The 57,671-nt window shown below is 62.1% G+C and carries 42 protein-coding genes (2 of these 42 only partly in view); 16 read left to right on the top strand and 26 right to left on the bottom strand.

The features are described 5' to 3' along the window. A protein-coding gene (locus tag HKK57_RS19795) for a PucR family transcriptional regulator (protein WP_169390613.1) crosses the window boundary here: on the top strand, nucleotides 1–931 show its 3' portion. Its footprint begins 272 nt before the window's first position; the window shows 931 of its 1,203 coding nt (coding positions 273–1,203); its start codon lies beyond the left edge, outside the window; the stop codon is at nucleotides 929–931. Between the two features lie 28 nt (nucleotides 932–959). Beyond that, the gene (gene codA / locus HKK57_RS19790) at nucleotides 960–2,195 is read left to right on the top strand and encodes a cytosine deaminase (protein WP_029296673.1); all 1,236 of its coding nucleotides are present in this window, start codon (nucleotides 960–962) and stop codon (nucleotides 2,193–2,195) included. A 9-nt stretch (nucleotides 2,196–2,204) separates the two neighbouring features. On the opposite strand, the gene HKK57_RS19785 is transcribed toward codA, so the two are convergent. The 5 genes from HKK57_RS19785 to HKK57_RS19765 form a co-directional block, all read right to left on the bottom strand. Then, complete coding sequence (locus tag HKK57_RS19785; protein WP_169390612.1) at nucleotides 2,205–4,358, bottom strand: lipase family protein; 2,154 nt, start codon at nucleotides 4,356–4,358, stop codon at nucleotides 2,205–2,207. A gap of 12 nt (nucleotides 4,359–4,370) precedes the next feature. Then, nucleotides 4,371–5,105 carry a hypothetical protein gene (locus HKK57_RS19780; protein WP_224791149.1) on the bottom strand — a complete coding sequence of 245 codons (735 nt, stop codon included), beginning with the start codon at nucleotides 5,103–5,105 and terminating at the stop codon, nucleotides 4,371–4,373. Nucleotides 5,106–5,136: 31 nt separating this feature from the next. Beyond that, the gene (locus tag HKK57_RS19775; RefSeq protein WP_169390611.1) at nucleotides 5,137–5,967 is read right to left on the bottom strand and encodes a DUF4123 domain-containing protein; all 831 of its coding nucleotides are present in this window, start codon (nucleotides 5,965–5,967) and stop codon (nucleotides 5,137–5,139) included. Continuing rightward, the gene (locus HKK57_RS19770; protein WP_169390610.1) at nucleotides 5,967–8,006 is read right to left on the bottom strand and encodes a type VI secretion system Vgr family protein; all 2,040 of its coding nucleotides are present in this window, start codon (nucleotides 8,004–8,006) and stop codon (nucleotides 5,967–5,969) included. The genes HKK57_RS19775 and HKK57_RS19770 overlap by 1 nt, the downstream gene beginning before the upstream one ends. Nucleotides 8,007–8,303: 297 nt before the next feature. After that, on the bottom strand, nucleotides 8,304–9,275 hold the full coding sequence (locus HKK57_RS19765) for a diaminopimelate epimerase (RefSeq protein WP_169390609.1): 972 nt from the start codon (nucleotides 9,273–9,275) through the stop codon (nucleotides 8,304–8,306). A gap of 320 nt (nucleotides 9,276–9,595) precedes the next feature. On the opposite strand from HKK57_RS19765, the gene HKK57_RS19760 reads away from it, so the two are divergent. After that, complete coding sequence (locus tag HKK57_RS19760; RefSeq protein WP_029296682.1) at nucleotides 9,596–10,750, top strand: MFS transporter; 1,155 nt, start codon at nucleotides 9,596–9,598, stop codon at nucleotides 10,748–10,750. Between the two features lie 10 nt (nucleotides 10,751–10,760). Here HKK57_RS19760 and HKK57_RS19755 read toward each other — a convergent pair whose 3' ends face one another. The 7 genes from HKK57_RS19755 to HKK57_RS19725 form a co-directional block, all read right to left on the bottom strand. Next, complete coding sequence (locus tag HKK57_RS19755) at nucleotides 10,761–11,405, bottom strand: type III secretion effector protein (protein ID WP_235861132.1); 645 nt, start codon at nucleotides 11,403–11,405, stop codon at nucleotides 10,761–10,763. Further along, nucleotides 11,365–11,712: a hypothetical protein gene (locus tag HKK57_RS19750; RefSeq protein WP_169390608.1), complete on the bottom strand. Its 348-nt coding sequence runs from the start codon at nucleotides 11,710–11,712 to the stop codon at nucleotides 11,365–11,367. The genes HKK57_RS19755 and HKK57_RS19750 overlap by 41 nt, the downstream gene beginning before the upstream one ends. A 202-nt stretch (nucleotides 11,713–11,914) precedes the next feature. Then, the gene (locus HKK57_RS27065; protein WP_224791148.1) at nucleotides 11,915–12,232 is read right to left on the bottom strand and encodes a hypothetical protein; all 318 of its coding nucleotides are present in this window, start codon (nucleotides 12,230–12,232) and stop codon (nucleotides 11,915–11,917) included. A 180-nt stretch (nucleotides 12,233–12,412) separates the two neighbouring features. Beyond that, nucleotides 12,413–12,946, bottom strand: a complete 534-nt coding sequence (locus tag HKK57_RS19740; RefSeq protein ID WP_237150372.1) for a hypothetical protein — start codon at nucleotides 12,944–12,946, stop codon at nucleotides 12,413–12,415. A gap of 832 nt (nucleotides 12,947–13,778) precedes the next feature. Beyond that, nucleotides 13,779–16,184 carry a TonB-dependent siderophore receptor gene (locus HKK57_RS19735; protein ID WP_169390607.1) on the bottom strand — a complete coding sequence of 802 codons (2,406 nt, stop codon included), beginning with the start codon at nucleotides 16,182–16,184 and terminating at the stop codon, nucleotides 13,779–13,781. 96 nt (nucleotides 16,185–16,280) lie between these two features. Then, entirely contained in the window at nucleotides 16,281–17,249 is a 969-nt protein-coding gene (locus HKK57_RS19730; RefSeq protein WP_169391220.1) for a FecR family protein, read from the bottom strand. Between the two features lie 32 nt (nucleotides 17,250–17,281). Continuing rightward, a complete protein-coding gene (locus HKK57_RS19725; protein WP_029296689.1) occupies nucleotides 17,282–17,782 on the bottom strand; it encodes a sigma-70 family RNA polymerase sigma factor in 501 nt (166 codons plus the stop codon). Nucleotides 17,783–17,994: 212 nt separating this feature from the next. Between HKK57_RS19725 and HKK57_RS19720 the strand changes: the two genes are divergently transcribed. Continuing rightward, complete coding sequence (locus HKK57_RS19720) at nucleotides 17,995–18,801, top strand: trypsin-like peptidase domain-containing protein (RefSeq protein WP_169390606.1); 807 nt, start codon at nucleotides 17,995–17,997, stop codon at nucleotides 18,799–18,801. Nucleotides 18,802–18,851: 50 nt separating this feature from the next. On the opposite strand, the gene HKK57_RS19715 is transcribed toward HKK57_RS19720, so the two are convergent. The 4 genes from HKK57_RS19715 to HKK57_RS19700 form a co-directional block, all read right to left on the bottom strand. Continuing rightward, nucleotides 18,852–20,207 (bottom strand): MATE family efflux transporter, encoded by a 1,356-nt coding sequence (locus HKK57_RS19715; protein ID WP_029296693.1) that lies wholly within the window; start codon nucleotides 20,205–20,207, stop codon nucleotides 18,852–18,854. Between the two features lie 96 nt (nucleotides 20,208–20,303). Continuing rightward, nucleotides 20,304–21,599 carry an NAD(P)/FAD-dependent oxidoreductase gene (locus tag HKK57_RS19710; protein WP_169390605.1) on the bottom strand — a complete coding sequence of 432 codons (1,296 nt, stop codon included), beginning with the start codon at nucleotides 21,597–21,599 and terminating at the stop codon, nucleotides 20,304–20,306. Then, a complete protein-coding gene (locus HKK57_RS19705) occupies nucleotides 21,596–22,684 on the bottom strand; it encodes a polyamine ABC transporter substrate-binding protein (protein ID WP_154907018.1) in 1,089 nt (362 codons plus the stop codon). Before HKK57_RS19705 ends, HKK57_RS19710 begins: the two co-directional genes overlap by 4 nt. A gap of 31 nt (nucleotides 22,685–22,715) precedes the next feature. Continuing rightward, complete coding sequence (locus HKK57_RS19700) at nucleotides 22,716–24,074, bottom strand: glutamine synthetase family protein (protein ID WP_029296698.1); 1,359 nt, start codon at nucleotides 24,072–24,074, stop codon at nucleotides 22,716–22,718. 138 nt (nucleotides 24,075–24,212) lie between these two features. On the opposite strand from HKK57_RS19700, the gene HKK57_RS19695 reads away from it, so the two are divergent. Then, the gene (locus HKK57_RS19695; RefSeq protein WP_029296700.1) at nucleotides 24,213–25,109 is read left to right on the top strand and encodes a helix-turn-helix domain-containing protein; all 897 of its coding nucleotides are present in this window, start codon (nucleotides 24,213–24,215) and stop codon (nucleotides 25,107–25,109) included. Between the two features lie 114 nt (nucleotides 25,110–25,223). Here HKK57_RS19695 and HKK57_RS19690 read toward each other — a convergent pair whose 3' ends face one another. From HKK57_RS19690 to HKK57_RS19680, 3 genes are read right to left on the bottom strand one after another with little or no spacing between them, the layout of a single operon-like run. Further along, on the bottom strand, nucleotides 25,224–26,327 hold the full coding sequence (locus HKK57_RS19690) for an acetoin dehydrogenase dihydrolipoyllysine-residue acetyltransferase subunit (RefSeq protein ID WP_154907017.1): 1,104 nt from the start codon (nucleotides 26,325–26,327) through the stop codon (nucleotides 25,224–25,226). Beyond that, the gene (locus tag HKK57_RS19685) at nucleotides 26,324–27,343 is read right to left on the bottom strand and encodes an alpha-ketoacid dehydrogenase subunit beta (RefSeq protein WP_029296703.1); all 1,020 of its coding nucleotides are present in this window, start codon (nucleotides 27,341–27,343) and stop codon (nucleotides 26,324–26,326) included. The genes HKK57_RS19690 and HKK57_RS19685 overlap by 4 nt, the downstream gene beginning before the upstream one ends. Before the next feature lie 26 nt (nucleotides 27,344–27,369). Further along, nucleotides 27,370–28,347 (bottom strand): thiamine pyrophosphate-dependent dehydrogenase E1 component subunit alpha, encoded by a 978-nt coding sequence (locus tag HKK57_RS19680; RefSeq protein ID WP_169390604.1) that lies wholly within the window; start codon nucleotides 28,345–28,347, stop codon nucleotides 27,370–27,372. 309 nt (nucleotides 28,348–28,656) lie between these two features. On the opposite strand from HKK57_RS19680, the gene HKK57_RS19675 reads away from it, so the two are divergent. Next, entirely contained in the window at nucleotides 28,657–30,519 is a 1,863-nt protein-coding gene (locus HKK57_RS19675) for a sigma-54-dependent Fis family transcriptional regulator (protein WP_169390603.1), read from the top strand. A 128-nt stretch (nucleotides 30,520–30,647) separates the two neighbouring features. On the opposite strand, the gene HKK57_RS19670 is transcribed toward HKK57_RS19675, so the two are convergent. Next, a complete protein-coding gene (locus HKK57_RS19670) occupies nucleotides 30,648–31,427 on the bottom strand; it encodes an acetoin reductase (protein WP_169390602.1) in 780 nt (259 codons plus the stop codon). A gap of 192 nt (nucleotides 31,428–31,619) precedes the next feature. Between HKK57_RS19670 and HKK57_RS19665 the strand changes: the two genes are divergently transcribed. Continuing rightward, a complete protein-coding gene (locus HKK57_RS19665; protein ID WP_169390601.1) occupies nucleotides 31,620–33,782 on the top strand; it encodes a TonB-dependent siderophore receptor in 2,163 nt (720 codons plus the stop codon). A 47-nt stretch (nucleotides 33,783–33,829) separates the two neighbouring features. Here the strand turns inward: HKK57_RS19665 and HKK57_RS19660 are convergent, their stop codons facing one another. The 3 genes from HKK57_RS19660 to HKK57_RS19650 all read right to left on the bottom strand — a co-directional run bounded on the left by HKK57_RS19660 (nucleotide 33,830) and on the right by HKK57_RS19650 (nucleotide 36,760). Beyond that, nucleotides 33,830–34,267, bottom strand: coding sequence for a carboxymuconolactone decarboxylase family protein (locus HKK57_RS19660; protein WP_169390600.1), 438 nt, complete (start codon nucleotides 34,265–34,267; stop codon nucleotides 33,830–33,832). A 104-nt stretch (nucleotides 34,268–34,371) separates the two neighbouring features. Further along, the gene (locus HKK57_RS19655; protein WP_092238657.1) at nucleotides 34,372–35,814 is read right to left on the bottom strand and encodes a mechanosensitive ion channel domain-containing protein; all 1,443 of its coding nucleotides are present in this window, start codon (nucleotides 35,812–35,814) and stop codon (nucleotides 34,372–34,374) included. Nucleotides 35,815–35,884: 70 nt separating this feature from the next. Beyond that, nucleotides 35,885–36,760 carry a pirin family protein gene (locus HKK57_RS19650; RefSeq protein ID WP_169390599.1) on the bottom strand — a complete coding sequence of 292 codons (876 nt, stop codon included), beginning with the start codon at nucleotides 36,758–36,760 and terminating at the stop codon, nucleotides 35,885–35,887. Nucleotides 36,761–36,938: 178 nt separating this feature from the next. Between HKK57_RS19650 and HKK57_RS19645 the strand changes: the two genes are divergently transcribed. Further along, the gene (locus HKK57_RS19645) at nucleotides 36,939–37,676 is read left to right on the top strand and encodes a response regulator transcription factor (RefSeq protein ID WP_092238651.1); all 738 of its coding nucleotides are present in this window, start codon (nucleotides 36,939–36,941) and stop codon (nucleotides 37,674–37,676) included. A 29-nt stretch (nucleotides 37,677–37,705) separates the two neighbouring features. Then, nucleotides 37,706–39,025 carry an ATP-binding protein gene (locus HKK57_RS19640; protein WP_169391219.1) on the top strand — a complete coding sequence of 440 codons (1,320 nt, stop codon included), beginning with the start codon at nucleotides 37,706–37,708 and terminating at the stop codon, nucleotides 39,023–39,025. 231 nt (nucleotides 39,026–39,256) lie between these two features. Here the strand turns inward: HKK57_RS19640 and HKK57_RS19635 are convergent, their stop codons facing one another. Beyond that, complete coding sequence (locus HKK57_RS19635) at nucleotides 39,257–41,197, bottom strand: TonB-dependent receptor domain-containing protein (protein ID WP_169390598.1); 1,941 nt, start codon at nucleotides 41,195–41,197, stop codon at nucleotides 39,257–39,259. Nucleotides 41,198–41,545: 348 nt separating this feature from the next. Between HKK57_RS19635 and HKK57_RS19630 the strand changes: the two genes are divergently transcribed. The 4 genes from HKK57_RS19630 to HKK57_RS19615 all read left to right on the top strand — a co-directional run bounded on the left by HKK57_RS19630 (nucleotide 41,546) and on the right by HKK57_RS19615 (nucleotide 51,145). Then, nucleotides 41,546–42,619, top strand: a complete 1,074-nt coding sequence (locus tag HKK57_RS19630; protein ID WP_169391218.1) for an efflux RND transporter periplasmic adaptor subunit — start codon at nucleotides 41,546–41,548, stop codon at nucleotides 42,617–42,619. A 2-nt stretch (nucleotides 42,620–42,621) separates the two neighbouring features. Next, nucleotides 42,622–45,696: an efflux RND transporter permease subunit gene (locus HKK57_RS19625; protein WP_169390597.1), complete on the top strand. Its 3,075-nt coding sequence runs from the start codon at nucleotides 42,622–42,624 to the stop codon at nucleotides 45,694–45,696. Between the two features lie 337 nt (nucleotides 45,697–46,033). Then, entirely contained in the window at nucleotides 46,034–50,758 is a 4,725-nt protein-coding gene (locus HKK57_RS19620; RefSeq protein ID WP_169391217.1) for an RHS repeat-associated core domain-containing protein, read from the top strand. A 3-nt stretch (nucleotides 50,759–50,761) separates the two neighbouring features. Further along, nucleotides 50,762–51,145: a hypothetical protein gene (locus HKK57_RS19615; protein WP_169390596.1), complete on the top strand. Its 384-nt coding sequence runs from the start codon at nucleotides 50,762–50,764 to the stop codon at nucleotides 51,143–51,145. A gap of 186 nt (nucleotides 51,146–51,331) precedes the next feature. Here the strand turns inward: HKK57_RS19615 and HKK57_RS19610 are convergent, their stop codons facing one another. Then, nucleotides 51,332–52,390: a diguanylate cyclase gene (locus HKK57_RS19610; RefSeq protein ID WP_169390595.1), complete on the bottom strand. Its 1,059-nt coding sequence runs from the start codon at nucleotides 52,388–52,390 to the stop codon at nucleotides 51,332–51,334. 106 nt (nucleotides 52,391–52,496) lie between these two features. Further along, on the bottom strand, nucleotides 52,497–53,132 hold the full coding sequence (locus tag HKK57_RS19605) for a LysE family translocator (protein WP_154906996.1): 636 nt from the start codon (nucleotides 53,130–53,132) through the stop codon (nucleotides 52,497–52,499). A gap of 131 nt (nucleotides 53,133–53,263) precedes the next feature. Here HKK57_RS19605 and HKK57_RS19600 point away from each other — a divergent pair, with 131 nt between their 5' ends. The 3 genes from HKK57_RS19600 to HKK57_RS19590 form a co-directional block, all read left to right on the top strand. Then, complete coding sequence (locus HKK57_RS19600) at nucleotides 53,264–54,673, top strand: aminotransferase-like domain-containing protein (RefSeq protein ID WP_169391216.1); 1,410 nt, start codon at nucleotides 53,264–53,266, stop codon at nucleotides 54,671–54,673. A 201-nt stretch (nucleotides 54,674–54,874) separates the two neighbouring features. After that, nucleotides 54,875–56,263 carry an amidase gene (locus HKK57_RS19595; protein WP_169390594.1) on the top strand — a complete coding sequence of 463 codons (1,389 nt, stop codon included), beginning with the start codon at nucleotides 54,875–54,877 and terminating at the stop codon, nucleotides 56,261–56,263. A gap of 95 nt (nucleotides 56,264–56,358) precedes the next feature. Then, nucleotides 56,359–57,671, top strand: partial view of a citrate-proton symporter gene (locus HKK57_RS19590; protein ID WP_029293300.1) — the 5' portion only. The gene runs 40 nt beyond the window's last position; 1,313 of the gene's 1,353 nt are visible here — the first part of the coding sequence; the start codon lies at nucleotides 56,359–56,361; its stop codon lies off the right edge, out of view.

The raw sequence follows: 57,671 nt of genomic DNA, 5'->3' as shown, positions 1-57,671 counted from the left end.
GATTGCCCCAGGGTTGCTGCAAGCCGCCGACGCCGCCGGGATGCCGCTGATCGAACAACCGTACTCGCTGAAAATGGTCCTGGTGACCCAGGCCATCGGCTCGGCGCTGATCGAGTCCGAGCAGTTGGGGCGTTCACGGCATGAGGTGCTGGAACGCCTGTTGGCGGGGGACTACCAATCCCTCGACCTGCTGTTGCATCGCGCCAGCCAACTGGGCATGCCATTGGCCGGACACTGGCAAGTGGCGCAGTTACAACTGGAGGGTGGCGACGCGTTATTTGCGCAAACCGTGGCTGGGGAGGCCGAAGCTCAGCTCGCTCGCCAACACGAAGGCATTACCCGCCGATTGCGCCAGTTCGCCGCCGAGCATCCCTCACCCCTGCCCGTACTTGGCAGGGCTGGGCAATGGACCTTGCTGCTGCCGGCCACCGAAGATCACCGGCAACGCCTGGCAAATTGGCTGAGGCCGTTGAACCTGCGCCTGGCCCCGCTGAAGCTATGCATCGGCTTGAGCGCGGCAAAACATCCGCCCGCTGGCCTCGCCCAGGGCCTGGACGAAGCTCGCCAGGCGCTGGTGGTTGCCCGGCGCTTTGGCGAGCATGCCGGCGTCTGTGTCTACGATGAGCTAGGGCTGCTGAAGCTACTGAGCGCGGTACGCGATCGCGGGCTGCTCGAGCAGTTCCTCCATGAACGCCTGGGGCCGCTGCTGCGCCATGACCAGCGCCACGGCCCCAGCCTGATGCCGACCCTGCAAGCCTGGTTCCTGGACAATGGTAACCTTGTGGCTGCGTCCCAGCGGTTGGCGGTCCACCGCAACACCCTGACCCACCGCGTCCAACGTATCGAGGCCCTGTGCGGGCTGTCGCTGGACAATCCCAATGACCGTCTGGACATCGGCGTCGCGCTGATGATCTGGCGGTTGTCTGCCTGATTGCTTTTTGCCCAAGAGGAACTTGCCCATGCATATCATCAACGCCCGCCTGCGCAACCGTGAAGGCCTGCATGATCTGCACCTGGAACATGGCCGGATCGCCAGTATTACGCCTCAAACTGCCACGCCGCCTATGGGCCCGGACGACCTGGATGCCGCGGGTAACCTGGTGGTACCACCTTTTGTCGAGCCGCATATCCACCTTGATGCCACCCTCACTGCCGGCGAGCCGCGCTGGAATATGAGCGGGACGCTGTTTGAAGGGATCGAGTGCTGGGGCGAACGCAAGGCCACCATCACCCATGAAGACACCAAGACCCGCGCCAAACAGACCATCCAGGCCCTGGCGGCCCATGGTATCCAGCATGTACGCACCCACGTGGACGTCACCGACCCGCAGTTGACGGCGCTCAAGGCCATGCTCGAAGTGCGCCAGGAGAGCGCACACCTGATCGACCTGCAGATCGTGGCATTTCCCCAGGAAGGCATCGAGTCCTACCGCAATGGCCGTGAATTGATGGAAGAAGCCATTCGCCTCGGCGCCGATGTGGTGGGCGGCATTCCCCATTTCGAATACACCCGCGACCAAGGGGTCAGCTCGGTCAAATTCCTCATGGACCTGGCCGAACGCACAGGCTGCCTGGTCGACGTGCATTGCGATGAAACCGACGACCCGCACTCGCGCTTTCTCGAAGTGCTGGCCGAAGAGGCCCGCAGTCGCGACATGGGCAGCCGGGTCACCGCCAGCCACACCACGGCCATGGGTTCCTACGACAATGCCTACTGCGCAAAACTGTTCCGGCTGTTGGGGCACTCTGGCATCAGCTTTGTTTCCTGCCCCACCGAAAGCATTCACTTGCAGGGCCGCTTCGACAACTTCCCGAAACGCCGGGGCGTAACCCGGGTCAACGAACTGTTGGAGGCCGGCATGAACGTGTGCTTCGGCCAGGACTCCATCGTCGATCCCTGGTACCCACTGGGCAACGGCAATATTCTGCGGGTGCTCGAAGCCGGGCTGCATATCTGCCATATGCTCGGCTACAGCAACCTGCAAAGGGCCCTGGACCTTGTCACCGACAACAGCGCCAAAGCCATGGCCCTGGGCGATCGCTACGGCCTGGAACCGGGGCGGCCGGCCAACCTGCTGATTCTCTCGGCCGACAGCGACTACGAGGTCATTCGCAGCCAGGGCCTGGCGCTGTATTCGATCCGCAACGGCAAGGTGTTGATGAAGCGCCAGCTGGCGCAGGTGGCTTTTTTGTAAAACCCTGGGCTAAACGATCGAGTCGAGGTCCAACGGCTGGCCTTTGCCATGCTCGTCATGCAAGGCCGGCGGGATGCTTGCCACTTGCGATAGCTCACGGTTTTCCCGGTGGCTGAACCAGCGTTTGAGGCTGGCTGGCAAGTTTGCACCCTGAGCATGGCTGCCATAGACATCACGGGCTTGCAGGCGGCGCCAGCGCAAACTTTCCAGGCGCTGGCGACTGATTTGCAAGCGGTCGATTTCAGCGGCCAAGCCGTCGTAGTGCTCATGGCTACGCCCGTTCGCTGGTCGGCGACGGTGCAGTTCCAACTGTTTATCCTGCAATTGGCGGCCCATGGTGCCCAAGGCGTCGTCGATCAGTACGTACTCCCGCGACGTCACGAGGGCGCCGCGGTTATCCAGGGTTTGTTGCCAACGACGCAAGGTGGCCCAGGCTGCCGGCACGTAGCTGCTGACCATAAAATGCTGGCTGGCCTGGAACAGTTGCTTGAGCAGGTTATCGCGCTCGGGCATATCGCCGCTCAGGTACAAGGCGCGATTGCATCCCGCCTCCTCCAGCGACTCACACCCGGGCTTCCACAGCACCGATGAATGCGTTCCGTCCGGGAGCAGGATCGGCATGAAGTGTTGTTGCTCGCCGTGGTGCCAGTAAGGATTGCCACCGACGCGTACCAGGCCCGCCGCAAACAGCAGGCCTCCGGGCGCGGGGGCGCTGAACAACGTCACCGCGCCGGGAACCCAGAGTTTGGCCGTGGTGTTCATCCAGGGTGCCGGCACGCTGGGAACCGGGTCATTGTGGTTGACGATACGGTGATGGACCAGGTCAGCCGCGCCTCTGATAAATTCCGCGTCAGCGGCACGCGGCGCACCGTAGGTGTAGAGGAGCACGTTGTAGTCGGCATCTTTGACCCGGCGCAGTCCCTCTGCCAGCAGCAGGGCGATTGCCCCTCCCAGGCTATGGCCGCAGATCACGATACGTTGGCCGCTGTAGAACTGATCGAGGTAGCGCAGCACGAAGTCGCGCATGGCTCGATAGGCCTGATAAAAACCTTCATGGGCCTTGCCGATGCCCTCCGCGAACGGCACCTGGTGGGCGTTTGCATCACGCAGGCCATCAGCGGCACTGGCCGTACCCCGTACAGAAATCAGCACGATCTCATCGTGATGACTGATAAAGGCCTGGGTATCAGTACCCAGCTCTTCATCATCGAAAAAATGCAGGTTCGCCGGATGCTCCTGCTCGCCCGCGAGCTTCGGGCTGTTTTGCGGATACAACTGGGGATCGAAGGGCAGGATCTCGAAACGCCGGGAATAGGCGACCTCTTCATACAGCGGGTAAAACCGTTGTACTTGCCCTGCGTCGACCCTCCAGGCTTGCTCATACCCCGAGAGTTTTTCAGCAAACAGATGGCCAATGCTTGGGTCCACGGGAAAACGGACCTCATCTTGTGGTTGGGCGGCCGGCTCCTGGCCAAATGGGCAGTAGCTCAAGGTCGCCATCAATGCCAGTTGGTACAGGTTCAAGGCGCAGAACCCATCCTCAGTGGACAGCATCGGGCGCAACGCCCGCAACGGCCGGACCTCCAGTACGCTGTGCTGGTTGGGGAATAGCACCACACCCGACAATGCAGGCTGCGGTGGGCCGAATCCAAGGTCGGCCATCATTTTCAGGGCATGGCGTCGGGGGGCGAAAGGCCGGGGCGCCGCAGGCGGTAAATGGGCGGCATGGCGGACGAGGTCGCGGACTTCGACTTGGTAGAAACGATTCGCTTGCTCCTGGGCCGGATTTTGCTCGACCCGCAGGCCGTCATTGCGCATAAATCGAGTATGTTCAGCTCGAAATTGAAGCTCGGTGATAGGTAAGGGGTAGTGATCTCGCGCTTGCAATACTCCGTGATAATCAGCTCCAGATGACTCATGAACCGCCTCGAAAGTCAGAACCAATGGGCCTCTGTATTGGTTGGCCAGCTTCACATAGCCATCACCGTCCAAGCGCCCAATGTGCCGCTGTCCGTTACTATCCAGGACCGAATAGGTAAGCCCTCCATAGGCTTTCCCATTGCCGGTTTCATCAACCAGGGAAAAACTCAGCCAACATCCACGTAACGGGCAAGCCGGCATTTTTTCGCTGAAAAACGGTGCCTTCCATTCTTCGATAGCCATAGCTGAATATCCTTATTCAGTGCAGGTTGGGTAAACATTGCATTCACGCCCGTCAGGCATCTTGAAAGACCTGAAAGGGGGAGCATCCTTCGCGCAAAAACCGTATTGATCGTCCATGTTTTTCCCCAGACAACGCTTCCACCCGTGAGGGAAACGGATCCAGGTATTCCCCATATAAGGCCTCTCTTCGTCCGAAACTTCCATCACCAAGTTAAGTGTATTTCCGGGGAGTTGATCGTGTAGTACTACGCCACCTGCCCGTGTCTTCTGTAGTTGCCCTTCGTTGTCCAGTGAATTGCATTTAAGAATTTTCCTGATGGCATGCTGTGTTCCGAGAGTACGAAACAACCACTGACATCGCCCTTTCAACTCCAACGTCTCCAACCCAGGCGTCTCCCCTCCTGCCCGGTCCTGAATGTAGATCGCCGCAATATCCCCCCCGATATCCGTGTCCCGCGTTCCCCACCGTGCGTAAAAATCAAACTCCACACTGCGCAACACCAACGGGCAACCTTCTACCGTTTCAGTCAGCGGTAGGTCCTGGGTCACGCGGCTGGCTGCGGTGTTATACGCAACGCTGAAGACCTTGCGCTCTGGCCTCTTGCCTCGGCGCACTGGCAAGGTGCAGCTTTCGCCTGCGGCGGGGCTGTAGTTGGCCGCGCTTTTGAATCGAAAATTGGCCGGCAGGTCTACCTGCAAGGTAAAACGCTCTGCGGGCACGCTTGCACATCCCGCCAACCACGCCATGCCCACGACCAGTAACGCACCGCACGCCCGCCTACTCATGTTTTTCCCTCAAGGTGTGCCACTGCGCCAACACCCGTGCAAAGTGATCTCCCGGCGCCTCACCCGCCAACGGCTGCCAACGGATCACACTGGCCCCCGTCGCTTCCTCCAACCGGCGTACCACCAAGAACTCCAGTCGTTGCGCCCCGCGCCATTGCCAGGTGCGGGCCTGTTCCAGTACCTGGGCCAGCCATACCCTCGGGTCCTGGAATTCAGCCAATGCCGCGAGATCTTCACTGTGCTCAGCCAGCAGGTAGCGCAGAATATTGGCGTGCAGAATGGCCGAGGCCTGGGGGTTGGGAATGCTGAGCCATGGGGCGGGATCAGGTACCGGGTAATGGCGGGGCGCAGGGTTGCTGGCACTGCACCATTGGTCTTCATACCAGTAGCACACACTGATCAGCGGCCCGAGATAGGCTGGCCATTGCGCTACCGGCAAGCAGGCAAGCGCTCGCGCCAAGGTGCGGTTGTCGTGGAACCGGTACAGGGCCTGCTTGCCCGGCGGCCCCACCAGCATCCGCGCGTGCCAATGCTCGATAACGCCACCCAGGTCTGTGTCGGGCAAGCTGCCCAGCCAGCCCCAGTTCGCCTGCGGGTGCTCCAGCAAGCTCACCAGCGCGGGTTCACCGAGTTGCTCCACCAGCAGGATCACCGGCCCTGTAGCCGCCAGCGCCGCCACTGCGCTGCCACCGTACACGCTAAGACATTGCGCCAGGTTGCGGGACGCTATCAACGGCAAGCGCGCATCGCTGCTTCCCTCGAGGACCAGACACAAGCGGCGCCCTGCCTGCTGCTGTTGGGCCATCCATTGGCCGGGCGCCATCACGCGACCCTCCCGCGAATGTCACACACACCTTCGCGGCAGCGCTCGCACACCGGGCAAAAATCCGCATCCAGTTGCCTCGCCCTGTGCATGATTGCGCCCTGGATAACTGAAATGGAGGGAACACCCGCGGCGCGCGGAGGCGATGATGGGTTATCGCCCGGGCCCACGGGGTTGGCCGAGCGTGCGACCCCTGGCAAGCCACCCAGGGTGATGGGGCGACTGCTGAAAATTCCGCCGGCCTGGATCAGCAGGTGTTCGCCTCCCGCCTTGAAACTCAACTGCGCACCCGCGTCGATCACCAGGCTGGCGCCCGCCTTGAGATGGATCTGTTGCCCCGCCTCGATCACCAGGGCCTGGCCGATGTAGGCCTGGCTGTCGCCCTTTACCTGCAGGTGATCGCCGGCCCCGATCAGGACTTTGCGATTGCCGCGAATGTCGCGGTGTTCCTCGCTTTCCAGGTACGCCGTGCTCAGGCCGCGAATGGTTTCACGTCGCTCGCCCCCGACGTCCAGGTGGCAGTCATGCCCCACCTGTTGCTGCAGGTCCCGTTGGGCCCGCAGGTAAATGAGCTCCTTGCCCAGGTGGTCCTCCAGGTGCAGTTCGTTGGCGCCCGCGCCACCGGGGGAACTGCGGCTGCGCAATACACTGCGGGTCTTGTGTTGCGGTAACGGATAAGGGGGCAGATGCCGCGCATTGGGCAGGCAGCCATTGATCAAAGGCCGATCAGGATCGCCGTCCAGGAACGTCACCAGCACCTCCATGCCGACCCGAGGCGTCATGATCGCGCCAAAGCCGTCACCAGCCCACCCGGAGGCCACTCGCACCCAGCAACTGCTTTTATCACTCGTCTTGTCCAACCGATCCCAGTGAAACCGCACCTTCACCCGACCATAGGCATCACAGTGCACCTCCTCGCCCACCGGCCCCGTCACGGTGGCCGTCTGGCTACCAGTGATTGTCGGTTTGGGGTGCTTGAGCGCCGGGCGGTGGACCGCGCGCCAGGGTGTGGCGTTGAAGCGGTTGCGATATCCCTGGAACACTTCACTCCCCGGCATCGCCTCTTCCAGCACCTGTGGTTGATACCCCTCGTGACGCACTGAAGTCAGTAGCCACAAGTCATTGCAGGAGGGCTGCGGGTGATCGCTCAACGGCAGGAAATGGCCACTGCATAACGCCGGTTGATCACTCTTGCCCAAGGCCCGGTGATGGTCACGCTGATGGCGCTCCAGGCTGCGACGCGCCAGTTGCACGCCGCGTGCCTGCCCCGTAAAACCTGCGGGGTAGTGATAGTCCTCAAGCGGTAGCTGCGATGGCACCCCGGCTTGCGCTTGCAGGCGCCGCACAGGGTGCTCGAAGTCATGATCACGACGCACGACCTGGCGGCTGCGGGTGGCCAGGCGCACATCGAAGCGCTGGATGCCCGGCGCCTCGGTGCTGGCCGGGCGATAACGCTGTACAGGCAAGCGGCGAAACACCGTCTGGTCATCACCAAATACCAGCACATGGGCGTGCGGGCTGTGGCGAAAGTGGTAGTGAATTCCCTCTTCTTCACACAGTCGCTGGATAAAGTGCAGGTCGGTTTCTGCGTATTGCACACAGAATGTACGTGGCGGATAGACCACCGGACCCAATTCAAAGGCATACGCGTCGGCCAGGATACCGTGGCGTTCGAGTACGGCCGCAATGATCTGCGGCACGCTGCGTTGTTGAAAGATGCACAGGTCACGGCGGTGTTCCAGCCACGCCAGGCGCGGTGCCAGGGTCAGACGATAACGGGTGAGCCGGGCCCCGGGGTCATCGCGACCGACCGCATACACCTGCCCATGCAGACCTTCGCCCTCCTCGCCGAAGCCCAGGTAGGCCGGCTGGTGCAGCAATGTTTCCAGATCAAGGCCAGGGTTTTCGCTGACCAACTCCACCTCGATGAAGTAGGGCTGATCAAGGGCTTCGCGGCCTTTGAATGCCAGAACTTGAAAGTCATTTTCCACACTTTGCAGGATAAATTTGAAACGTGACGAAACAAGCGCATTAACCATCCGTTGTTACCCGCCGTCCGCTATCTGATTGAAATACTCTCCCCCGCCAAGCTCAATCGCGCGGCCAAAGAAAGTGCCTGAACACTCTAAAGATTAGCGAGATCCGCGAACATTCGGCACTTTGAAAATAAAAAAGAAGTTTCGTACGAACAAGGTGGAAGTCTCTTTTACAAAATGAGAAATCCGCAAAACAAATCATGCATTAATAACAAGAAATCACTTACGTAATACATCAGGCGATAACTAAACAATAAGGAAACAACTGACACTTATTTAAGCTACCGAATACTTGCGTCCTCAGCCTTGAAGCGTTGCGGCCCCGAACAGACTGACACTGAGCAACGTCCCGGCCTGAACATGCAAACGTACCGGCGCCGTGCCACCCGGCATCACCACCGCAACCTCCCCCGCCTCGACCCACCCCGCGCGCCATGCTGCACAGGCCACCGCGCTGGCACTGGTCCCGGAGGATGCCGTGGGGCCTTCGCCGCGCTCGAATACCCGGGCGATCACCCGATTGGCAGAATCGCGCGCGGCCCACTGCAGGTTGATCCCGGCAGCACAAGGCCGGCCATCACCTGCCGGCGGGGCAAAGGCAATCGCTTTCAAGGGCGCGAACAACCCCGGCTGATGCATTTGCCGATTGTCCGGCAAGGCCGATGCGTGCTCGACCAAGGTCACACAATGGGGGTTGCCGATACGCACAAATTCACTGCGCGCCCATTGCGGGTTGATCGCAGCCAGCGCACTCACATGGGCGGGCTCGTTGCTCGGCAACCCCACGGCCCCCACTGCCTGGGGCCCGAATGCTGGCTGGCCCAACGTCAACCAGAACCCCGCAACCTGCTGGTGGACCGCCGGCTCAACCCACGTCGCCACCGTTGAGGGGGCATCCGGTTTGTCATGGTGCACTCGCAGCTCACAGGCCCCAGTCATCAGCCCCGCGTCCGTCAGGGCCTGGGCAAAAATCGTCAAGCCATTGCCACTGCGCTCGGCCAGGGAGCCATCGGTGTTGATGATCAGCAGGTCATACGGAGGCAATGCCTGAAACGGCCCGACCAGCAAACCATCGCAGCGATAGGCCTTGGCCTGGGCTGGACGCGGCGACGTGCCCCAGCCGCATTCGGACGCTATCGCCGACGCCGCCCACGCCTGGCGAGTGCTGGCGGCCAGGGCGGCGCTATCGGGCACGGCAATGCCCCGGCTGCGTAACAGGGCCGGGCTGGCCACACCGTAGATATTGCCGCGAGCGTCGTAGAACAGGGTCATGGGGTCATCCACCTCGGCATGGGAAAAGCGCCGGGTGATTGTGGGGAATATCGGCCCCGGATACCACCCGCCAAAGTGGCCTGGAAGGTGGTAATCCTCTGCAAGCAGCCTGGGGTTCGCCGCCACTCCCAGGGATTACGCACCATCCAGGCCACCTCAAGCGAGCCCGGTAGCCTCTATGTGGCGCTCACCGGCAAAGTGTTCCATGTTGTAAAAAAAAAGTTCGCACGGGCCACGGGAACCTGGCTCGCTCGATACGGCCTGATGTGCAAGGATGTCGCGCCGGACATCGTTCGCTGAACGCAAAATCAAGGACTTTCATGACTGCCATCCCCACTCCAGCGCCTGTGATTCCAGGACGTCTGGAACAAATGTCGACCCGCATCGCGTTTTTCATTGCCGGCTTTGGCATCGCGGCCTGGGCACCGCTGGTGCCCTACGCCAAGGCCCGTGCCCAACTCAACGAAGGTACGCTGGGCCTGTTGCTGCTGTGCCTGGGGGTGGGGTCCATCATCGCCATGCCGGTAGCGGGCGCGCTCGCGTCACGCTTTGGCTGCCGACGCGTGCTCAGCGCCGGGACCATTCTCCTCTGCGTGGCTTTGCCGATGCTGGCTACCGTCAGCTCGATACCGTTGCTGATGGCGGGGTTGTTTCTGTTTGGTGCCGGCCTTGGCACGGTGGACTCCACCGTCAACCTGCAAGCCGTGATCGTAGAACGGGCCAGTGGCAAGACGATGATGTCGGGTTTCCATGGGCTGTTCAGCCTGGGAGGCATCGTGGGGGCGGCGGGTGTCAGCGCCTTGCTCGGCCTGGGCTTGTCACCGCTGTCGGCGACCCTGGTGGTGATCGTGATTACGCTGGCCGCACTGCTCAAGGCGGCCCCCCATTTGCTGCCCTACGGCAGTGAAAGTTCCGGCCCCGCCTTCGCCATCCCCCACGGCGTGGTGCTGTTTATCGGTTGCCTGTGTTTTATCGTGTTCCTGGCAGAAGGTGCCGTGCTCGACTGGAGCGCCGTGTTCCTCAGTGACGAACGCGGCCTCGACGAGGCCTATGCGGGCCTGGGCTATGCGGCGTTTGCCTTGACCATGACCATCGGGCGCCTGACCGGCGATGCAATTGTTCGTCGCCTGGGGGCCAAACGGGTGATCGTGATCGGTGGCTTGCTGGCCACCGCCGGCATGCTCCTGGCCACGCTGCTCCCGGCGTGGGAAACCGCACTGCTGGGCTATGCGCTGGTTGGCGCCGGCTGTTCGAATATCGTGCCGGTGCTGTACACCGCTGTCGGTAAGCAAACGGTCATGCCGGAGCACATTGCGGTGCCTGCCATCACCACCCTGGGTTATGCGGGCATTCTCGCGGGCCCGGCGCTGATCGGCTTTATCGCCCATGGCAGCAGCTTGAGCGTCGCCTTTGTGTTGATCGCCGTGCTCCTGCTGGGCGTGGCGATCAGCGGGAAAATCCTGCGGGTGTCATGAGTCCGGGGGGCTACTGGCTCTTGTTGTTTTCCAGCCAGCCGTCGAGGTCTTTGCTGCTCAACCACTCCTTCTGGTAGCGACTGCCATAAATGCGTCGCCAGCCTGAATGGATGCGCGCCAGTGAGTTCAATAGCCTGGGACGGTCCACCAGGTTTTTTGACATGTATACCAGCTGTTCGCTGTACATCTTTTTCGGCAGACCCGTGGCGGGGTCCCGGATAACCGTGCCTTGGGTGTCCGTTTCGTCCGGGTCCTTGCTGATTGAGACGAGCCTCTCGATCTGGACGAAGCCGACCTGCTCAAAAAAGTTCATGCGGTCCCGGGACCTGTCCCGAAGTTCATCAAATGCATCCCGGAATGCCTGCACCAGCTCGACATTGGTCTTGGCGTGAAAAGGGTCCGAGCTGAAGGCATTGGGGTCGCTGTTGCCGAACACTGCCTGCACGGCCTTTGACAGGCTTTGCCGCGTGATGACCCCTCGCTCATCGACAATCGCGTCGATCAACCGCGGGCGCTGGACAAGTGCCCTGGCCAGCAGGATGGCGTTGTTGCGTGCGGGTGTGTCGGTCATTTTTTCACTGGCGATTTGCCGCAGCGCCGACAGTTTCAATCCTTCATTTTTCATGAAATCTTTCCAGCACGGAAAAATGCTCACCCAGCGCCGTCACTAGCTGGCTATCGGGCAGTTGGGTATAGGGGTTTACATCGGTTGCGCGCACCAACGGCGTGTTTCTCAGCTCCTGATGATGCAGCGTGATCTCGTCCGGCGTGGCCCAGCGCAGGGGACGCCGGAAACCCGAAGAACGAATCGTACTGGGCAACGGCTGATTATCATCCTGCCAGCCACGGGGTGTGGTTTCGCTTGAAGCAGCATGAGCTTTTTGTTGTGCGTCATCCGGTATCGCATCATGGCGGCTCGTACTACCGGGCCGCAGGAGAGGTACCCCACCGTCAATTGCCATGTTTCATATCCACCTTTTCTAGACACCTACTCAGACCGGCTACCACCCTTGTCACTGCAATAGTGGCGCTCCAAGAAACGCAAAGTATGTGGCCTGGCATCCACAATGGTTCCGGGGCGGCCGATCAATTTCGATGACTGCATGTAAACAACTGGCAGGACCTGGGGCAGCCTCAGTCCGTCTTTCGACACCCCAACGCGACCTATCTGGAAACACCCAGCAAGACCTTCAATGCACTGATCAATCCGGTTGTCGTGCCCGCCATTTCCGGCATCGGGGCAGCAGAGGTATGGGGGGCACAATGGGGAAGCAGGCCTTTGGCGAAATCATCCGCCGCCGGTGCCTTGAATGTGTACTGCCTGGGAAAGAACGTTTCTCGCAGGGCTTCAGCCCCCTCTTCGACAGGCTTGTGCTGAGCCTGGGCACCGAAGCGTCGACCCTGCTCGCCATTGTCACGGGTGGGTGCAAGAAGGGATTGCGGCAGACCGGGAGTTTGAGTTCCAAGTGACGTTGAAGTCATGTCAACACCCTCTCTTTGAGTGAAACCGTCGGCGTCATAAAGGCCGTCGAATACACGTTATGTGGCAAACAGCCCAAAACAGTTCCTGCCGATTGATACGGCACAGGCGCACCGGTAAAAGCCGCGCAGAGCCTGCGACCTTTCCCGCTGTTGGAACACCTGCGCAGTACCGATGGTTGACTAGGACATCAGTTGACGTAGCGTTTGTCGGCTAATCCGGCCGTCGTAGTGATGGCCTGCGATGTTGTCCATTTGTTGCAAGAGGCTCGACCGGCTGACGACTTCTTTCGCCAGGAGGATGAGTTGATCCCTCTGCGGATTGCCTGTCAGAGGACGCTGGGCCAGGGCACGCAGATCAGCGACCTTGATGGTCTGGCTCCAGAACCCGCCCTTCAACTTGTTGAAGTTCTCCAGCATCGCACTGGCCAGTTGCTTGTCATCCTGGAACTTCAACGGATTGCTGGAACGTACAACATCGTTGATGTTCTGCCAGCTGAACCGGTTGTCCTGCACGCCCGTGCGCCCGTCGCGGTCCAGGGCGCCCATGAGCTCCGGCCGCTTCAGGATTTCCCTGGCCAGCCTGATGTTCTGATCCATGCCCGGATTGCCCGTCAACGGTCTTGCCGCCATGTTGCTCAAACTTTGCCGCGTCACGTAGCCCGGGTTTCTCGGGTCCGTGAATGCCTGGAATTTATCCAGCAGCTGTTGGGCCAACTGCTCATGGCTGCGCTTTGAATAGTGCGGATCGGGCTGCTGGGGAAACGGCCTTGGCGGCGGGCCTCCATGGATCGGATGAGGCCTTTGCGGTGGATGCCCATGGCCCGGATGGGGCCTGTGCGGCAGATGCCCGTGACCCGGATGGGACATGTGCGGTGGATGCCCATGGCCCGGCTGAGGCCTGTGCGGCATGTGCCCGCAATGGGGCGGCCTGGCGGGGAAGAAAAACCCTTTCAAGCGGCCGAAAACTCCCCGAGATGAGTCGTTCTGCCATGTGGAAGCCTGGCTGGCCCCCTGGTCGCGGGCCACCGCAGCGGCAGGCGCCAACGGTGGTGCCCCGGCGAACACCGGGCCCGACTTAGCCACAGGCGCGCTGAAACTCGGGCCACTGGAAGGCGACCCGATAACCGGAGCCTTTGCCTCTTTGGCGCTGGCCCCTTGAGGGGCCCCTTGACGTGTGTCGTCAGTGGGTAGATTGACAACTGGCTGATTGAACGCAGGTACCGACATAAATGTTCTCCAGTACGACTTGTTGACACGGTCCACCTCACGCACCCAAGCACCTCGACAACGCAGTTATCACAAGGCACCCGTGCACGGTGGGTTGATGGTGTGTGGCAGGCCTACGGAGTTCGGTTCCTGAAAGCGATGAAAGCCGCATAAAAAAGGTAGGAAATGCAACCCTCACCTCTTCAAGCTGCGCAGAAGAATCGTCAGGTTTATACGCGGCGGTACAAGGAAAAACGCTGAAGTGCGTCAGCAGCCGTCTTGGATCAGCAGGCACATCGCCGCGGCTCGTTCGAGGCGCGGCGACGCAGCCGTCACCTGATCAGAAGCCCACGCTCGCCTGCACAAAGAACGTACGCGGCTCACCCAGGTAAATCCCGGCGTTGTTGTCGCTGGAACGGGTGTAGTGCTGCTGGTCGAACAGGTTTTTTACCCCCACGCCCAGTTTCAGGTTCGACAGTTGGGCGCCAAAGTCATAGCCACTGCGCACGTTGACCGACACATATCCCGGAATATCACCGTACTGGCCGTCAGCGGTCGGCTGGGTGATATAGGTGCTGGTGGTGCCGGGTGCGCGCTGGCCGGACTGAGCGTAGGCGTCCAGGTTGTGGGTCCAGTGATTGACCGCGTATCGCAGCCCCAGGGTCGCCACCTGGCGCGAATACAACGGCAGATCTCGGCCCTTGAACGCCACATCGCCCTCGGCAGTCGCCCTGGTGTAGGTGAAGCCGGCGTTGGCGCTCAAGCCCTCCAGGCGTGGGTCGAGATTGGACAGATCGTAGTGGGCCGAGGTTTCGATACCCGTGTGTTTGGTGGCGCCGAGGTTGGTCCAACCCACGTCATTGCTGACGTACTGCAGCTCATCGGAGAAGTCGATATAGAACAGCGTGACTTCGCCACCCCAGACCTCATCGTTGTAGCGGGTGCCGACCTCGTAGGTCTTGGCCTTTTCCGGTTGCAGGCCATTGGCTGTCTGGTCGCCGTTACCGCCCTGGCCCAATTGGAAATACTGCAGGCTGCCGAAGGACGTTTCGTAGTTGGCAAACAGTTTCCAGGCATCGGAGACGTGGTACATCACGCTCAGGGCCGGCAGCGGTTCGTTGTTCTTGATCTCGCGGTGCTTCTCCTGGGTACGCGTGCCGTTCAAGCCCACTACCGGGCGGTCGTGCCATTCGGTGCGGATGCTTTCAAAGCGGATACCTGGGGTGATCGTCCATTTGCCGACGTCGATTTTGTCATCAATGTAGAACGCGTTGGCCTCGGTGCCACCGGTACGGTCCTGATAAACGTGGCCGTCATTTTGACCGACCGGGGTGGGGACGTTGTTGACCAGTCTCAGAGTGCTGGCCTGCTCGTGCATGCCTTCTTTCAGGTAGCGGTAGCCGACGCTGACTTCCTGGCTGGTCGGGCCCAGGTCAAACACATGGGACACCCGTGGCTCGATGCCAAAGGTGTAGTAGGTGCGAGGAAACGAACCGAGGGTCTGCTGGTCACGGCTGGCGATGTTGCTGCCACGAAAGCTGTCGGAGTAGTACGTCAGCACTTCCGCCTGGGTACGGTCGTCAACCTGGCGGATGTACTTGAACGACACATCCTTGCGCCGGCCGCTGAAGTTGTCCCAGTCGCGCACCGACTGATAAGGATTGGCGTCGAACTGCTGCTGGGTCAGGCCTCCCGGCATATCGGCCCGGGCGTCGTAGTAATGGAAGTTGAGTGTGAAGTCATCCTGGTCGGTCGGAGCCCAGTGGGTCTTGAGGATCACATCGTCGATGTCGTTACCGTTGTTGCTGTCGCGATAACCGTTGCCATTGACCCCGGAATACAAGAGCGCCATGCCGATGCCGTTGTCTGCGGTCCCCCCGATAAAGGCATTGTCGACATGTTTCCAGCCGCCATGGGAAGAGGTTTGCAGGGTGGTGCCGACTTCGCCGGAAAAGGTCTCGGGGATCGCGCGGGTCACGAAGTTGATCACACCGCCAACGTTCTGCGGTCCATAACGCACGGAACCGGCGCCGCGTACTACATCGATGCTCTCCAGGTTGCCGGCGGAAATCGGCGCCATCGACAACTGCGGCTGGCCGTAGGGGGCGAACGCCGCGGGAATCCCGTCAATCAGCACGGTGGAACGCGGCGACAGGCGGGACGTCAGGCCGCGTACGCCGACGTTGAGGGAAATATCGCTGCCGCCGGTGCCGTTGGCTTCCTGCACCTGCACCCCGGGAACCCGGCGCAGCACGTCGCCGACGTTCATCGCGCCCTGCTCCACCATAGCTTCGCGGCGGATTACGGTACGCGCGCCGGGATGGTTCTGCACCACTTCGGCATTGGCGTCGCCCAGCCAATCACCCACGACCTTGATCGCGGTGGCGCCCAGTTCCAGGGGTGAACCGGCTTCACCGGTGCCCGTGGAGGCTGGATGCAACGTCACCGAGCCCGAATCGATCTGATAGTCCAGGCCACTGCCTTGCAGCAGCTGGCGCAGGGCCTGTTCCGGCGACAGGTTGCCGTCGACGGCCTGGGCGTGTTTGCCGGCCACCATCTGCGGGCTGAAAAACACTTGCAGCGACGTTTGCTGGCCCAATTGGCTCAGCGCCGCGCCCAGGGGCTGGGCCTTGATATGAATGGCCTCGTCGGCGTAGGCCACAGGCATGGCGGCAGTGACTGCCAAGGCCAGGGCAAGGGGGGCCCAACGGGAGGTTTTATTGTTGTTCGCAGCGAGTGTTTTCACGTCGTACCTAGTCCAGTGATGCCAAGAGAGCGCGTCGGTTAATGCAAACCAGTTGCAGTTGGACAAGAAGACGAAGAACTCGAAAAAAACCTGAACCTAGCGTGAAATTATTTCCTGGCTACCGTCAGGCAACGTGCGCAGGGCCACCGGCAGGATGTGCGGCAACGCCTTGAGCAAGGCATCGGTGTCGTTGGACTTGAACACGCTGGTCAGGCGCAACTCGCTGGCCGCAGTGCTGACCCGCAAGGGTTTTTCGCGGTAGCGCGAGACTTCCCGCGCCACCTCTGCCAGGCTGGCGTCGTTGAACACCAGCTTGCCGGTCTGCCAAGCCAGCAGGGCCTGGGCGTTGACCGGGTGGGCCGCCGCGACCGCGCCCTGGTTGTCGATCGATGTACCCAGGCCCGCCGTCAGTGTGACCACCGGCTGCGCGGCATGCCCTTGCACCTTGACCGTTCCGGCCTCGACCACCACGCGGGTCTGGTCATCGTCGCGGCGCACATCAAACCGGGTACCGGTGACCGTCACCTGCCCTGCCCCAGCCTGCACCACGAACGGTCGGCTGCTGTCGTGCTCGACGCTGAACAGCGCTTCGCCTTGCTTGAGCTCAATCCCACGCTGGCCCTTTTCGTAGTGCACCGCCACCACGCTGCGGCTATTGAGGTTCATCAGCGAGCCGTCGGGCAACGCCACCTGGCGACGCTCACCCAACACCGTGCTGAACTGCGCGTCGTACACTGCCGGATGGTCCAGGCCGCTGAACAACCCCAGGCCCACGGACACCGCCAGCACACTCGCTGCCATGGCACAGCGCACCAGCGCACGGCGCTTGCGCGGTACAGGCGTCTCGACCAGAGCCTGCAAACGGTGCCTGGGCAGCAGGTCGGCGACGCTCCACAGCCCTTGCAGCACCTCGAATTCATACTGGTGCGCAGGATGCTCCCCACGCCAGGCGTCAAAAAGATGCTGGTCCTCAACGCTCAAGGGTGGGTCCTGCAAACGCACGAACCACTGCGCCGCCTCGTCACGCACCGTTGCGCTGCCACAGGCACACTCACGGGTATCCATCATGGAAGATCCTGTTTCAAAGCGGGCATTGGTCATGGGGCCAGCGCGTCCAGGCGGTCACGCAGATGCCGCAGGGTGCGGATCATATACTTTTCCACCATGTTTTTAGAAAGCCCCAGGCGCTCGGCGATTTCCTGCTGGGTCAGGCCCTCGATCTTTTGCCAGATGAAAATCTTGCGGCAATTGAGGGGCAATTCAGCCAGGGCCCGCTCGATGGAGTCCGCCAACTGCACGGCGTGCATGAAATGCTCCGGGTCGCCACTGTGCGACGCACTCGGTTCAAAGGCCTGCAACGCCACCGCGTCGTGCCGGTCCGCACGGCGATAGGCATCCACCGCAATATTGCGCGCCGTCTGGTGCAGATACGCGCGCGGCTGCTCGACCAGCGCCGACTTGGACTCCAAGACCCGCACAAACGTGTCATGGGCCAGATCCTCGGCCTGTTGGCGATTGCGCAGGCGACGCGTCCAGGTCCCGACCAACTCTTCGTAGTACGCGAAAAAGCCTGGTCTGCGGGGCGGCTGGGGAGTCATCGGGGGTGCACTGGATAGGCGGGGCGTGAATAGTAATGCTTCCTATTAAGCAGAGCAATTGCTTGCCGTCGCATCCACTGGCCTTGCTGCACGAGTTCACTAGCCCCAGACTCCCAACACAGGAAGCTCTATGGCAATCCAATAGCTGTCTTCGGGACATTGAACACAGAGTTGAATTTCACGTCCACGGTCCATCACAAAAGGAGTACGGCATGCCAGATCTAGATAAACAGGAATACTTCGGGGGAATGTCACGCATACAACTTGAACTGATGGCCAGCTATGTCGAACCATTTATCAATGCCATAACGCTGATCGAACGCAACGACAAAAATACCCCCCCAGGCCGGCATTATGGAACAGGTTCATTCTTCTCTCTGAAAGGTCGGCATTACGTTCTTACATGCGAACATGTCGCCAAGGGCCGTCGTCTTGGCAGATTGGCACTCACCAAGTTCGGAGCATCAAATGCCCAGAAACTTGTTGGCGATTTTGGTGCCGCCCCCCTAAAAATTGATGCTGCTGCGCTCGCTCTGCATCCTGATAGTTGGACCAGCCCTCCCCATCAAGCAAAAGCTGCACCCTTGAAATTGTTCGATACGTCTCATCACCCCGTGGACGAAGAGGTGCTCTACATCTACGGATTCTCTGGATCCGACGCCATCGTTTCCTTCGGTAGCCACCTAAAACGAGGGGTAGGGTTATTCACTCATGAATGTGAATTCAACGAAGCCATCAAAGAGGAGGAAAGTGAGGCCGACCCGCAGTACCACTTCTGCGTGGACTTCAACCCGGAAAAGTCGGTACTCATCGATGGAGATCAGTCACCACTTTCCGCTCCAGATGGGATGAGCGGTTCTCTGGTATGGAACACCAGATTTGTTGAGGTCACACAACAGGGCGGAGATTGGCAACCTGAAGACGCACGAATTACCGGAATGGTCTGGGGCCACTCATCAAAAGTCTGTGCGTTGATCGCCACGCGTATCGAACATATTCGATACGCGCTATCGCTATAGGGCTTTCACCTCCCGACCAGCGGTAGGTGTCTGCCATAAGGGGGTCCCGCTCACACCAACCGCTTAATCTGCTTATGCCGCCACACCAACCGGTAATACGCGGTCTGCAAACCAAGCATCACCAAATAGGTCACCGGGAACGCCATCCACACCCCTTCCAGACCGAAGCGTGCATTGAGCAGATACGCCACCGGCAGCTCCACGCCCAACACACAGAAGATCGAGATCGCCACCGGCATCAGGACCACGCCGCTGGCGCGCATGATCCCGCCTATCACCGCCTGGAAGCCAAACACCAGAATGCTCCAGAGCATGATGTGCAGCAGGTGTTCGGCCTGGACCCGCGCCTGGTCATCGGTGATGAACAGGCCCAGGAGCCAGTGGGACAAGGCGTAGCCGAGCAGGATCAGGCCACCGGTCAGGCACAGGTTGATCGCAAGCCCGGTGCGCAGGATCGGCCCGATGCGTTCCAGGCGCCCGGCGCCGATGGCCTGGGCGCCGAGGATCGAGGCGGTGATGGCAATCGACAGCGCCGGAAATTGCACGTAGTTGACGATCTGCGTGACCGCGCCATACGCCGCTGTGGCCTGGGAGCCGTGGCCGTTGACCAGTGCCAGGATCACCAGCTCCGACAACGACAGCACCACCATCTGCAAGCCCGTGGGCAGGCCGATGCGCAGGACCTTGCCGAGGATCGCCCGGTCCAGGCGCAAGGCCGCCAGCAATAGGCGGTCCGGCGCCATCACGTGGTTTTTGTGGCGCAGGCGCAGCACCAGAAACAACATGGCCACGGCATTCGCCGCCAGGCCGGCATAGGCCGCGCTCTGGATCCCCATGGGCGGCAGCCCGAGCCAGCCGCGGATCAGGGCCGGGGTCAGCAACAGGCCAACCACCGTCGAAACGATCAGCGCCAGCAGCGGTGACACCGTATCGCTCACGCCCCGCAGCAGCTGGGTGTAGAGAATGAACACCAGCAACAACGGCATGATCAGCATCATCACCTGGGCATAGCCGACCGCGTCGTCCAGTACATCCAACGGCGTGCCCAAAGCTTGCATCGCCGGACGCGCGAACAGGCTGCCGAGCACAGCAGCGATCAGCCCGATCAACGCGCCCAGGGTCAGGGTCGCGCCGGTGATGACCTTGACCAACGCCGTTTCGCCCGCGCCCCAGGCCTGGCCGATCAGCACCGAAGCGCCCGCCCCGAGGCCGATCACCAGGGCGATAAAAAAGAACACGATGGGAAACATCCCCGACACCGCCGCCAGCGCCTGGGTGCCGAGCATCTGCCCAACATAGATACCGTTGAGGGTGCCGGAAAAACTCTGCAGGAAGTTGGACAGCACCATCGGCGCAAGGAAGAACAGGTAGACCTGCCACAGCGGGCGTTGCAAAGGGTTCTGCATGAAAAGCGGGGCCTCGGATTTACACAGCGACCGAGGGTTTATAGCGTATTGGATCCGATCATGCTGTGTTTTAAACCGCCCTCCCGCTCACAAGCCCTAGCCCAGCATTTCCCGCAGCCGGTACCACAACATGCCCAGCGCCAGTAAAGGCGAGCGCAAGGCCTTGCCGCCCGGGAACGTCATATGTGGCACCCGGCTGAAGGTCTCCAGGCCCTGGCTGTGGCCGGTATGGATCGCTTCGGCCAGCAGCCGCGCGCACCAGTGGGTGACATTAAGCCCATGCCCCGAATAGCCCTGGGCGTAAAACACGTTGGGGTACTGCTGCAACCGACCGACCTGGGGAAAGCGATTGGCGGTAATACCAATCTTGCCGCCCCATTGGAACTCGATGGCGGTAGTGGCCAACTGTGGAAACACCTTGAGCATTTTCGGGCGCATATAAGCGGCGATATCCAGCGGGTCGCGCCCTGAGTAATGACAGGCACCTCCAAACAGCAACCGACGGTCCGCCGAGAGCCGGTAATAGTCCAGGCCGACTTTCTGGTCGCACAGCGCCAGGTTCTGCGGGATCAGTTCATCGGCAAGCGCGGCCGGCAATGGCTCGGTAGCGATGATATAGCTGCCGGCCGGCAGCACCTTGCCGCTCAGGCGTGGCTCCAGTTCCTCGAGGTGTGCATTGCACGCCAATACCAGGCTGGCAGCCCGCACAGTGCCGCTGGCGCAGCGCACCTGCACGGTGTCGCCATGGCTCAGTTGCAGCGCCGGGCTCTGCTCGAAAATCCGCACGCCCAGCGCCTCGGCCACGCGGGCCTCGCCCAACACCAGGTTGAGCGGATGCAAGTGGCCCGAGCCCATGTCCACCAAACCACCGGCGTACCGCTCAGAGCCGACCACCTGCGCCATATCCTGCGCCGCCACCAGCCGGGTTTCAGGCTTATAACCCAGAGCAGCCAGGCTTTGCTGCTCGCCCTTGAACGCGGCAAATTGCGCCGGCGTATTGGCCAACTCACAAAAGCCCCAGCGCAGGTCGCAGTCGATTCCATGCTCACGGATACGCTCCCCCACCAACGCCACCGAATCGATCCCGGCCCGTTGCAGGTATCGCACGCCTTCCTCACCCACATGCCGGGCAAAACCCGAGACATCATGGCCGATCCCCCGGATCAACTGCCCACCATTGCGCCCACTGGCGCCCCAGCCAATACGCCGGGCTTCCAGGAGGATCACCGAAAGGCCGCGCTGGGCCAGTTCGATGGCGGTGTTGACGCCGGTAAAACCGCCGCCGATCACACACACATCGGCACTCAAGTCCTCGGCCAGCGCTGGGCGTTCGGGCATGGCATTGGCCGAAGCCAGGTAATAGGAGCGGGCGTGGTCGTGGGACTGGTTCATCGGTTGGACTTCACTTTGCTCCAGGCGCGGGTCATCACACGCATGATGGCCGGGCTGGGGGTGGTGGAAATGTACAGTTTGTCGAGCACCTCCTGGGGCGGGTACACCTCGGGATTATTCACCAGTTCCGGGGCCATGAAGGCCTTCGCCGCCAGGTTGGGATTGGCGTAGCCGACATAGGTGCTGACCTTGGCAATAACCTCAGGGTCCAGCAGGTAGTTGATAAACGCGTGGGCCTCTTTCGGGTTGGTGGCGTCTGCGGGAATCGCCAGCAGGTCGAACCACAGGTTGCTGCCCTCCTTGGGGATCGAATAGGCGATGTTCACCCCGTTCTTGGCTTCCTTGGCGCGGTTGGCCGCCTGGAACACATCACCGGAGTAGCCGAAGGCCACGCAGATATCACCATTGGCCAGGTCCGAGATGTACTTGGATGAATGGAAATAGGTGATGTACGGGCGCAGGGTCAGCAACTTGGCCTCGGCCTTTTCATAGTCGCCGACCTTCTCGCTGCGCGGGTCCATGCCCAGGTAGTTGAGGATCGCCGGGAACGCTTCATCCGCCGAATCCAGGAACGCCACGCCGCATTGCTGCAGCTTCTTCAGGTTCTCGGGCTCGAACATCACTGCCCAAGAATCGATGTGATCGATGCCCAGCACTTGCTTGACCTTGTCGACGTTGTAGCCGATGCCATTGGTGCCCCACAGGTACGGCACCGCATGCGCATTGCCGGGGTCGTTCTGCTCCAGCAGCTTGAGTAGCTTGGGGTCCAGGTTCGGGTAGTCGGGCAATTGCGCGCGGTCCAGCTTGAGGAACGCCCCGGCCTTTACCTGGCGCCCCAAAAAGTGATTGGACGGCACCACCACGTCATACCCGGTTCGCCCCGCCAGCAGCTTGCCCTCCAGGGTTTCATTGGAGTCGAACACGTCGTAGACCACCTTGATCCCGGTCTTGGCCTGGAAGTCGGCCAGGGTGGTCTCGCCGATGTAATCGGTCCAGTTGTAGACACTGACCGTCGGTGCGGCGTGGCTGGCGCTGCTGAACACTGCGGCCAGGGCCAACGGGAGAAGCTGTTTGACGAGACGCATATCGACACCTTTTTTATGGTTGGTGGTGGAGTCAGACACTCAGCAGCAGGAACTCACGCTCCCAGGAGCTGATCACCCGTTTGAAATTCTCATGCTCGGCACGTTTCACCGCGACGTAACCCCGCACAAACTTGTCCCCCAGGTACTGCTTGACCGTGTCGCAGGCTTCCATGCGCGCCAGGGCATCTTCGATGGTGATCGGCAGGCGCAGGTTGCGGCGTTCATAAGCGCGGCCTTCCACCGGCGCGCTTGGCTGAATCTTTTCGATCATTCCCAGGTAGCCGCACAGCAGGCTGGCGGCGATGGCCAAGTAGGGGTTGGCATCGGCCCCCGGCAGGCGGTTTTCGACGCGCATCGCGTCGGGGCTGGAGGTCGGTACACGCAGGCCGACGGTGCGGTTTTCTTCGCCCCACTCCACGTTGACCGGCGCCGAGGTGTCGGGCAGGAAGCGGCGGAACGAGTTGACGTTGGGCGCGAACATCGGCAGCAGCATCGGGATGTATTTCTGCAGCCCGCCAATGTGCTGCAAGAACAGCTGGCTCATCTGCCCGCAAGCGTCGACAAACACCGGTTGGCCGGTAGCGATATCCACCACGCTCTGGTGCAGGTGCATGGCGCTGCCCGGCTCGTCGGCCACAGGCTTGGCCATAAAGGTCGCGGCCACATTGTGCTTGAGCGCGGCTTCGCGCAGGGTGCGCTTGAACACGGTGATCTGGTCGGCCAGGTCGAGGGCGTCGCCGTGGCGGAAGTTGATTTCCATCTGCGCCGGGCCGTCTTCGTGGATCAGCGTATCGAGGTCCAGGCCCTGGGCTTCGCACCAGTCATAGACATCTTCAAACAGCGGGTCGAACTCGTTGGCCGCGTCGATGGAGAACGACTGGCGCCCGGTCTCGGCACGCCCGGAACGGCCCACCGGGGTTTTCAGCGGCAGGTCCGGGTCTTCGCAGCGCTGGGTCAGGTAAAACTCCATTTCCGGCGCGACAATGGGCTGCCAGCCCTGGTCCGTATACAGCTGCAGGACCTTTTTCAGCACGTTGCGCGGCGACAGTTCGATGGGGTTGCCCTGTTTATCGAAGGTGTCGTGGATCACGATGGCGGTGGGTTCGATGGCCCACGGCACCACATAAGTGGCGTTGGCCACCGGGCGGCAGATCATGTCGATATCGGCCGGGTCCAGCAGGTCGTAATAGATATCGTCGTCGACAAAGTCCCCGGTTACCGTTTGCAGCAACACACTTTCCGGCAGGCGCATGCCGCGCTCATGCAGGAACTTGTTGGTGGGCGCGATCTTGCCGCGGGCAATGCCCGTCAGGTCGCTGATCACGCATTCGACTTCGGTAATCTTGTGTTCTTTCAGCCAGGTGGACAGCTGATCGAAAGGGGCATTCATAAAGACCTCGGCATGGGTTGGATGCTGCGCCGAGTTGTACTCCCGGCGCATTGAGGTCTATCTTGGGCCAGTCTTCGAAGGGCATCTATCCACTTTGCACGAACCACAACGCACCAATAGAGTGCGCACGGATCACCCATGACACAGGCAACAGCTTTGCGCGTACAGGCCTTCACCACCGGTGATGTGGCCGCTCAATGCAGTGCAACACCCGGTTGGGTGCAGCAGTACCAACAGATGTCCCCAGGGCATTTTGCCGGGCAGGTGCGCTACCTCGACCTGCAGGGTGTGCAGGTGTACGAAGAGTGCATGAATACCCGTGTCGAGCAGCACTTCAACGCGCCCCCGGGCTCACTCGCCTTCTGTTTCGACGGCAGCGACAACGCGCTGTATCTGCTCAATGGCGAAAGCCGCAATACCTGGATCACCCCGGAAAACTACCGTGAAGTGGCGGTGGTGTTCGGCCCGCAATTTGTGCAGCGCCATGGCCTGGATGTGGCCAGCCTCGAAAGTTTGTTCATGGCCCCGTTGACCTGCCAGCAAAACGCGCTGTTCAGCCGCTGGCTCAGTGGCACCCTGACGCGCCTGGCCTGTGCGGTCGACCCGATCAGCCGAGACGCCCTCACCCGGCAACTGCTGGACGATTGCCTGTTTATTCTCGACAACGCCTGTGTCTGCCTGGACCGCCACTCATTGCAGCGACGCGGCGCAGAACGCCAGTTGATGGCACGCATTGGCGAGTGGGCGGCAGATGCGCCGGATGAAACGGTCAACCTGCTGCAACTGGCGCAGATTGCCGGTGTGCCGCTGCGACAGTTGCAGCAAGGCTTCAAGACCTACACCGGGATGAGCCCGGCACAATGGCTGCGCCTGCGCCGATTGAACGGCGCGCGGCGCGAGTTGTTGAGTTCAGCCACCACCACGGTGGCCGAGGTGGCGATGAATTGGTCGTTCTGGCACCTGGGGCGGTTTTCCAATAGCTACCGGGCGCTGTTCAAGGAACTGCCCAGCGAAACCCTCAAGCGTCATGGTTGATACACGGTCAACCCTGTGGGCGCGGGCTTGCTCGCGAAAGCGGTGTATCAGGCAATGAATGTCTGACTGACCCACCGTATTCGCGAGCAAGCCCGCTCCCACATTTGATTGCTATCAGGCTTGAGATTTGAGGAAGAGACTCAGCAACTGATTCACTTGCTCCGCCGCCTCCAACTGCACCATATGCCCCTGCCCCGGCAAGACCTCCACCTGGGCCTGCAACCCCTGGGCATGCCGCACCGGGATGATGGCATCGTCACTGCCCCAGATCACCAGGCTCGGCTGCTGCCCTACCACCGCGCGCAAATCCAGCATCTGCCGCCCACCATCGAACAGCTTGGCATTGAGTTGGCGCAGCGCCTGATCCACCCCTTCCAACCGTTTGAACTTGAGCATGTCTTCAAGCATCTGCCGCGTGACCAATGCCGGGTCACTGAACAGTTGCACCAACTGCGGCTTGAGCGCGTTGCGGTTATTGGCCTCGGTGAATCCCTGCAGGTAATCGCCGTTGATATCCGCGCCCAGGCCGGCGCTGGCGATCAGCACCAACGACGCTACGCGCTCCGGCGCCTGGCTCGCCACCGTCAGCGAAACCAGCCCGCCCATGGAGTGCCCAGCCAGGTGCACGCGTTCGAGGTTGAGGTGATCGAGCAACGCCAGCACCGCCTGGCTCAATTCCTCGGCATCGCCATTGTGCAAGTGCTTACCCGATTCGCCATGCCCCGGCAGGTCCAGGGCAATCACCCGGCGCTCGGCGGCCAGGGCCGGATGGTTGAACAGCCAGTTGTTCAAGTCGCCACCAAAACCATGGATCAGCACCAGCGGCGTGCCGCCCTCGCCGAGGTCGAGATAACGCAGCAGGCGCCCATCCAGCTCGACCTTCTGCGCGCTCGGCCCCGACGCCTGTGCCTCGGCGCTGCTGGAGACAAAGCCGGCATTGAAGCTGTCGATCACCGCATCGATCTCTGCCTCCGTGGCTTCACCTTCCACCACAATGCCCAGCAATGCGCCGACCGCCAATGTCTCATCGCTCTGCGCCAGTACCCGGCGCAGCACGCCACTGAACGGCGCCTCGACGCTGCTGGAGATTTTGTCGGTCTCCACGTCGAGCACTTCCTCGCCCTTCTCCACCCGGTCGCCCGGCTGCTTGAGCCAGACATCGACCCGGCCTTCGGTCATCGACAAGCCCCACTTGGGCATGGTCAAGGTATGGATCATGCCGCAGTCCTCTTGTCAGCGATCTTGCGCACAGCGGCCTCGATCTTCGCCGCATTGGGGATGTACAGGTCTTCCAGGGCATCGGAAAACGGCACCGGGGTATGCGGCGCGGTGACCATCTCGATCGGCGCGCGCAGAAACGAAAAACCACGCTGGGCCACCAGGGCGCTGATGTCCGTGGCGATGGAGCAGCGCGGGTTGGACTCGTCGATCACCACCAGGCGCCCGGTTTTCTCCACGCTTTCAAGGATGCTGTCTTCATCCAGTGGGCTGGTGGTGCGCAGGTCCAGCACCTCGCAGTCGATACCCTGGCGCGCCAGGTTGGCCGCGGCTTCCAGGGCGATATGCAGCATGCGCCCGTAGGTCACCAGGGTCACATCGTTGCCTTCGCGCACAAAGTTGGCCTCGCCAAATGGCACGGTGTACAGCTCCTCCGGCACTTCGCCTTGCAGGCTGTAGAGCATCTTGTGTTCGAGGAAGATCACCGGGTCGTTGTCGCGGATCGCCTGGATCAGCATGCCCTTGGCGTCATAGGGCGTGGCCGGGCAGACCACCTTCAGGCCAGGGATGTGCGTCCACATCGAGGTGAGCATCTGCGAATGCTGGGCCGCGGCACGCAGGCCGGCGCCGTACATGGCGCGCACCACCAGGGGCGTGGTGGTCTTGCCGCCGAACATGTAGCGGAACTTGGCGGCCTGGTTGAGCAACTGGTCGAGGCAGCAGCCGATAAAGTCGACGAACATCAACTCGCACACCGGGCGCATGCCCCGGGTGGCGGCGCCAACGGCCATGCCCACGTAACCGACTTCAGACAGCGGCGCATCCAGCACGCGCTCGGGAAACTCCGGGTACAGGCCCTTGGTCACCCCCAGCACTCCGCCCCAGGCATCCTGCTCACCCGGGGCGCCGGTGCCGCCGGACACGTCCTGGCCGATGATAAACACGCTCTGGTCGCGGCGCATTTCCTGGGCCAGGGCTTCGTTGATTGCTTGCTGATAACTGATTTTGCGAGCCATAAAATTCTCTCCGGGTCTTGTTGTTATTAGCGGTAGGCGACGTAGACATCGCTGAGCAGGTCGGCGGCCTGGGGCTTGGGATCGGACTTGGCCAGGCGCACGGCGTCGTCGATCAACTGCGCGACTTCCCCGTCGATACGCTCGAACTGCGCCGCGTCCAGCCAGCCTTCGGCGCTGCAGCGCTGGCGAAACAGCGCCAGGCAGTCCTGGGTTTCGCGCAGGTTTTTCACTTCATCGCGGCCGCGATAGGTTTGCGCGTCGCCTTCAAAGTGGCCGTAGAAGCGGTGCAGCTTGACCTCGACCAGGGTCGGCCCCTCGCCCTGGCGCGCCCGCTGCACCGCCACGCCCAACGCTGCGTGGACGGCAAAGAAGTCATTGCCATCGACGATCACCCCCGGCATGCCAAAACCCGCGGCGCGCTCGGCAATGTCCTTGCACGCCACCGACCAGCCGGAGCCGGTCGCTTCCGCGTAGCCGTTGTTCTCGGCGACAAACAGGCACGGCAACTTCATGATCGCGGCCAGGTTCATCGCCTCGAATACCGCGCCCTCGTTGGAACCGCCGTCGCCAAAAAACGCCACGGCCACGCCCTGGCTGCCCTTGAGCTTGGACGCCAACGCCGCGCCGGCCGCCAACGGTGCGCCGGCACCGACAATGCCGTTGGCGCCGAGCATGCCCTTCTCCTGGTCGGCGATGTGCATGGAGCCGCCCTTGCCGCCACAGACCCCGGTTTTCTTGCCGTAGATCTCGGCCATCATGCCGAACACATCCACGCCCTTGGCGATGCAGTGGCCGTGGCCACGGTGGTTGGAGGCGATGCAATCTTCATCGTTGAGATGGGCCATGACCCCGGCGGCGCAAGCCTCCTGGCCGGCATACAGGTGCACGAAGCCGGGGATCTCGCCGGTGGCGAATTCCACGTGCAGGCGTTCTTCAAAATCACGGATGGTGCGCATCACGGTATAGGCATGCAGCAGTTGATCAGTGGACAGGTGAGTGGACATCTTGTTGTTCTCCAGGTTGTCTCGACACACAAAAGGCTGGCTGCGGCCAGCTGCAACCTGTTCAGCACAGCCTGTGCCAAGGCGCGGCAAAACCTGGCAAAGCCTTGATCCAGAGCAGTGCCGTGCGGTTGTGCCGCTGCGGCATGCCACCGCACAATGAGACGACGCATAGCAGCGTGCAGGCTGCGTCTCAGGCAGGATGAGACGTTGCGTCTCACGGCGGGCAGTTGGTCAGGCCGCCCTTGTCCCCTTGCGCCCCTGGGCGCTTAATGGCGGGCATAACAACAAAGATCGAGAACCGGAGGCCTTATGCTCGCCGCGAACTCCAGGGAGCATGTCGACTGTGTCAGTCGCGTGGTCCGCAATGCCGAGCGCCTGCCCCAGGCGCCAGTGCCGTCGCTGATTTTCGATTCATGGCGCCGTTCCATGGAGCAACACCACCTGGACCCCGGCTCGCTGCAGGGCCCACGGATCCTCACCGAACCGTTGCTCAAGGAATGCCGCGAGCGCGCCGAGCTGTTCATGCGCATTGCCAGCGAGCAAGTCAGCCAACTGCACCACCGCGTGCGCCATGCCGACTACTGCGTGATGCTCACCGACGCCCAGGGCCAGACCATCGACCACCGGGTAGATGCCGCGATCCGCAGCGACTGCCGCAAGGCCGGCCTGTACCTGGGCACTTGCTGGTCGGAAGCCGAAGAAGGCACCTGCGGCGTGGCCACGGTGTTGACCAGCCAAGCGGCGGTGACGGTGCACAAGCGCGATCACTTCCGCGCCGCCTTTATCAACCTGACCTGCTCCGCCGCGCCGATCTTCGACCCCCAGGGCAACCTGCTGGGGGTAATGGACGCTTCGGCGCTGCAATCGCCGGATGACCGACGCAGCCAGCACCTGGTGCGCCAGATGGTGGCGCAGAGCGCCCAGGCCATCGAAAACGCCTTCTTCATGCACAGCGCCGCCCGCCACTGGGTGCTCCAGGCCCACAGCACACCGGGTTATGTGGACAGCCAACCCGACCTGCTGCTGGCCTGGGACCAGGACGGTCGCCTGCAAGCCTTGAACAGCAAGGCACGCCAGGCCTTGCGCCGGCGTTTTGGCCAGGTGCCGGTGCATATCGGCGAGGTGTTCGACCTCGATGCGTTGCGCGCGGTGACCGATCAATCGGTCCAGCAACTGCAGTGGCTGGGAGAAACTGGCGTGCTGCATGTGCGCGTCAACACCCCGCGGCGCCAACCTGCGCGGGCGCTGCCCCATGCCCAGGTCGACCCACGGGTGGAAGAACACCTGCGCCTGGCCGTGCGGGTCAAGGACCGCAACCTGCCGGTGCTGGTGCAAGGCGAAACCGGCGCCGGCAAGGAAGTCTTCGCCCGCCAACTGCACGCCCGCAGTGCGCGCCGCGACGGGCCATTCGTGGCGGTGAACTGTGCGGCGATCCCGGAAAACCTGATTGAAAGCGAGCTGTTCGGCTACGTCGCCGGAGCCTTTACCGGGGCCTCCAGCAAGGGCATGACCGGGCTGTTGCAACAGGCCCATGGCGGCACGTTGTTCCTTGATGAAATCGGCGATATGCCCCTGGCCCTGCAGACGCGCTTGCTGCGGGTGATGGCCGAAGGTGAAGTAGCCCCGCTGGGCGCGGCGAAAACCCGCGCGGTGGATATCCAGGTGATCTGCGCCAGCCACCGCGACCTCGCGGCCCTGGTCAATGACGGGCGTTTTCGTGAAGACCTGTACTTTCGCCTGGGCTGCGCCCGCGTCACCCTGCCGCCGCTGCGCGAGCGCACCGACAAACTGGGCTTGATCAACCGGTTGTTGGAGCAGGAAGCACGCAACAGCGGGATCACGGTGGGAATCGGCCAGGCGGCGCTTGAAGCGCTGCTGGGCTTTGCATGGCCTGGCAACGTGCGGCAACTGCACCATGTGCTGGCGTATGCCTGTGCGGTGTGCGAAGGCGGGACGATCCAACTGGCGGATTTGCCGGTCGAAGTGCGCGGCGAGCGGGTGGAGGCCGAGGTCGAGCACAGTGCGAGCCCAGAGCGGCAGGTGCTGCTGGATGCGCTGGTGCGCCATCGCTGGAAGCCGTTGCCGGCGGCGCAGGCGCTGGGGATTTCCCGCGCGACCCTGTACCGCCGGGTCAAGCAACTGGGCATCGATATGCCAGGTAAACACCCCTGAAACCCTGCAATCCAAATGTGGGAGCGGGCTTGCCCGCGATGGCGGAGTGACAGTAAATGCATCTTTGACTGACCCGCCGCTATCGCGGGCAAGCCCGCTCCCACATTTTTACCGGGTCGGGCTTGGGTTTAGCGGTATACAAGGCCGCCGTCGATCAACGGTGCCTGGCCGGTCATGTAGTCCGAATCCGGGCCGGCCAGGTATGCCACCAGGCCTGCCACGTCCTCCGGCGTTTCTGCACGGCCCAGCGCGATGCCATCCACGTACTTCTTGTACGTTTCTCCCACTGGCGCACCGGTAATCTCGGCCATGCGCTTGTCGATCTCGACCCACATATCGGTGCCCACCACACCCGGGCAATAGGCATTGACCGTCACCCCGGCGCTGGCCAGTTCCTTGGCCGCCGCCTGGGTCAGGGCGCGCACGGCAAACTTGGTCGCCGAGTACACGCCCAGCAGTGCAAAGCCTTCATGCCCGGCGATCGAGCAGGCATTGATGATCTTGCCCTTCTGTTTGAGCGCCTTGAACTTATTGCCGGCGGCCTGGATGCCCCACAACACGCCCTGCACGTTGATGCCCAGGGTGCGTTCGACCTGTTCCGGGGTCACATCCAGCAGCGAATCGATCTGCGCCACTCCAGCGTTGTTGACGATGATGTCGAAGCCACCGAGGGTCTGGTGCGCATGGTCGACCGCCGCGACGACCTGATCACGCTTGGACACGTCGGCGGTAAACACCGAGGCTTTGCGTCCAAGTGCCACGACCTCGGCTGCCACGGCTTCGAGCTTGGCGCTATTGATGTCGACCAGGGCGATATCCGCCCCGTCCCGCGCCAGGCGCAGGGCGATGGCCCGGCCAATGCCCTGCCCGGCGCCGGTCACCAGTGCAACTTTTCCAGCGATACCCATGACGATCTCCTGCAACGATAAGCGAAGCCTTGTCTATCGCAGGTGCGGGGTCGCGCTGTCGAGGCTCGGATGAACTGGCGTGGGGCTTGAGACGCAACGTCTCAAGCCGACGCGCCACGGCCAGTACTTGTAAAGGCGCGCAGTTATGCCTAGCTTATGCGCCCCCGCCCCGCGCTTTAAGGCCTTGCCCCCATGGTTTTGCGTTTTCGCCCCGAAGTCACTTCACATTTGGCCCTCGGCCTGCTGCTCAGCGGCGGTATCGGCAACAGCCTGGCGGCTGAGCTTGAACTGCCAGCGCTGAACATTCAGGGCCAGGATGAGTCCGGTTATCGCGCACAAAGCGCGTCGGTCGGCGGCTTCGATGAAGCGCCGCTGCTCGACACCCCGGCCTCGATCACCGTGATCAATGCCGCGTTGATCAAGGACCAGCAGGCACGCCTGCTCAGTGAAGTGCTGCGCAACGACGCCTCGGTGGGCGAAAGCTACGCGCCGATCGGCTACTACGAAAACTTCGTGGTCCGGGGTTTTTCCCTGAATGCCGCCAGCAGCTACAAGATCAACGGCCGCACCGTCACCGGCGAGCAGAACGTCGCCCTGGAAAACAAGCAGCGGGTGGAATTGCTCAAAGGCCTGGCGGGCCTGCAAAGCGGGATTGCCGAACCCAGCGGCGTGATCAACTACGTGACCAAGCGCCCGGAAGACGTGCGTTCGGTCACGGTGTCCACCGATGATCGCGGCAGCGGCTACATCGCTACCGATGTCGGCGGCTGGTTTGGCAGCGAGCAGCAATTTGGCTTGCGCGCCAACGTCGCCCATGAAGACCTCAACTCTTATGTCGAACACGCCAATGGCCAGCGGGATTTTGTGTCCCTGGCCTTCGACTGGAACATCAGCCCCGACGCCGTGCTGCAACTGGATGCCGAATACCAGGACAAGCAGCAGCGCTCGGTGCCCGGCTACCAACTGCTTGGCGGCACCGAAGTGCCCCATGACGCCTCGCCGAAAAAACTGCTCGGCCATCAGAGCGGCTCCAAACAGGTGGGCATCGACTCGCTGAACCTTAACGGCAAGTTCGAGTACCGCTTCAGCGACCAGTGGAAAGGTAGCGTCAGCGCGGCCCGCAGCAAGGTGGTGATTGATGACTACAGTTCGTTTGCGTGGGGTTGCTACGGCTCCCCGAGTTGCGCCGGCGTCAAAGTGCCGAACTACTTCAGCCCGGAAGGCAACTACGATATTGCTGACTATCGCAGCCCCGACGACACCCGACGCAATGATGAAATCCAGGCGGCAATGACCGGGCTGTTCGACACTGCGGGGATAGGCCATGAACTGACCTTCGGCACCAGCGCGTTCCGCCGGGTGATCGACAAGCGCAAGTCAGTCAACGAGTACATCGGCAGCGGCAATATCGATCAGGACCCGGAAACCTTCCTGCCCACCGACAAGCCCCTGAACGACAGTCACCGGCGCCTCGACAGCCGCCAATACGGGCTGTTCGTCACCGACCGCATCAGTTTCAACGAGCAATGGCAAACCGTGCTCGGTGGCCGTGAAGTGCGCCTGGATGAAAAGTCTTTCGATCAAAATGGCGTGCAAGAGCGTCACACCCAGCAGTACGAATTCCTGCCCAACGCTGCGCTGATCTACAAGCCGATGGCCAATCTGTCGCTGTACACCAGCTACAGCAAAGGCTTGTCGCTGGGCGGCGAGGCACCGTGGTACGCGAGCAATGATGGGGAAATCCTCGCGCCGACCGTCTCCCGGCAGATCGAAGCCGGGGTGAAATACGACTGGCGCCGCATCAGCTTCGCCGCCGCCGTGTTCCAGACACGCCAGGCCTACCAGTACGCCAAACCTGATAGCGCCGGTGATTTCACCTACGTGCAGCAGGGCCAGCAGAAAAACACCGGCCTGGAGCTGTCGGCCAATGGCTGGGCCACCGAGCGTCTGCAGATCGCCACCAGCGTGGCAGCGATTCGCGCACGGGTGAACGGCAGCGGCACGCCGCAGTATGAAGGTCACCAGACGATCAACGTGCCCAAGTTGCGCGCCAGCGTATACGCCGACTACGCCCTGCCTTGGGTCAACGGCCTGGCGGTACTCGGCGGCGTGCAATACAGCGCCAGCAAAAACGCCAGCCGTACCGGCAATGTAGAGGTGGGGGATTATGTGCTGGTCAACATTGGCAGCCGCTACACCACCAAGGTCGACGGCTATGAAACGGTGTTGCGCCTGAGCGTCGACAACCTGTTCGACAAGCGCTACTGGCGTGACGCGGGCGAATACATGGGCGATGACTATCTGTTCCAGGGCGCGCCATTGACGGCGCGCTTGAGCGCCTCCGTCAACTTCTGACCCCGCCCCAAGTAACGGGCTGTCGTGGCGAGCCCCGCGATAGGGCGTTACTTGGGCATCTTGCGAAAGCCCACTGCCAGCCGGTTCCAGCTGTTGATGGTGGCGATGGCCACGCTCAGGTCAACCTGTTCGGCCGGGCTGAATTGTTCATTGAGCAACGCGTAATCTTCGTCCGAGGCGTGGGTCTGGCTGATCAGTGTCAGGCTTTCGGCCCAGGCCAGGGCGGCACGTTCCCGTGGGGTGAAGAACGGTGTTTCACGCCAGGCCGAGAGGGTGCACAGGCGGCGTTCGCTCTCGCCGCCCTTGCGTGCATCGGCAGTGTGCATGTCCAGGCAGAAGGCGCAGCCGTTGATCTGGGACACGCGCAGGCGCACCAGTTCCAGCAGGGGCAGTTCGATGGACAATTTGCCGACGGCCGCTTCCAGGGCAAGCATGGCTTTCATTGCGTCAGGGGAAGCGATGTAGAAATCGATACGGGCAGACATGTTGTAACTCCAGGGCAGAGGGGATTGGTGCCCAGCTTAATCACCCCACTGCCCTGCACAAATAGCCAATGCGGGCGAAGAACAGGTAGCCAATGCCAGGCGAGTCAGGCCCGGCTGCGCAGCCAATGCAGGAAGCCCTTTTTCACCGGCACGATTGGCGCATCCTGGGTCAGGTGCTGGGCGGCGTGCAGGCGGAAATCCAGGAGGTTTTGCATGGCTTCGCTGATATCGTGGCGCGCGTCCAGGCACGGTTTGAGGTATTCCTTTTCGATGCGGTAGAGGGTGCAATAGGTCTTCGCCACAAAGTCCGCCGGCACGCCTTGCTCACCCAGGATCCCGGCTTCGCCAATCACTTCTCCCGGCCCCATGCGCCCACCTTCGAACGTGTGCCCGGCCTTGGCCAGCATCACCGAAACCACCCCGGACTCGATGATAAACAGATGATCGCTGACCTCCCCCGTCGGCAGGATCATCTCGCCAGCGCGGAAGGTGTGCAGGGTCATGTTCTGGCTGAACGTTTCCTTCTCTTCCTGGCGCAGGGTCGAGAAGATGTTGGAGCTTTCCAGCAGCGCCCGCGCCGGCGAGGTGGTCGGCGAGGTGGGGCTTTCGGCGCTCGACAGCAGGCTGACGCCAGCCGCCTGCAAATGCCGGTAGGCCAGGTCATAAAGCTGATTGCGCACTTCGCGCTTGAGGCCCATGGCGGGCACAAAGCCGCTGATTTCATATTCCACACCGCCGCCCGTGGAGGTCTTGAACGCCACGCTTGGCGCCGGCTTGGCCAGCAATTGCCGGCAGCCCTGCATGGCACGTTCCAAGGCTTCGAGCACTGTTTGTGGGCGCGCATGGGGGCTGACTTGCAGGCTCACCGCCAGGCCGAACATATCGGCCGGGCGCGAGAAGTTGATGATCTTGGCCTTGGCCGCCAACGAATTGGGGATCACTGCCATGCTGCCCTGGGAGGTTTGCAGGCGCGTGGCGCGCCAGTCGATATCCGTTACCCGGCCTTCGGTACCGTCGATGGAGATCCAGTCATCCAGCTGGTAGGGCTTGGTGGTGTTGAGCACGATCCCGGAGAACACGTCGCTCAAGGTGCTTTGCAAGGCCAGGCCGACGATGATCGCCACCGCGCCGGACGTCGCCAGCACGCCCTTGACTGGCAGGTCGAGCACGTAGGCCATGGCCGCGATGATCGCGATCAGGAAGATCACCGCGCCCATCAGGTCTTGCAGCAACCGCCCGGTATGGCCGACCCGTTGCATCATCAAGGCCCCGAGCAAGACCGTCAGGGTGCGCGCGGCGAACAACCACCAGCCGATCTGCAATGCCGTGGCGGCCAGGTGCAGCGGGGTGTTGTCGGCATAGGGTGCCAGTTGCATGGGGTTCATGCCGTCGTTGAACAGCACGGCGCTGAACACGGCGAAAATCCCCAGGCGTGCGATCAGTTTCCAGTTGCCGGGGCTGGCCGAAAACAGACGCCAGACGAAGATATCGATAATGATCAGCGCCAGGGCGCACAGCATCGGGTGATCGGAGATAAAAGACAGCATCCAGGCGACTCCAGGGCGAATGCCCTGAAGATCGCACGAAATGCAGTTGGCGGGTATAGGGCGCCGCCAATCAGCTGGCGGCGCCGTGCAGTTGGCCGAATTGGCCGGACTGGAAGTCGGCAAAGGCCTGGTGGATCTCTTGCTCGGTGTTCATCACGAACGGGCCGTGACCGACGATGGGCTCGTCGATCGGTTCACCACTGAGCAACAGCACCATGGCGTCAGCATTGGACTCCAGGCTGATCTGCTCGCCATCACGCTCGAACAGCACCAGTTGCCCTTCGCGTGCCAGTTCACCGCCGTTGACTTGCACGGTGCCTTTGAGCACCACCAGCGCGGTATTGCGCCCGGCGTGCAGGTCAAAGGTCACGGCCTTGCCGCCATTGAGGCGCAGATCCCACACATCAATGGGCGTAAAGGTGCGCGCCGGGCCTGTGTGGCCGTCGAACTCGCCGGCGATCAGGCGCAGGCTGCCGGCGCCTTTGGCCAGGGGCAACGCGGGGATATCGCCGTCGAGGATGGTCTGGTAGCCGGCGTCGCTCATTTTGTCCTTGGCCGGCAGGTTGACCCACAGTTGCACCATTTCCAGGGCCCCACCTCGTTTGGCGAAGGCTTCGGAATGGAACTCCTCATGCAGGATGCCCTTGGCTGCCGTCATCCACTGCACGTCGCCGGGGCCGATGGTGCCGCCTGCACCGGTTGAATCGCGGTGCTCGACTTCACCTTCGTAAACGATCGTCACGGTTTCAAAGCCGCGATGGGGATGCTGGCCCACACCACGTCGCTGGGTGGTGGGGGTGAAATCGGCCGGGCCGGCGTGGTCCAGCAGCAGGAACGGGCTGATGTGCTTGCCCATGGTGTCGTAGGAAAACAGCGTGCGAACCGGGAAACCGTCGCCAACCCAATGGCCACGTGGGCTGGTGTAGATACCGATGATGTTTTTCATGATGGTCCTCCAATGTGCATACACCTTAAATCCAATACCAATAAGGCGGTAGACGGCGGATTTGGCTCTCATCGTTCCATACATGGGACGACTCTGGAGCGGTGGCGCATAAAGCGAGTGAATGATAATGACTCGTAGTAATATCCCCGCTCTCCCGTTCAACTCCCCGAGGGCCACCATGCCATTTGCTCCTGCGCCGGCAGCGCCGCGCGTCCTGGTGGTGGACGACCACCGCAAGATCCGCGAGCCGCTGGCCATCTATTTGCGTCGCCACAGCTTCGAAGTGCGCACCGCTGAAGATGCAGCGGGCATGTGGCAATTGCTCAAGACCCAGGCCTTCGACGTGATCGTGCTGGATGTGCTGCTGCCCGATGGCGACGGTTTCGAGTTGTGCAACCAATTGCATCGGCGCAGCAACACCCCGGTGATCCTGTTGACCGCCCGCGATGCCGCCGCCGACCGCATCCGGGGCCTGGACCTGGGTGCCGATGACTACATCACCAAGCCCTTCGAACCCCGGGAACTGGTGGCACGCCTCAACAGCGTGCTGCGCCGCCAGGGCCGCACCCATGCCCCCCTGGCACCGACCAGCCGCACCTATGGCTTCGCCGGCTGGCATTTCAGCACCATCAGCGCAGTGCTGACCCGCGAAGGCTGCCCCCCCGTCCAACTGAGCACCGCCGAAAGTCGGTTGCTGCAAGTGTTCCTCAACCACCCCAATACCCTGTTGCCCCGCGAGCGCCTGATCGACCTGACCGCCGCCGCCGACAGCGATGTCAGCGACCGCGCCATCGACCGCCAGGTCAGCCGCCTGCGCCGCAAGCTGGCCCACGACACCGAAGCCGTGGACCTGTTGCGCACCATCTGGGGTGGCGGCTACCTGCTGGCGGCTGATGTGACCCCGTGCGTCTCTTGAACCGTTTGCGCCGCCTATGGCCGCGCACGCTGGTGCAGCAATTGAGCCTGTTGCTGCTGTTGGCGCTGCTGGCCTCCAACGCCATCGCCATGCTGTTCCTGCAACGCACCGGCAGCCTGATCCACCCGCTATCGCGCAGTTTCAGCCTGGAACGCCTGGTGATCGCGCACCACGCGGCCGTCGACCTGCGCGGCGAGGAACCCGCGCACCTGATGGCCGCCATGAGCAACGAAGGCGCCCGTTTCTGGGTCGCCCCCACCGCCGAGGTCGAGCCGTTTGAACTGCGCCCCGAAGAGCGCCGCCTGGCCAACGAATTGCGCCAGCAACTGCAACTGCCGCCAGACGTGAGCATCGGCATGCAGTTGGAGCGGGTCAGCGGCGCCAATGCCCGCACCCATGTGTTCAGCCCCGCTGGTTGGGCGCCGTTGCGTTTGCGCAGCAGCATCGCCCTGCCGGACGGCCAGTACCTGAACGCGCTGCAGCATCCCGCGGGGGCGTATGAATGGGGCCGCGTCCTGGCCTACAGCCTGCCGGTGACCACGGTGCCAGTGCTGCTGATCGTGATGTTTTTCATCGCGCGGGTGGTGCGCCCGGTCAAGACCCTGGCCCAGGCCACCGAACGGGTCAGCCGGGGCGAATGGATCGCGCCGCTGCCCTTGAGCGGCCCCCAGGAAGCCCGCGACCTGACCACCGCCTTCAACACCATGCAGGCCAACCTGGCGCGGCATGTCGAAGGGCGCACGCGGATGTTGGCGGCGGTCAGTCACGACCTCAACACCCCGATCACCGAACTGCGCTTGCAGGTGGAGTTGCTGGAACCTGGTCCTGAACGCGACGACATGCTCGACAGCCTCGGCGAACTGAGCGCCATGGTGCGCGAAACCCTGAACTTCGTGCGCGACGATGCCGTGCAGGAAGCCACCCGCCGCACCTCGCTGAGCGCTTTGCTGGATGACTTGGCCAAACGCTACCGGCGCATGCAGCAACCGGTCACCTGGCAAGGCGCCCCACCGCTGCTGCTCGATTGCCGCCCGCTGGCCCTCAAGCGCGCCCTGACCAACCTGATCGACAACGCCGTCAAACACGGTGGCGATGCCTGTATCAGCCTCAAGCGCGAGGACAGCGGTGTGCTGTGCGTGGAGATTCTCGATCATGGCAGCGGCCTGCCCCAGGACTGGCTGAACAAGGTCTTCGAGCCGTTTGTGCAGTTGGGTGCCAGCGACGGTGGCCTGGGGTTGGGCCTGGCGATTGCACGCTCGTGCATCCAGGCCCATGGCGGCGAACTGCTCCTGGAAAACCGCCCACCGGCCGGGCTGTGCGCGGTGGTGCGCCTGCCCCAGGCGGCTTAGATTGATGTGGCTGTAGGGCTTGCTGTGGCGAGGGGGCTTGTCCCCCGCTGGGCTGCGTAGCAGCCCCAAAACCTGCTATCTCGGTCTATCAGATAAACCGGGGTGAGGCTTATTGGGGCTGCTACGCAGCCCAGCGGGACAAGCCCCCTCGCCACAGCAAGTCCCATAGCCACAACAAGCCCCTCACCAAAACTGGCCCTCTAGCCATCACAAAGGCCGTCTGCAACTGACCTAGAAGTTGAGCGTTGCGCCCATCCACAAGGTGCGGCCGTAGTTCACCGTGCCGTAGGTCTCGTCATCCAGGCGCTTGTTGGCCAGGTTGTTGAGTGAGGCATTCAATACAAGCGAGTCGGTCACATCGAACGAGCCGCCCAGGTCGGCCGTGGTGTAGCCCGGCGCCGGTTTTTCGCTGGTGAGGGTGTTGCCGGTTTCCTCGCCGTAGTAGCTCAGCGACGCCCAGGCCTGGGCGCGGTCGTTGATGCTCCATTCGGTGCGCACATTGGCCTTTTGCTTGGGGGTCAGGGCCAGGGGCGCGCCAGCGTTGGCGCCGGTTTTCTGTTCGGAATCGGTGTAGGTGTAGTTGGCCTTGAGCAGCACGCTGGGGTTGATATCCCATTGGCCGTTGAGCTCCACGCCCTGGATGATTGCCTTGTCGACGTTGACCCGCTCCATGATGGTGTAGCCATTCCAGCGCTGGTCGGTGGTCACGGTGGACAGCTTGTCCTGGAAGTCGTTGTAGAACAGGGTCACGCCCGCCGACAGATCATCACGGTTGCTCCACAGCGCCGAGACTTCATAGTTGGTGCTGGTCTCTGGCTTGAGGTCGGGGTTGCCGAACATCACAAAGCGGTTGCGCCGCAGGTAGGCGTAGTCCGCCACGACTGCACGGATCTCCGGGGCCTTGAAGCCACGGGCGATCCCCCCCTTGAACGTCCACTGCTCGGTGGCGCGCCACACTCCGTAGAGCCGTGGGCTGAGGTGGGCACCGTACTCTTCGTGATGATCCAGGCGCAGGCCGGTGGTCAGGGCGAAGCTGTCGGTGACCGACCATTCGTTCTCGGCGAACAGGGCTTTTTGCACCACCGAGAACTCGTAATCCACGCGATCGCCCAGGCCCTGGTTCCAGTCGGTCAGCTGGCTTTCGTTCCACTGCATGCCCACGGTGCTGACGTTATGGGTGGTGGGTACTACCAACTTGGCGTCGAACACGCTGTTCTTGACCTCGGGCTTGCGCCCGAAAATATCGGTTTGGGCTGGCGTGGCACGGCCTTCACGGGTGGAGGTTTCCTGGGAAAAGGCGATGTCCGAGGTGGCCCAGCCCCAGCGACCCTGGTGCGACAGCGACCAGTGATCGCGGTTGTTCTCCTGCTCGCGGGTGGCCCAGTTGGCGCTGATCCCATCACCGTTTTTCAGGCGCGTGGCCCCGGCTTCGAGGAGGATGTCGTGGTCGATGCTTGGGGTGAAGGCCAGCCGTGCGGTGAGATCGCGGTGATCCGCCTTGCTGAAGCCATTGGTCTGCTCGATATCGTCATCGGCCTGGCGATCGAGGTAACGGCCCCACACCTGCAGGCCGAGCAGGTCTTCCTTGAGCGGGCCGCTGAGGTAGAACTGGGTCTGGCGCGCATTGCCCTGGTCGCTGTGCTGGCGGGCCGAGTAGTCATAGCCAATCGAACCGCCCCATTGTGGCGAGACCTTGCGCGTGATCACGTTGATCACGCCGCCGATGGCGTCGGAACCGTACAGCGACGACATTGGCCCGCGCACCACTTCAATGCGCTCGATGGCGGCGGCTGGCGGTACAAAACTCTGCTCATAACCACTGTTGCCATTGACCCGCGATTCACGGGCGCTCTGGCGTTTGCCATCCACCATGATCAGCGTGTAGTCGGCGGGCATGCCACGGATCGAGATGTCGGTTTCATTGGCCCCGCCATTGACCGTAACGCCCTCCACATCCCGCACGGCATCACCCAGGTCGCGGTACGACTTGCGGCGCAAGGCCTCGCCGTCGATCACGGTGACCGAAGCGGGTGCGTCTTCGACGTTCTGTTCAAAGCCGGAAGCGGTGACCACCACTTCATTGAGTTCCAGTGACGCAGGCTCGTTGGCGTGAGCGTTGAGACTGCCGGCCACCAGCAGGGCCAGCGGCGCAAGACGAAAAGCAGGAAGCATGGGCGTAGACCTTCAGGATTATTCTCAAAAGAGAATCGTAATCATCTACACCCCAATAACTTGGACAAAGTGTGACAACTCCACCCTCGTCCCTGGCCGCTTGCTTTTGTAGGAGCTGGCTTGCCAGCGATGACGCCAGCAAGAACACCCCAGAGCGCCAGGTATCTGACCTCATCCTGAACGACCATCACCGGCGAGCCGACGCCTACAAAACCTGAACAAGGGCTGGCTTAAATTATATTTCGGTCGTAATATTCGGCAAAATATTACGATTGTAATTTCACCGACCCAGCGCCGCCAGGAGCCTGAAATGAGCCCACGCCCTCCCCTTCACAGCTTTTCCCGCCCCTGGTGCTGTTGCTCCTGCTCAGCGGCTGCAATAGCCAGGCCGACCCCAGCGCCAACGCTGCCCCGCCGCGCCCGGTGCTGGCGGCCAAGGTCGAAGCCGCCGCCAGCCAGCAGAACGCCTATACCGGCGTGGTGGCGGCCCGTACTGAAAGTGACCTGGGCTTCCGGGTCAGCGGCAAGGTGATCGAACGCAAGGTCGATCCCGGCCAGCATGTGTCCCGGGGCGATACCTTGTTGGTGCTGGATATCGGCGACTTCGAACTGGCGCTGCGTTCGGCAAAAAACCGCGTCAACGCCGCCCAGGCCCAGTTACGCCAGCGCCGCGATGACGCAAACCGCTACCAGCGCCTGGCCAGTACCGGCGCGGTGTCACGGCAGATTTTCGACCAGTCCGCGACTAACCTGCGGGTCGCCGAAGCAGAGCTTGCCGCCGCCCAGTCGGATGCCAGCCAGATCGAAAACCGTCGTACCTACTCGGTGCTCAGGGCCGATGGCGACGGAGTGATCACCGATGTGCGGGTAGAGCGCGGGCAGGTGGTGGCCGAAGGGCAGATCGTCGCCCGCCTGGCCCACGACGGAGCGCGGGAAGCGGTCATCAACCTGCCGGAAAACCAGCGCGACCGCGCCTCGCAAAAAGCCCTGGCCTTGCCCTTCGGTGCGCCGGACCAAGCCGTCAACGCGACCTTGCGTGAACTGTCCGCCAGTGCCGATCCCGTCACCCGCACCTATCGCGCGCGCTATGTGTTGCACGGTGCGGGTGAGCGTTTCGCCCTCGGCTCCACCATCACCTTGCGCCTGCAAGGCAACGGCCAGCCGCCACAGACCCGCGTGCCGATCGGCGCCCTGCAGGATGCCGGCAGCGGCACCGGGGTGTGGCTGATTGGAGCAGATGACAAGGTCAGCTTCGCCCCGGTCACCGTGACCAGCCTGGGCCAGGAAGAAGCCTTGCTTTCTGGTGGCGTCAGCCCCGGCCAACTGATCGTCGCCCTCGGCGCACATCTGCTGCATCAGGGTGACAGCGTGCGCCTGTTGCCCGCCCAGGCACTGACCCTCAATCGCCGGCAGGAACCTTGAGCATGCATGGCCTGAACCTCTCCGCACTGGCGGTCAAACACCGCGCCGTCACGCTGTTCCTGATTCTCGCGATACTCGCCGCCGGGATTTTTTCCTTTGGCAAACTGGGGCGCGCCGAAGACCCGTTGTTCACGGTCAAGGTCATGACCATCACCGCCGCCTGGCCCGGCGCCACGGCCCAGGAGATGCAGGAGCAAGTGGCCGACCGCCTGGAAAAGCGCCTGCAGGAACTGGACTACTACGATCGTGTGGAAACCATCGCCCAACCGGGGTTTGTGTCGATGCGCATGACCTTTCTCGAGTCCACGCGCCCCAATGAAATTCAGGACCTGTTCTACCAGACCCGCAAAAAACTCAGCGACGAAGCGGCCAGGCTGCCCAAGGGCGTGATCGGGCCCTTCTTCAACGATGAATATTCCGATGTGTACTTCGCCCTGTACGCCCTGGAAGCCGAACACCTGCCCCATCGCCAACAGGTGCAGATGGCCGAAGCCATGCGCCAGGACTTCCTCAGGCTACCGGGGGTGAAGAAGGTCAATATCCTCGGCGAACAAGCGCAGCGGGTGTTTGTCGAGTTCTCCTACGAGCGCCTGGCCACCCTGGGGATCAAACCCGAACAGATCTTCGCCGCCCTCGCTGCGCAAAACGCCGTGGCCCCGTCGGGGTTTGTCGAAACCGCCGGTGCCCGCGCCTATATCCGTATCGACGGCGCCTTCGACAGCCTGGCGCTGATCGAAAACGTGCCGCTGCCGGTGGACGGCAAAGTGCTGCGCATCGCCGACGTCGCCACCGTCAGCCGTGGCTATGAAGACCCGCCCAGCTACCGCATCCGCCATCAGGGCGACCCCGCGTTGATGCTCGGCATCATCATGGAAAAACACTGGAACGGCCTGGACCTGGACAAGAGCCTCAAGGCCGAGGAAGCCAGGATCCAGGCAGACCTGCCCCTGGGCGTCAACTTCGCGAAAGTCTCCGACCAGGCGAAAAACATCAGCCTGGCAGTCAATGAATTCATGCTCAAATTCTTCGTCGCCCTGGCGGTGGTGATGCTCATCAGCCTGTTGGCCCTGGGCTTTCGCGTCGGTTTGGTGGTGGCGGCCGCGGTGCCGCTGACCCTGTCCATCGTGTTTGTGATCATGCTGCTGACCGGCCGCGAATTTGACCGCATCACCCTCGGCGCGCTGATTATTTCCCTGGGGCTTTTGGTGGACGACGCGATCATCGCCATTGAAATGATGGTGGTGAAGCTCGAAGAAGGTTTCGACCGCATCCACGCCGCCACCTTTGCCTGGAGTTCCACCGCCGCCCCCATGCTGACCGGCACCCTGGTGACGATCATCGGCTTTCTGCCGGTGGGTTTTGCCCGTTCGGGTGCGGGCGAGTATGCCGGCAATATTTTCTGGATCGTTGGCTTTGCCCTGATCGCCTCCTGGTTGGTGGCAGTGGTATTTACCCCGTACCTGGGGGTCAAGCTGCTGCCGCACATCCAGCCGGTGCCCGGCGGCCACGACGCAATCTATGCCGGCCGCTGGTACCAGAAACTGCGCCACCTGGTGCAAACCTGCGTGCGCCGACGCTGGCTGGTGACCGGCCTGGTCGTGTCGGCGTTTGTGCTGTGCGGCTTGGGCATGGCCGTGGTGAAGAAGCAGTTCTTCCCTAACTCCGACCGCTCCGAACTGATCCTGGAGGTGTATATGCCGCCGGGCAGTGCCTTCAAAAGCACCGAGGCGGTGGCGGCGCAACTGGAAAAGGCCCTGCTGCAGGAACCGCAGACCCGCATGGTCGACACCTACGTGGGCGGCGGCGCGCCACGCTTTTTCCTGTCGCTCAACCCCGAATTGCCCGACCCGGCGTTCGCCAAACTGATCGTGCAAACCGCCGATGCCCATGCCCGGGACGCCTTGAAACTGCGCATGCGCGAACGTATCGCCGACGGTGAATTCCCCGCAGCGCGGGTACGGGTGACGCAATTGCTGTTCGGCCCGCCGGTGCCCTTCCCGGTGGTGTTTCGCGTGTCTGGCCCGGACGTGAATGTGCTGCGCAGCCTGTCTGAGGAAGTGCGCCAGGTGGTCGCCGCCAACCGCCTGACCAAGGATGCGTTCCTCGATTGGGGCGAGCGCAGCAGCGGTTATCGCCTGGTGCTGGACCAGGATCGCCTGCGCCTGCTGGGCTTCACCCCCGACGAGGTGAAATCCCAACTCAATGCCCTGCTCAGCGGCAACCCCATCACCGAAGTGCGCGAAGGCAACCGTACGGTATCGGTGGTAGCCCGTGCCCAGGGCAGCCAGCGCGAGGACCTCGGCAACCTCGCCAATATGACCCTGACCAACAGCGCCGGGGTATCGGTGCCCCTGGCTCAGGTAGGGCATTTTCAAGCGGTGATGGAAGAACCGATCCTCAAGCGCCGCAACCGCGCGAGCACCGTCGAAGTACGCGCCGATATCGTCGACGGCGTGCAGCCGCCCGATGTGGAAATGGCCGTCTACAAAGACCTGCAACCGCTGATCGCACGATTGCCGACCGGCTATCACCTGGACATCGGCGGCCCCGTCGAAGAAAGCGCCAAGGCCAACGTGGCCCTCGCGGCGCTATTCCCCATCATGATCCTGCTGACCCTGACGGTGATCATGTTCCAGGTGCGCTCGTTCGGCGTGATGTTCATGGTCTTCGCCACCGCGCCGCTGGGCTTGATCGGCGCGGTGCCGACCCTGCTGCTGTTCAACCAGCCGTTCGGCTTCAATGCGATCCTGGGGCTGATCGGGATTGGCGGGATCCTGATGCGTAACACGCTGATCTTCACCGATCAGATCCGCCAGAACCAGGAACACGGCATGGCGACCAGCGACGCGATTGTCGAAGCCACCGTACGCCGCGCACGGCCGGTGATATTGACCGCACTGGCCGCGGCGTTGGCGTTTATTCCACTGACCTTGTCAGTATTCTGGTCGTCGCTGGCCTATGTGCTGATTGGTGGGGTTTTGGTGGGGACGGTGTTGACGCTGCTGTTCTTGCCGGCGTTGTGCAGCTTGGTGCTGGGCCGGGACAAGCAGCAGGCAGCAATCCCCCAAACCCCATAAATCCAATGTGTGTGTGTGTGAGCTTATGTGGGAGCGGGCTTGCTCGCGAAAGCGTAGTGTCAGTCGCCGAATTTATTGACTGTTCCACCGCTTTCGCGAGCAAGCCCGCTCCCACACAAGCCCACTCCTACAACGAGGTCAACGCTTGGCCAACGCCATCCACCGAAATATCCCACCCTGCGGCCAGATAAACTCTACTTATACCCGCTGAAAACCTCTGCAAAGTCCCTCGCCTGATCACACAGCGCAAGGGACCGCCGATGTACTTTCCAATTGATGCCCCGGTCCTGGGGGCCACCTCTTGAATGCCGCCATTGGCTTTATGGTCCTGGCGGCCATGGACTTCAAAACACGGGACGTCGAAGCGGTCCTCAGCGACTTCCGGCAATGCCTCAGTACCTATGAACAGTGGGCCGAGAGTTTCTGGAGCTTCTCGGCGCTGGAGGTCGAGCAGGTCTTCAAGGTGGGCGATGAGGTGGCGCTGGTGGCGCCCATTTCGTCCAAAGCCCCCAGCAGCACGGTCGCGATGTGCAAGGCCAGTGGCTCGTTGACCCTGGTGCACCTGTTCCAAAGCACACGCTTTGTGCCCATCGGCAACACCCCGGTGATGCTGCAAGCTGTCCCCAAGGACGGTGGCCCGCTGGGCGAACCCATTTACAAAACCATCGGCCCCAGCGGCATTCTCGAAGTCACCGACTGTACCCGCGACCAGTCGTATCGGATCACCTTCTACCCCAATGTTTGCGCGGACCACGTCAAGGCGTTGTATGCGTCTTATCAGTCGCTCATTGCACCGCTGGAAAGCCAGTTGCGCAACGACTGGACCAGCACATTTGAGCCCCTGTGGCAGGACTACTCCGAAGCCAACTTTGTGCAGCGCTACCGCCTGCTGGACCACGCCTATGCCCGTGGATTTGGCGACGCACTGCATGAGCTCTGGGACAACATCGAGCAATTGTATGAATGGCTGGCGGACCTCAGGCCCAACAGCGAGAAACTCCTGCAATACCTCACCCAGGCCGAACTGGATGCCCTGCTGGAACTGAGCCAGGAGGCCATCGCCAATGGCCTGCTGGTGCTCAGCGACGAGCCGCTGCTGTTCATCTACTTGTCGGCGATGGTCAGTTGGCTGCGCATGCTGCCGCCGCCGTACTTGAACGAACTGCTGGGGCAAATCAGCGCCGAAGTGCTGATCAACCTGTTGCTGGTGTGGGTCACTGCCGGCATGGGCGTGACAGTGCGCCTGGGCGCGCAGGTGCTGGGCAAGGTCAAGTCGGGACGCGTCCGCCAGTGGCTGGAGCAACTGGCCCGACCGTTTGCACAAACCGGGTTGGGGCCCCATGCCGAGGCGCTCAAGCCGTTATTGCTAGGCAGCCCCGCAACACAGATCAAAACGGTGCCCAGCGTGCCACTCAAGGCCGGCGCGATTGAAGTCGCCAATCCCGTGCCACTGGTGCGGGAAAAATCCGCGCCCAAGACGGCCTTGATCAAACATGAGGCGGTGGACGACGCGCCCTCCTCCGCGAAAAACCCCAACGGCGCGGCCAGCGCCAGCGCCGATAAAACCGCGACCCATGGCTGCCCGGTGTCCATGGTCACTGGCGAAGAACTGCTGACCCTGACCGATGGCGAGTTGCAGGGCGTGCTGCCGTTTGCCTGGACGCGGCTGTATCGCACCAGTGCCGTGGAGGTAGATAGCGGGTTGGGCTTTGGCTGGAGCCATTCCCTGGCGCAGCGGCTGGAGGTAACCGGCGAGTCGGTGGTGTGGACTGACCACGAGAACCGCAGCACCACCTTTCCCCTGCCCACGGCTGCCCGACCGGCCATCAGCAATAGCCTGGCTGAAGCAGCGATTTATCTGGGGGCAGCGTCGGATGAGTTGGTGCTGGCTCAAGGGGCAACGTTCTACCACTTCCAGGGCGGTGTGCTGACGGCGATCAGCGATGGGTATGACAACCGCCTGCGCATTTCCCGCGATGGGTTGGGGCGGATTCTGCGCCTGGATAACGATGCCGGGCGGGCGCTGCTGTTGCGCTACGAGCGCGGGCACATTGTGGCGGTGGACTACCAGGTGTTTCGCGTGGAAAGCGAAGCGGATGACGCCTGGGTGACTGAGCAGAACGTCGTTTCCTACCGCTACGACGAACAGTGGCGACTGGTTGAGGCGACCAATGCTGTAGGCGAAAGCGAGCGCTATCAGTACGACAGCCTTGCGGTGATCACTGAGCGGCAGTTGGCCGGTGGGGCGAGTTTCTTCTGGGCGTGGGAACGGTCTGGCAAGGCGGCGCGCTGTGTGCGGCATTGGGCCAGTTTTGCGCAGATGGATACGCGCTATGCCTGGGATGACGACGGCCGCGTCACCCTGCTCAACGCCGATGGCAGCCAGGAAGTGTATGTGCATGACCCGCGCGCACGGCTGGTGCAGCGGGTTGACCCGGACGGCGGCGAGCATTTCAAGTCTTACGACGCACAGGGCCGGCTGACGGTTGAGCAGGATCCCCTAGGCGCGATTACGGCCTATCAGTACGACGAGGCTGGGCGCTTGGTGGCGCTGTTTCCGGGGGATGACGAGCCTACCGCCTACGAGTATGAGCATGGCTTCGTACGGGTCATGCGCCGGGGTGCGGCGGTCTGGAAGTACCAGCGTAATGATCAGGGCGATATCACCCGCCAGACTGATCCGGACGGCAATGTTACCGAGTACAGCTATGACAAGCGCGGGCAGCTGCTGGCTGTCTGGTATCCGGACCACAGCTGTCAGCGCCTGACCTGGAATGACCTTGGGCAGTTGGTTGCAGAACAACTGCCCAATGGCGGCGTGCGGCGTTATCGCTACGACGCTTTGGGCCGGCAAATTGCCCGTGAAGATGAACACGGCGCGCTGACCCACTATCACTGGGACGCGGTAGGCCGACTGGTCAAGGTGGTATTGCCGGGCGGCGCCACCCGCGAATTGAGCTACAACCCCTACGGAAAAGTCACCGCCGAGCGCGATGAACTGGGGCGTGTGACCCGGTATGAATATGCCGACGGACTGCACCTGATCAGTCGCCGGATCAACCCCGATGGCACGGCGCTGCGCTATCGCTACGACAACACCCGCCTGCTGCTGACCGAAATCGAAAACGAGTCAGGCGAACGCTATCAACTGGCGTACCACCCCAACGGCCTGATCCAGCAGGAAACCGGCTTCGACGGCAAACGCACCGCCTACGTCTACGACCTCAACGGCCACCTGCAGGAAAAAACCGAGTTCGGCGACGATGACCGTCAGCTGATTACCGCCTACCAGCGCGATAACGCCGGCCGCCTCACCCGAAAAACGCTGCCCGATGGCAGCACGGTGGATTACACCTACGACCGCCTCGGCAATCTCCTAAGCGTCGACGACGGCCACTGGCCGCTGCACTACGAATACGACAGCCAGAATCGCCTGACCGCCGAACACCAGGGCTGGGGCACCTTGCGTTACGGCTACGACAACTGCGGCCAACTCGACCACCTGCGCCTGCCCGACAACAACCACCTGGCCTTCAACCACGACAAGGGCGGCCACCTCGCCACCGTTGAGCTCAATGGCCGCACACTCACCTCGCACCTGTTCAAGGCCGGCCGCGAGCAGCAGCGCCAGCAGGGCCACCTACTGAGCCACTACCACTACGACGACCAGGGCCGCCTGGCCCAACACGAACACCGCCACGGCCTTCGCCGCTACACCTACGACCCAGCCGGCAACCTCACCCGCCTGCTCGACACCCGCAAGGGCCAGCACGACTACCACTACGACCCCCTCGACCGCCTGACCCGCGCCGACCGCTCGCAAGACGTGCAAGAACGCTTCGCCCACGACCCGGCGGGCAACCTGCTGATGCAAGACCGCCCAGGCCCCGGCATCGTCGTCGGCAACCGCCTCTTGCTACAAGGCGACCGGCATTACGACTACGACGCCTTCGGAAACCTCATACGCGAACGCCGCGGCCGCGCGCAGCAACTGGTTACCGAATACCGCTACGACTGCCAGCACCGCCTGATCGGCCTCACCCAACCAGACGGCAGCCAGGCCAGCTATCGCTACGACCCGTTTGGCCGGCGCATCAGCAAAACCGTGGCGGGCAAGACCACCGAGTTTTTCTGGCAAGGCGACAAGGTCATCGCAGAACACACCCATGGCCAGCACCGCAGCTACCTCTACGAGCCAGACAGCTTCAGGCCACTGGCCTTGCTCGACGGTTTCGGGCCGGCCAATACACAGGTCTTCCACTACCAACTCGACCACCTGGGCACGCCGCAGGAACTGACCGACGCAGACGGCAAAATCGTCTGGTCTGCCCATTACAAGGCCTACGGGAAAATCACCCGGCTGGATGTAGGCGAGGTCGACAACCCACTGCGCTTTCAGGGGCAGTATTACGACCGGGAAAGCGGGCTGCATTACAACCGGCATCGCTACTACAATCCGGATAACGGACGCTACCTGACCCCCGACCCGGTGAAGTTGGCGGGTGGGGTGAACGGGTATTTGTATGTGCCTAACCCTACGGGGTGGGTGGATCCGTTGGGGTTGAATGCGTGTCCGGGCGAAGACAAATGTAAGCCCGGATCTGAAGGCCAAAACCCGTCCGCCAATACAAAGGCCGACGAGCGCGCTCCCTCCCTTCCAGCCCCCACAACAAAAAAGCAATATCTTTACCGGGGAGACACCAGGCACCCACTTGAAATTTTCAAACATGGATTTAAGAGTAGAGGAAAAAGCACTGACCTGCTCCTACACTCGCTAGACAATACGAATCCACCAAGCAACTTTGTACCCACCTCGACCTCAAGGGAAGTAGGTATAGCATTTGCAACAAGCTACGGATTAGAAGATGGTTTTTTGTACACCTTGAAAAATATACCCGGTCGAGACGTAAACAAAGAACTAGGAATACTATCCGAATACAAAAGAGAAAAAGAAATAGCCATACCCGGCCGCATCCATCGAAAGGACATATTAGGTGCAACCCCAATAAACGAAGATGGCACCTCCGAGAATTACAGCCTAATAAACCCTTACCGGAAGTAGAGCATGAAAAATATAGAAATAAACATACTCAATAAAGGCAACATTGAAAAAGCAAAAATTGAATATAACCGAAATACATGCGCGCTTTTTATAACCTTTTCTGACCAAACAAAAAAAACATACTCCGGGCTGGATATTTTTCGCGCATTTGGTTTATTACGAAAGGAATTCAGCGAAATAAAATTCCTGTGCAAAGGTTCGAAAATCAATGTTTTCCCATCTGCGATGTCATCTTCCATGTCTGGTGGACTCGTGGCCTATGAAATGAAACTAGGTGAGCATGACCCCGAGATGGTGCGCATATTCGATTACGATGAACATGACCTGACTAACGATATCGAGGAGCAAGTTAAGTTTCGCGTGCGTTGGGGAGAATCGTTAAAATAAATAAACCCTTGTACAAGACACTAGAAAAACCATCATCACCTGCAGGCTTTGATACGGAAGGAGCGACTAATTTCAATAAGTGCCTGGGACTATAAAAATTCAACAATCCCACCCCAATGGTGATTATCAAATCGCCATCACCGGCAAGCCGGCTCCTACAGGTCGCGAGTCGTCTGTGAGGGTCTTTCAGAGCGACCGCACCCACCCCGCCTCCACCGACCGCACCCGGTTGCGCCCGCCGCTCTTGGCCTCGTACAACGCCTGGTCGGCGTCGTTCAGCCAGCTGGTTGCATCGCCGTGGGAGGCTTGGTATGGCGCCAGGCCGATGCTCAGGCTGGCGCGCAGTGTCGGGTCTTGGGCGTAGCCCAGGGCGCTGAAGCGGTCGCGCAGGGCGTCCATCACTTCGGTGGCGTGGCCCAGGGGCATGTCCGGCAGGATCACGCAGAATTCGTCGCCGCCGTAACGCCCGGCCAGGTCGGTGGCGCGCAGGTTCTGACGCAGGATCTTGCTCAGTTGGCGCAGCACGATGTCGCCGGTGACGTGGCCGTAGGTGTCGTTGATGATCTTGAAATGGTCGATATCGATCAGTGCAATCGCAGCGCCTTGCTGGCCGCCTCGGCAGCGGGCGAATTCGATTTCCAGGTGGTCTTTCCAGGCGCCGTGGTTGAGCAGCCCGGACAGGCTGTCGGTTCGGCTTAAAGCAAGCAGCTCGCGCTTATGTCGGGCCAGGGTGATGGCCTGGCGATAACAGATCCAGCCCAGCGCCAGCGGATAGAGCATCAGGATCGGCAAGCAAGCGTAGAGTTGGGCAGGCGTGGTCACGGCGATATAGGCCGGGGCGAATAACAGCACTGCCGCGCCGATCCCCAGCGCTTGGGCCACCCAGCCCATCAGCATGAAGCGGAACCCGCCGATGGCGACGTTGTTCATGGTCATCATCGACAACGTGGTGACGCTGGGCAGCGGGTTGAAGTGCATGGCACCGACCCAGAAGCCACCGCAGAACGAGTCCACCAGGAGATGGCGACGTTCGGCACGCAGGGAGTTTTCGGCGCGGCGCGAGAGTTGGTAAGCCAGGTGCGGCCAGGCGAAGGCGTTGATCAGCATCCAGGCCCAGACCCAGCCTGATGGGTCCAGTGGGTACATGCCGGCCAATACACAGACGAACCCGAGCGTCAGCCCCAGGGTCCGCGATTTGTACAGGCGTTTGGCGAGCGGAAGTCCGTTTCCTCCTGCGGCTGGCATGATCTGGCTGATCCTGGATGAATGCTGGAAGTCTATCAGGGCAACGGCAAATAGCCACTACCGCTCAGAGGCTTATCCCCCGCGCCAATCCCCTGCCACCAGGGGCTTAGCTGGAAAATCCACGGGCCAGTAACATCGCCACCGCCAGTAGCAAGACGGCCGTGACCTTCTGCAACAGCACGCGTTTGCGCGGCGACTCGAGCACATGCTTGATCCGCTGGCCGAAGTAGCAATAAAGGCAGCCGCTGGCGAACTGCAAAACCAGGAAAGTCAGGCCAAGAATCGCGATGTCACCGGCGGCGCTGTCCTGCCCAACAGCGGCGAACTGCGGGAACACCGCACTGAACAGGATGATCGCCTTGGGGTTGGACAGGCCGGTCAGCAACCCCTTGCCGAACAAGCCACGGGGCGTCTCCGGCCCTTGTCCGGCGGTGTTGATCTGCACGCCGCTGCTGGTCCACTGTTTGTAGGCCAGGTACAGGATATAAGCCACGCCCACCAGTTGGATGCCTTGGGTAATCAGCGGGTAGCCCTTGATCAGCTCGGAAAAGCCCACGGCAAAGATCAGGATCGAAATCAGGTACGACACGCTGGCGCCAAACTGCGCCGGCAAGGAGTGGCGCAAACCGTCCTTCAAGCCCAGGCTCAGCAGCAGCAAGGTCATGGGGCCGGGGCTGAAAGCCAGGGTGCTGCACAGCACCAGGAAATACAGGAAGGACGACAGCGTAAGGGCAGTGACCATGGTGGGTAATTTCACGGCAGCGAGGAATGTTGCGCAGTCTAGGGCGCGGATTGCGTGTCGGGCAGGTAAACTCGGCGGATATTCACGCAGGCTTTACCGGTAAAGTGACCGGCAAACTTCAGGACGTCGCGATGGCCATTCCGCAGATCCACTTTGATGACCACACCCCCAAGGTCCAACAGATTGTCGAGGCCTTCGCCCGCGCCATCGAGCAAGGCCAATTGGCCGCAGGCAGCAAACTGCCCTCGGTGCGTGAGCTAGGGGCGCAGTTGGGCGTCGGAAAGTTCACCGTCAATGAAGCCCTGGACCGCCTGCGCGGCCAGCATCTGCTGACCTCGCGCCAGGGCCGTGGGCACTTTGTCGCCCAACGCCAGACGCAGCCGTCGTCGAGCAACTGGGTCGACCTGCTGCCCCAGGATTTGCTCAGTGTGCTGCGCCGACCGATGCTCACCGGCCAGGGCGAGTTGCGCCCCGGTGGCGGCCATCTGCCCGAAGACTGGCTGGACTCCGAAGCCTTGCGCCAGGCCATGCGCAGTGTGGTGCGGGCCCCTTCCCTGCGCGTTGCCGGCATGGGCACGCCGGCGGGTTTCCTGCCGCTGCGCCAGGCTCTGCAACAAAAACTGCAGGGCGATGGCCTGGCGGTCTCGGTGGAACAGATCATCACCACGCCCAGTACCCTGCAAGGCCTGGACATGTTGATGCGCCTGCTGGCCCGCCCCGGTGACACGGTGCTGCTGGATGCACCGTGCTATTTCAACTTCCACGCCAACCTGGCGTTGCACGGGGTCAGGGTGCTGACACTGCCACGGGGCCCGGACGGTCTCGACTTCGCGGCTCTGGAGCGCTTGCTCTCCGAGGAACGGCCCAGCCTGTATGTGACCACCAGCATCCTGCACAACCCCACCGGCCATTCCTTCAGCGCAGCCCAGGCCTTCGGGCTGCTGCAACTGATGCGTCAATACCACTGCCATATCATCGAGGACGACCTCTACGGCGACCTGCACCCCAACCCACCGCCCCGCCTGGCGGCACTCGCCGGCCTGGAGCAAGTGACCTACCTGTCGGGCTTCTCGAAAACCCTCAGCGCCAATACCCGGGTCAGTTATGTGGTGGCCGCGCCGCAACTGGCGGCCAACCTGACCAATATGAAGCTGATGAGCGGCGGCGTGACGTCGGAATTGTTCGAGCAACTGGTCTACCGCCTGCTCAGCGAAGGCAGCTATGCGCGGCACCGCAAGCGCATGGTCCAGCGCTTGCTGGAAGCCGGCGCCCGAGTGGAACAGTGGCTGCGCCGCTGCGGCTGTGAGCTGCCCATGGGGTATGAGGCCGGGATGTTTATCTGGGCGCGCCTGCCAGCTGGGGTCAACGGCGAACAGCTGGCCGAAGCCGGGCTCAAGCGCGGCATGGTGTTGGCGCCGGGGGCGCTGTTTGGGTATGAGCCGGGGATGGGCGAATTTATGCGCTTCAATGTGGCCCATTGTGATGACCCACGGGTGTGGGCCGCGATCGAGCCATTGTGGGAGCGGGCTTGCCCGCGATAGCAGTGTGTCAGCCACTTATTCATTAACTGATAGACCGTCATCGCGGGCAAGCCCGCTCCCACAGTCGCGACCATTGAGTGCACACAAAAACGCAACACTGTAGCGCTTCGAATGTGATGGTCGCTGCTGCCCAGGGTTTATATAGTCCAGAGCAACAGCCACCCGCCATGAGCCCCAAGGCCCATCACCAGGAAGCGCTCAATGACCGATCTTCATGACCTCACGGCCGCCCAGCTGCTGGAGCAATTCTCCAGCCGCCAGCTCTCCCCCCTCGACTACTACGACCACCTGCTGGCCCACATCGACCGCTGGGAGCCGAAGATCCGCGCCCTGTACGCCTTCGATCCTGAGCAGGTGCGCCAGCAAGCCCAGGCCTCCACCGAGCGCTGGAACAAAGGCCAGCCCAATGGCGTGCTCGATGGCGTGCCCGTGACCATCAAGGAACTGGTGGCCACCGAAGGGACGCCGATTCCCCTCGGCAGCGCCGCCACCCGCCTGACCCCTGCCCTCAAGGACGCCCCGCCCGCCGCGCGGATGCGTGAAGCCGGGGCGATTGTGCTGGCCAAGACCACTGTCCCGGATTTCGGCATGCTCTCCTCTGGCCTGTCGAGTTTCCATGGCATCACCCGCAACCCGTGGAACACCGCCAATAACACCGGCGGCTCCAGTTCGGGGGCTGCGGCGGCGGCGGCTGCCGGTTACGGGCCGCTGCATATCGGCACCGATATCGGCGGCTCGGTGCGCTTGCCCGCCGCCTGGTGCGGTCTGGTGGGTTTCAAACCGACCCTGGGACGCATCCCGATCGACCCTTACTACACCGGTCGCACCGCCGGGCCCATGACCCGCACGGTCGACGACTGCGTGCTGATGATGCAACACCTGGCCCGCCCCGACGCCCGCGACGCCACCAGCCTGCCGCCGCTCACCCGCGAGTGGAGCAACCAGCCGCTGTCGGTCAAGGGCCTGCGCATCGGCCTGATGCTGGAGCCCGGCGCCGGCCTGCAACCGGAAGGTTTCGTGTGTGAAGCAGTGGAACAGGCTGCACGCCTGTTCGAAGCCCATGGCGCCAAAGTCACGCTGATCCCGCCGATCATGGACCGCGCCCAACTCGACGGCCTCGACCAGTTCTGGCGCGCCCGGCAATGGGGCGACTTGTCGGCCTTGCGCAGCGAGCAGTTCGATAAAGTCTTGCCGTACATCCGCGACTGGGCCGCGCCCGGTGCCGATATCAGCGGCGTGCAGGCGGTGCAGGGGTTCAACCAGACCTTCGAGATGCGCCGCCGCGCCGCCCAGGCCTTCAGCGACCTCGACCTGATCCTGTCGCCCACCAACCAGGTCAACGCGTTCCCCGCCCAATGGCCGTCACCGAGCAATGATCCGCAGCTGCCGTTCGAACACATCGTGTTCACCGTGCCGTGGAACATGGGCGAACAACCGGCGCTGTCGATCAACTGTGGTTTCGCCGCCGATGGCATGCCCATCGGCCTGCAGATGATCGCGCCCCGTTTTGCCGATATCTGGCTGCTGCAAATCGCAAAAACCTATGAGAGCTGGCGTGGCGCAATCCACCAATGGCCGAACCCGAACTGACCTTGACGCTGTAACTGAACTGCCCACCCACACGCCCGCTCCCCGGCCCCAAGGCCGGGGCCTGGACGACCTATAACTAAAACCGAGGGGCTGGTATGCACACTGAACAATTGACTCGCGAGGGTCCCGAGCACACACCTGAAACGCCATCGCCGGACGCCGGCAGGAAGAGCATCTTCGCCGTGGTGCTGGGCAATGCCGTGGAGTTTTTCGACTTTGGGGTCTATGCGACCTTTGCGGTGATGATCGGCCATACATTTTTCCCGTCCGACAGCGCCTTCGTCAGCCTGATGCTGTCGGTCACGGCCTTCGGCATCGGCTTTATCGTGCGGCCCCTGGGCGCGGTGCTGATTGGCGCCTACGCCGACCGCGTCGGGCGCAAACCGGCGATGTTGCTGACCCTGGTGATGATGGCGGTGGGCACCGGCAGTATTGCGATATTGCCCGGCTACGAAACCATCGGGATCGCCGCGCCGATCCTGCTGGTGGTGACGCGCATGATCCAGGGCCTGGCCTGGGGCGGTGAAGCCGGCCCCGCCACCACTTACATCCTCGAAGCCGCGCCGCCGCACAAACGCGGCACCTATGCTTGCTGGCAAGTGGTGGCCCAGGGCGTCGCCGCCATGGCCGCGGGGCTGGTGGGTTATACCCTGACCAAAGTGATGTCCCCCGAAGACCTCAACAGCTGGGGCTGGCGCGTGCCGTTCGTGTTCGGCCTGCTGGTATTGCCGATTGGCATCTATATCCGCCGCAACCTGGCCGAGACCTTCCACGGCCAGGGCGAAACCACCAGCACCGGCGATCTGGTGCGCGAAGTCTGCGGCAAGCATCGGCGTGCCCTGGTCCTGGGTTTGCTGATTCTCTCGGGCAGCACCATCACCCAGTACTTCCTCAACTACATGACCACCTTTGCCCTGACCGAGCTGAAACTGCCCACCAGTATCTCCATGCTCTCGACCCTGGTGGCCGGTGCGGCCATGGCGGTGTGCGCGGTGGCCGGCGGCATGTTGTGCGACCGCTTCGGCCGCCGGGTGATCCTGATGACGCCACGGGTAGTGCTGTTGCTGATCCTGTTCCCGGCGCTGCAGTTGATGACCGAACACCCCAGCCCCTCGACGTTCCTCCTGACCCTGGCGGTGCTGTCCGGCCTGCATGGCATGAGCGGCGCGGCGTTGATCGTGTTGCTGGTGGAGAGCTTCCCCAAATCGGTGCGCTCCACCGGGTTCTCCATCGTCTACGCCTTTGGTGTGGCGGCGTTTGGCGGCACCGCGCAGATCATCATCACCTGGCTGATCGGTACCACAGGCGACCCGATGTCACCGGTGTGGTACCTGCTGATCGCCAACCTGGTGTGCCTCACCGCCGCCTGGTTCGCCAAGGAAACCCGGCCCGTGCTCCCCGGCACGCC

Origin of the sequence: Pseudomonas sp. ADAK21 (assembly GCF_012935735.1) — a bacterium.
GTDB lineage: Bacteria > Pseudomonadota > Gammaproteobacteria > Pseudomonadales > Pseudomonadaceae > Aquipseudomonas > Aquipseudomonas proteolytica.
This window is presented reverse-complemented; position numbering and strand designations above follow the sequence as displayed.

Excerpts from the sequence above, each read along its gene's own strand:
- codA (WP_029296673.1), top strand. The coding sequence starts at position 960 with ATGCATATCATCAACGCCCGCCTGCGCAACCGTGAAGGCCTGCATGAT.
- HKK57_RS19785 (WP_169390612.1), bottom strand. The coding sequence starts at position 4,358 with ATGGCTATCGAAGAATGGAAGGCACCGTTTTTCAGCGAAAAAATGCCG.
- HKK57_RS19780 (WP_224791149.1), bottom strand. The coding sequence starts at position 5,105 with ATGGCGTGGTTGGCGGGATGTGCAAGCGTGCCCGCAGAGCGTTTTACC.
- HKK57_RS19775 (WP_169390611.1), bottom strand. The coding sequence starts at position 5,967 with ATGGCGCCCGGCCAATGGATGGCCCAACAGCAGCAGGCAGGGCGCCGC.
- HKK57_RS19770 (WP_169390610.1), bottom strand. The coding sequence starts at position 8,006 with ATGGTTAATGCGCTTGTTTCGTCACGTTTCAAATTTATCCTGCAAAGT.
- HKK57_RS19765 (WP_169390609.1), bottom strand. The coding sequence starts at position 9,275 with ATGACCCTGTTCTACGACGCTCGCGGCAATATCTACGGTGTGGCCAGC.
- HKK57_RS19760 (WP_029296682.1), top strand. The coding sequence starts at position 9,596 with ATGACTGCCATCCCCACTCCAGCGCCTGTGATTCCAGGACGTCTGGAA.
- HKK57_RS19750 (WP_169390608.1), bottom strand. The coding sequence starts at position 11,712 with ATGGCAATTGACGGTGGGGTACCTCTCCTGCGGCCCGGTAGTACGAGC.
- HKK57_RS27065 (WP_224791148.1), bottom strand. The coding sequence starts at position 12,232 with ATGACTTCAACGTCACTTGGAACTCAAACTCCCGGTCTGCCGCAATCC.
- HKK57_RS19730 (WP_169391220.1), bottom strand. The coding sequence starts at position 17,249 with ATGGATACCCGTGAGTGTGCCTGTGGCAGCGCAACGGTGCGTGACGAG.
- HKK57_RS19725 (WP_029296689.1), bottom strand. The coding sequence starts at position 17,782 with ATGACTCCCCAGCCGCCCCGCAGACCAGGCTTTTTCGCGTACTACGAA.
- HKK57_RS19720 (WP_169390606.1), top strand. The coding sequence starts at position 17,995 with ATGCCAGATCTAGATAAACAGGAATACTTCGGGGGAATGTCACGCATA.
- HKK57_RS19715 (WP_029296693.1), bottom strand. The coding sequence starts at position 20,207 with ATGCAGAACCCTTTGCAACGCCCGCTGTGGCAGGTCTACCTGTTCTTC.
- HKK57_RS19710 (WP_169390605.1), bottom strand. The coding sequence starts at position 21,599 with ATGAACCAGTCCCACGACCACGCCCGCTCCTATTACCTGGCTTCGGCC.
- HKK57_RS19705 (WP_154907018.1), bottom strand. The coding sequence starts at position 22,684 with ATGCGTCTCGTCAAACAGCTTCTCCCGTTGGCCCTGGCCGCAGTGTTC.
- HKK57_RS19700 (WP_029296698.1), bottom strand. The coding sequence starts at position 24,074 with ATGAATGCCCCTTTCGATCAGCTGTCCACCTGGCTGAAAGAACACAAG.
- HKK57_RS19695 (WP_029296700.1), top strand. The coding sequence starts at position 24,213 with ATGACACAGGCAACAGCTTTGCGCGTACAGGCCTTCACCACCGGTGAT.
- HKK57_RS19690 (WP_154907017.1), bottom strand. The coding sequence starts at position 26,327 with ATGATCCATACCTTGACCATGCCCAAGTGGGGCTTGTCGATGACCGAA.
- HKK57_RS19685 (WP_029296703.1), bottom strand. The coding sequence starts at position 27,343 with ATGGCTCGCAAAATCAGTTATCAGCAAGCAATCAACGAAGCCCTGGCC.
- HKK57_RS19680 (WP_169390604.1), bottom strand. The coding sequence starts at position 28,347 with ATGTCCACTCACCTGTCCACTGATCAACTGCTGCATGCCTATACCGTG.
- HKK57_RS19675 (WP_169390603.1), top strand. The coding sequence starts at position 28,657 with ATGCTCGCCGCGAACTCCAGGGAGCATGTCGACTGTGTCAGTCGCGTG.
- HKK57_RS19670 (WP_169390602.1), bottom strand. The coding sequence starts at position 31,427 with ATGGGTATCGCTGGAAAAGTTGCACTGGTGACCGGCGCCGGGCAGGGC.
- HKK57_RS19665 (WP_169390601.1), top strand. The coding sequence starts at position 31,620 with ATGGTTTTGCGTTTTCGCCCCGAAGTCACTTCACATTTGGCCCTCGGC.
- HKK57_RS19660 (WP_169390600.1), bottom strand. The coding sequence starts at position 34,267 with ATGTCTGCCCGTATCGATTTCTACATCGCTTCCCCTGACGCAATGAAA.
- HKK57_RS19655 (WP_092238657.1), bottom strand. The coding sequence starts at position 35,814 with ATGCTGTCTTTTATCTCCGATCACCCGATGCTGTGCGCCCTGGCGCTG.
- HKK57_RS19650 (WP_169390599.1), bottom strand. The coding sequence starts at position 36,760 with ATGAAAAACATCATCGGTATCTACACCAGCCCACGTGGCCATTGGGTT.
- HKK57_RS19645 (WP_092238651.1), top strand. The coding sequence starts at position 36,939 with ATGCCATTTGCTCCTGCGCCGGCAGCGCCGCGCGTCCTGGTGGTGGAC.
- HKK57_RS19635 (WP_169390598.1), bottom strand. The coding sequence starts at position 41,197 with ATGCTTCCTGCTTTTCGTCTTGCGCCGCTGGCCCTGCTGGTGGCCGGC.
- HKK57_RS19625 (WP_169390597.1), top strand. The coding sequence starts at position 42,622 with ATGCATGGCCTGAACCTCTCCGCACTGGCGGTCAAACACCGCGCCGTC.
- HKK57_RS19620 (WP_169391217.1), top strand. The coding sequence starts at position 46,034 with ATGGACTTCAAAACACGGGACGTCGAAGCGGTCCTCAGCGACTTCCGG.
- HKK57_RS19615 (WP_169390596.1), top strand. The coding sequence starts at position 50,762 with ATGAAAAATATAGAAATAAACATACTCAATAAAGGCAACATTGAAAAA.
- HKK57_RS19610 (WP_169390595.1), bottom strand. The coding sequence starts at position 52,390 with ATGCCAGCCGCAGGAGGAAACGGACTTCCGCTCGCCAAACGCCTGTAC.
- HKK57_RS19605 (WP_154906996.1), bottom strand. The coding sequence starts at position 53,132 with ATGGTCACTGCCCTTACGCTGTCGTCCTTCCTGTATTTCCTGGTGCTG.
- HKK57_RS19600 (WP_169391216.1), top strand. The coding sequence starts at position 53,264 with ATGGCCATTCCGCAGATCCACTTTGATGACCACACCCCCAAGGTCCAA.
- HKK57_RS19595 (WP_169390594.1), top strand. The coding sequence starts at position 54,875 with ATGACCGATCTTCATGACCTCACGGCCGCCCAGCTGCTGGAGCAATTC.